The organism is Domibacillus sp. DTU_2020_1001157_1_SI_ALB_TIR_016, from assembly GCF_032341995.1.
Taxonomy (GTDB): Bacteria; Bacillota; Bacilli; order Bacillales; family Domibacillaceae; genus Domibacillus; species Domibacillus indicus_A.
This window is the reverse complement of the sequence record NZ_CP135439.1, coordinates 1,550,498-1,608,168: the sequence shown is the minus strand read 5'-3', so window position 1 is coordinate 1,608,168 and position 57,671 is coordinate 1,550,498. Positions and strand designations below refer to the sequence as shown.

The 57,671-nt window shown below is 41.3% G+C and carries 52 protein-coding genes and 3 pseudogenes (2 of these 55 running past the window's edge); 16 read left to right on the top strand and 39 right to left on the bottom strand.

The window, feature by feature from the left end; genetic code table 11:
- Positions 1 to 421 carry the beginning of an acetate kinase gene (locus RRU94_RS16090; RefSeq protein ID WP_315695706.1) on the bottom strand. Its footprint begins 773 nt before the window's first position, so 421 of the gene's 1,194 nt are visible here — the first part of the coding sequence; its start codon is at positions 419 to 421; the stop codon falls past the left edge of the window.
- A 273-nt stretch (positions 422 to 694) separates the two neighbouring features.
- Between RRU94_RS16090 and RRU94_RS16085 the strand changes: the two genes are divergently transcribed.
- The 4 genes from RRU94_RS16085 to RRU94_RS16070 all read left to right on the top strand — a co-directional run bounded on the left by RRU94_RS16085 (position 695) and on the right by RRU94_RS16070 (position 6,778).
- On the top strand, positions 695 to 1,993 hold the full coding sequence (locus tag RRU94_RS16085; protein WP_315695704.1) for a protoglobin domain-containing protein: 1,299 nt from the start codon (positions 695 to 697) through the stop codon (positions 1,991 to 1,993).
- An 80-nt stretch (positions 1,994 to 2,073) separates the two neighbouring features.
- Entirely contained in the window at positions 2,074 to 3,936 is a 1,863-nt protein-coding gene (locus RRU94_RS16080) for a diguanylate cyclase domain-containing protein (RefSeq protein ID WP_315695702.1), read from the top strand.
- On the top strand, positions 3,933 to 4,514 hold the full coding sequence (locus RRU94_RS16075; protein WP_315695700.1) for an HAD hydrolase-like protein: 582 nt from the start codon (positions 3,933 to 3,935) through the stop codon (positions 4,512 to 4,514). Before RRU94_RS16080 ends, RRU94_RS16075 begins: the two co-directional genes overlap by 4 nt.
- Positions 4,515 to 4,819: 305 nt before the next feature.
- A complete protein-coding gene (locus tag RRU94_RS16070) occupies positions 4,820 to 6,778 on the top strand; it encodes a methyl-accepting chemotaxis protein (RefSeq protein WP_315695697.1) in 1,959 nt (652 codons plus the stop codon).
- Positions 6,779 to 7,071: 293 nt separating this feature from the next.
- Here the strand turns inward: RRU94_RS16070 and RRU94_RS16065 are convergent, their stop codons facing one another.
- From RRU94_RS16065 to RRU94_RS16045, 5 genes are all read right to left on the bottom strand, one after another.
- On the bottom strand, positions 7,072 to 8,007 hold the full coding sequence (locus RRU94_RS16065; RefSeq protein WP_315695695.1) for a hypothetical protein: 936 nt from the start codon (positions 8,005 to 8,007) through the stop codon (positions 7,072 to 7,074).
- Positions 8,008 to 8,157: 150 nt separating this feature from the next.
- Positions 8,158 to 8,523 (bottom strand): hypothetical protein, encoded by a 366-nt coding sequence (locus RRU94_RS16060; protein ID WP_315695693.1) that lies wholly within the window; start codon positions 8,521 to 8,523, stop codon positions 8,158 to 8,160.
- 158 nt (positions 8,524 to 8,681) lie between these two features.
- Positions 8,682 to 8,909, bottom strand: coding sequence for a hypothetical protein (locus RRU94_RS16055; protein ID WP_315695690.1), 228 nt, complete (start codon positions 8,907 to 8,909; stop codon positions 8,682 to 8,684).
- Positions 8,910 to 8,930: 21 nt separating this feature from the next.
- Positions 8,931 to 9,197: a hypothetical protein gene (locus tag RRU94_RS16050; RefSeq protein ID WP_315695688.1), complete on the bottom strand. Its 267-nt coding sequence runs from the start codon at positions 9,195 to 9,197 to the stop codon at positions 8,931 to 8,933.
- Positions 9,198 to 9,960: 763 nt separating this feature from the next.
- A complete protein-coding gene (locus tag RRU94_RS16045) occupies positions 9,961 to 10,230 on the bottom strand; it encodes a CPCC family cysteine-rich protein (RefSeq protein WP_315695686.1) in 270 nt (89 codons plus the stop codon).
- 836 nt (positions 10,231 to 11,066) lie between these two features.
- Here RRU94_RS16045 and RRU94_RS16040 point away from each other — a divergent pair.
- The 3 genes from RRU94_RS16040 (at position 11,067) to nirD (ending at position 14,292) form a co-directional block, all read left to right on the top strand.
- A complete protein-coding gene (locus tag RRU94_RS16040; protein WP_315695684.1) occupies positions 11,067 to 11,426 on the top strand; it encodes a DoxX family protein in 360 nt (119 codons plus the stop codon).
- A 144-nt stretch (positions 11,427 to 11,570) separates the two neighbouring features.
- Positions 11,571 to 13,982: a nitrite reductase large subunit NirB gene (gene nirB / locus RRU94_RS16035; protein WP_315695682.1), complete on the top strand. Its 2,412-nt coding sequence runs from the start codon at positions 11,571 to 11,573 to the stop codon at positions 13,980 to 13,982.
- A gap of 1 nt (position 13,983) precedes the next feature.
- Entirely contained in the window at positions 13,984 to 14,292 is a 309-nt protein-coding gene (gene nirD, locus RRU94_RS16030) for a nitrite reductase small subunit NirD (RefSeq protein WP_315695680.1), read from the top strand.
- Positions 14,293 to 14,402: 110 nt separating this feature from the next.
- Here the strand turns inward: nirD and RRU94_RS16025 are convergent, their stop codons facing one another.
- From RRU94_RS16025 to RRU94_RS15970, 12 genes are all read right to left on the bottom strand, one after another.
- Entirely contained in the window at positions 14,403 to 15,842 is a 1,440-nt protein-coding gene (locus RRU94_RS16025) for a DEAD/DEAH box helicase (RefSeq protein WP_410493033.1), read from the bottom strand.
- Positions 15,843 to 15,916: 74 nt separating this feature from the next.
- Entirely contained in the window at positions 15,917 to 16,111 is a 195-nt protein-coding gene (locus RRU94_RS16020) for a tautomerase family protein (RefSeq protein WP_242233731.1), read from the bottom strand.
- 19 nt (positions 16,112 to 16,130) lie between these two features.
- The gene (locus RRU94_RS16015; protein ID WP_315695676.1) at positions 16,131 to 17,234 is read right to left on the bottom strand and encodes an NADH-dependent flavin oxidoreductase; all 1,104 of its coding nucleotides are present in this window, start codon (positions 17,232 to 17,234) and stop codon (positions 16,131 to 16,133) included.
- Between the two features lie 55 nt (positions 17,235 to 17,289).
- Complete coding sequence (locus tag RRU94_RS16010) at positions 17,290 to 17,607, bottom strand: RNA-binding protein (RefSeq protein ID WP_315695674.1); 318 nt, start codon at positions 17,605 to 17,607, stop codon at positions 17,290 to 17,292.
- A gap of 28 nt (positions 17,608 to 17,635) precedes the next feature.
- Complete coding sequence (locus tag RRU94_RS16005) at positions 17,636 to 18,052, bottom strand: Rrf2 family transcriptional regulator (protein WP_315695672.1); 417 nt, start codon at positions 18,050 to 18,052, stop codon at positions 17,636 to 17,638.
- A 143-nt stretch (positions 18,053 to 18,195) separates the two neighbouring features.
- Positions 18,196 to 19,389 carry an MFS transporter gene (locus tag RRU94_RS16000; RefSeq protein ID WP_315695670.1) on the bottom strand — a complete coding sequence of 398 codons (1,194 nt, stop codon included), beginning with the start codon at positions 19,387 to 19,389 and terminating at the stop codon, positions 18,196 to 18,198.
- Between the two features lie 318 nt (positions 19,390 to 19,707).
- On the bottom strand, positions 19,708 to 19,962 hold the full coding sequence (locus RRU94_RS15995) for a hypothetical protein (protein WP_315695668.1): 255 nt from the start codon (positions 19,960 to 19,962) through the stop codon (positions 19,708 to 19,710).
- Positions 19,963 to 20,254: 292 nt separating this feature from the next.
- Positions 20,255 to 21,130 carry an SDR family oxidoreductase gene (locus tag RRU94_RS15990; protein ID WP_315695666.1) on the bottom strand — a complete coding sequence of 292 codons (876 nt, stop codon included), beginning with the start codon at positions 21,128 to 21,130 and terminating at the stop codon, positions 20,255 to 20,257.
- A 136-nt stretch (positions 21,131 to 21,266) separates the two neighbouring features.
- Positions 21,267 to 21,827 (bottom strand): TVP38/TMEM64 family protein, encoded by a 561-nt coding sequence (locus tag RRU94_RS15985; protein ID WP_315695664.1) that lies wholly within the window; start codon positions 21,825 to 21,827, stop codon positions 21,267 to 21,269.
- Between the two features lie 77 nt (positions 21,828 to 21,904).
- Positions 21,905 to 22,633 (bottom strand): ZIP family metal transporter, encoded by a 729-nt coding sequence (locus RRU94_RS15980; protein WP_315695662.1) that lies wholly within the window; start codon positions 22,631 to 22,633, stop codon positions 21,905 to 21,907.
- Between the two features lie 124 nt (positions 22,634 to 22,757).
- Positions 22,758 to 24,179: an S-layer homology domain-containing protein gene (locus RRU94_RS15975; RefSeq protein ID WP_315695660.1), complete on the bottom strand. Its 1,422-nt coding sequence runs from the start codon at positions 24,177 to 24,179 to the stop codon at positions 22,758 to 22,760.
- 150 nt (positions 24,180 to 24,329) lie between these two features.
- On the bottom strand, positions 24,330 to 24,725 hold the full coding sequence (locus tag RRU94_RS15970) for a hypothetical protein (protein WP_315695658.1): 396 nt from the start codon (positions 24,723 to 24,725) through the stop codon (positions 24,330 to 24,332).
- 227 nt (positions 24,726 to 24,952) lie between these two features.
- Between RRU94_RS15970 and RRU94_RS15965 the strand changes: the two genes are divergently transcribed.
- Complete coding sequence (locus RRU94_RS15965) at positions 24,953 to 27,106, top strand: EAL domain-containing protein (protein WP_315695656.1); 2,154 nt, start codon at positions 24,953 to 24,955, stop codon at positions 27,104 to 27,106.
- A 249-nt stretch (positions 27,107 to 27,355) separates the two neighbouring features.
- Positions 27,356 to 27,835: a hypothetical protein gene (locus RRU94_RS15960; RefSeq protein WP_315695654.1), complete on the top strand. Its 480-nt coding sequence runs from the start codon at positions 27,356 to 27,358 to the stop codon at positions 27,833 to 27,835.
- 147 nt (positions 27,836 to 27,982) lie between these two features.
- Here RRU94_RS15960 and RRU94_RS15955 read toward each other — a convergent pair whose 3' ends face one another.
- From RRU94_RS15955 to RRU94_RS15915, 9 genes are all read right to left on the bottom strand, one after another.
- Positions 27,983 to 29,854 (bottom strand): sensor domain-containing protein, encoded by a 1,872-nt coding sequence (locus RRU94_RS15955; RefSeq protein WP_315695652.1) that lies wholly within the window; start codon positions 29,852 to 29,854, stop codon positions 27,983 to 27,985.
- A gap of 403 nt (positions 29,855 to 30,257) precedes the next feature.
- Positions 30,258 to 30,560, bottom strand: coding sequence for a hypothetical protein (locus RRU94_RS15950; protein ID WP_315695650.1), 303 nt, complete (start codon positions 30,558 to 30,560; stop codon positions 30,258 to 30,260).
- A complete protein-coding gene (locus RRU94_RS15945) occupies positions 30,532 to 31,785 on the bottom strand; it encodes a replicative DNA helicase (protein ID WP_315695648.1) in 1,254 nt (417 codons plus the stop codon). Before RRU94_RS15945 ends, RRU94_RS15950 begins: the two co-directional genes overlap by 29 nt.
- A complete protein-coding gene (locus tag RRU94_RS15940) occupies positions 31,782 to 32,555 on the bottom strand; it encodes a DnaD domain protein (protein ID WP_315695646.1) in 774 nt (257 codons plus the stop codon). Before RRU94_RS15940 ends, RRU94_RS15945 begins: the two co-directional genes overlap by 4 nt.
- The gene (locus RRU94_RS15935; RefSeq protein WP_315695644.1) at positions 32,556 to 32,726 is read right to left on the bottom strand and encodes a helix-turn-helix domain-containing protein; all 171 of its coding nucleotides are present in this window, start codon (positions 32,724 to 32,726) and stop codon (positions 32,556 to 32,558) included. It lies immediately after the preceding gene.
- Positions 32,727 to 32,883: 157 nt separating this feature from the next.
- Entirely contained in the window at positions 32,884 to 33,852 is a 969-nt protein-coding gene (locus tag RRU94_RS15930; RefSeq protein WP_315695996.1) for an NAD(P)-dependent alcohol dehydrogenase, read from the bottom strand.
- 187 nt (positions 33,853 to 34,039) lie between these two features.
- Positions 34,040 to 34,525 (bottom strand): sigma-70 family RNA polymerase sigma factor, encoded by a 486-nt coding sequence (locus RRU94_RS15925; RefSeq protein ID WP_315695642.1) that lies wholly within the window; start codon positions 34,523 to 34,525, stop codon positions 34,040 to 34,042.
- Between the two features lie 461 nt (positions 34,526 to 34,986).
- Positions 34,987 to 35,187 carry a hypothetical protein gene (locus tag RRU94_RS15920; protein WP_315695640.1) on the bottom strand — a complete coding sequence of 67 codons (201 nt, stop codon included), beginning with the start codon at positions 35,185 to 35,187 and terminating at the stop codon, positions 34,987 to 34,989.
- Positions 35,188 to 35,526: 339 nt separating this feature from the next.
- Complete coding sequence (locus tag RRU94_RS15915) at positions 35,527 to 35,694, bottom strand: hypothetical protein (protein WP_315695638.1); 168 nt, start codon at positions 35,692 to 35,694, stop codon at positions 35,527 to 35,529.
- A gap of 748 nt (positions 35,695 to 36,442) precedes the next feature.
- Here RRU94_RS15915 and RRU94_RS15910 point away from each other — a divergent pair.
- A complete protein-coding gene (locus RRU94_RS15910) occupies positions 36,443 to 36,706 on the top strand; it encodes a hypothetical protein (protein WP_315695635.1) in 264 nt (87 codons plus the stop codon).
- A gap of 206 nt (positions 36,707 to 36,912) precedes the next feature.
- Here RRU94_RS15910 and RRU94_RS15905 read toward each other — a convergent pair whose 3' ends face one another.
- The 3 genes from RRU94_RS15905 to RRU94_RS15900 all read right to left on the bottom strand — a co-directional run bounded on the left by RRU94_RS15905 (position 36,913) and on the right by RRU94_RS15900 (position 39,595).
- Positions 36,913 to 37,992, bottom strand: coding sequence for a hypothetical protein (locus tag RRU94_RS15905; RefSeq protein WP_315695633.1), 1,080 nt, complete (start codon positions 37,990 to 37,992; stop codon positions 36,913 to 36,915).
- A gap of 811 nt (positions 37,993 to 38,803) precedes the next feature.
- Positions 38,804 to 39,061, bottom strand: a complete 258-nt coding sequence (locus RRU94_RS25725) for a DUF6884 domain-containing protein (RefSeq protein ID WP_410493032.1) — start codon at positions 39,059 to 39,061, stop codon at positions 38,804 to 38,806.
- Between the two features lie 105 nt (positions 39,062 to 39,166).
- Complete coding sequence (locus RRU94_RS15900) at positions 39,167 to 39,595, bottom strand: hypothetical protein (protein ID WP_315695631.1); 429 nt, start codon at positions 39,593 to 39,595, stop codon at positions 39,167 to 39,169.
- A gap of 270 nt (positions 39,596 to 39,865) precedes the next feature.
- Here RRU94_RS15900 and RRU94_RS15895 point away from each other — a divergent pair, with 270 nt between their 5' ends.
- Positions 39,866 to 41,425 carry a zinc-ribbon domain-containing protein gene (locus tag RRU94_RS15895; protein ID WP_315695629.1) on the top strand — a complete coding sequence of 520 codons (1,560 nt, stop codon included), beginning with the start codon at positions 39,866 to 39,868 and terminating at the stop codon, positions 41,423 to 41,425.
- Positions 41,426 to 42,442: 1,017 nt separating this feature from the next.
- Here the strand turns inward: RRU94_RS15895 and RRU94_RS15890 are convergent.
- The 5 genes and pseudogenes from RRU94_RS15890 to RRU94_RS15875 form a co-directional block, all read right to left on the bottom strand.
- Complete coding sequence (locus tag RRU94_RS15890; RefSeq protein WP_315695994.1) at positions 42,443 to 43,030, bottom strand: HNH endonuclease family protein; 588 nt, start codon at positions 43,028 to 43,030, stop codon at positions 42,443 to 42,445.
- Positions 43,031 to 43,576: 546 nt separating this feature from the next.
- Positions 43,577 to 44,005: pseudogene (locus tag RRU94_RS15885) on the bottom strand (DUF262 domain-containing protein); the annotation flags it as partial.
- Complete coding sequence (locus RRU94_RS25720) at positions 44,005 to 44,220, bottom strand: GmrSD restriction endonuclease domain-containing protein (RefSeq protein WP_410493031.1); 216 nt, start codon at positions 44,218 to 44,220, stop codon at positions 44,005 to 44,007. The pseudogene RRU94_RS15885 and the gene RRU94_RS25720, both read right to left, overlap by 1 nt.
- Before the next feature lie 294 nt (positions 44,221 to 44,514).
- Positions 44,515 to 45,036, bottom strand: coding sequence for a DUF1643 domain-containing protein (locus tag RRU94_RS15880; RefSeq protein ID WP_315695626.1), 522 nt, complete (start codon positions 45,034 to 45,036; stop codon positions 44,515 to 44,517).
- Positions 45,037 to 45,212: 176 nt separating this feature from the next.
- Positions 45,213 to 45,383, bottom strand: a pseudogene (locus tag RRU94_RS15875) (transposase); the annotation flags it as partial.
- Between the two features lie 209 nt (positions 45,384 to 45,592).
- Here RRU94_RS15875 and RRU94_RS15870 point away from each other — a divergent pair.
- Positions 45,593 to 46,522, top strand: coding sequence for a hypothetical protein (locus RRU94_RS15870; protein WP_315695624.1), 930 nt, complete (start codon positions 45,593 to 45,595; stop codon positions 46,520 to 46,522).
- Positions 46,523 to 46,708: 186 nt separating this feature from the next.
- Entirely contained in the window at positions 46,709 to 47,035 is a 327-nt protein-coding gene (locus RRU94_RS25715; RefSeq protein ID WP_410493030.1) for a tyrosine-type recombinase/integrase, read from the top strand.
- 287 nt (positions 47,036 to 47,322) lie between these two features.
- Here the strand turns inward: RRU94_RS25715 and RRU94_RS15865 are convergent, their stop codons facing one another.
- The 3 genes from RRU94_RS15865 to RRU94_RS15855 all read right to left on the bottom strand — a co-directional run bounded on the left by RRU94_RS15865 (position 47,323) and on the right by RRU94_RS15855 (position 51,906).
- The gene (locus RRU94_RS15865; RefSeq protein WP_315695622.1) at positions 47,323 to 48,030 is read right to left on the bottom strand and encodes an MrcB family domain-containing protein; all 708 of its coding nucleotides are present in this window, start codon (positions 48,028 to 48,030) and stop codon (positions 47,323 to 47,325) included.
- 401 nt (positions 48,031 to 48,431) lie between these two features.
- On the bottom strand, positions 48,432 to 48,695 hold the full coding sequence (locus tag RRU94_RS15860) for an SRPBCC family protein (RefSeq protein ID WP_315695992.1): 264 nt from the start codon (positions 48,693 to 48,695) through the stop codon (positions 48,432 to 48,434).
- Between the two features lie 223 nt (positions 48,696 to 48,918).
- Complete coding sequence (locus RRU94_RS15855; RefSeq protein WP_315695621.1) at positions 48,919 to 51,906, bottom strand: AAA domain-containing protein; 2,988 nt, start codon at positions 51,904 to 51,906, stop codon at positions 48,919 to 48,921.
- Positions 51,907 to 52,395: 489 nt separating this feature from the next.
- On the opposite strand from RRU94_RS15855, the gene RRU94_RS15850 reads away from it, so the two are divergent.
- The 3 genes and pseudogenes from RRU94_RS15850 (at position 52,396) to RRU94_RS15840 (ending at position 56,464) form a co-directional block, all read left to right on the top strand.
- Positions 52,396 to 54,282: an AAA family ATPase gene (locus tag RRU94_RS15850; protein WP_315695618.1), complete on the top strand. Its 1,887-nt coding sequence runs from the start codon at positions 52,396 to 52,398 to the stop codon at positions 54,280 to 54,282.
- Entirely contained in the window at positions 54,279 to 55,160 is an 882-nt protein-coding gene (locus RRU94_RS15845; RefSeq protein ID WP_315695616.1) for a hypothetical protein, read from the top strand. The genes RRU94_RS15850 and RRU94_RS15845 overlap by 4 nt, the downstream gene beginning before the upstream one ends.
- 157 nt (positions 55,161 to 55,317) lie before the next feature.
- Positions 55,318 to 56,464 (top strand): annotated as a pseudogene (locus RRU94_RS15840) (IS3 family transposase).
- A 187-nt stretch (positions 56,465 to 56,651) separates the two neighbouring features.
- Here the strand turns inward: RRU94_RS15840 and RRU94_RS15835 are convergent.
- Positions 56,652 to 57,671, bottom strand: partial view of an IS110 family RNA-guided transposase gene (locus RRU94_RS15835; protein WP_315695614.1) — the 3' portion only. 198 nt of this gene lie beyond the right edge of the window; the window shows 1,020 of its 1,218 coding nt (coding positions 199-1,218); its start codon lies off the right edge, out of view; the stop codon is at positions 56,652 to 56,654.

The following is a 57,671-nucleotide window of genomic DNA, read 5'->3' as shown; positions in this document are numbered from 1 at the left end:
GCACGTTTGGCAATACCGATTGGAACGCACGAATACCTGTTACGTTCGCCGGGTTATGAAGCGGTGCAAGTTCAGACAATTCTTCGATTTGCGCTAAAGTTGCGTCATCGATCACAGCAGAGTCGCTGAATTTTTCGCCGCCGTGCACGACGCGATGGCCGATACCGTCGATTTCGTCAAGTGACGACACGATGCCGTGTGATACAAGTTTTGACAAAAGCATTTGTACGGCAACAGAATGATCCGGAATATCCGTTACTTCTGTGTCTGTTGTACCGTCTGGCTTTGTAATAGAGAAAACAGAATCCTGTAAACCAATTCTTTCCACAAGGCCTTTTGTCAGTACCGTTTCATGCGGCATTTCAAAAAGCTGAAATTTTAATGATGAACTTCCTGCGTTAATCGCAATTACTTTAGACATTATATCCTCCTAGGTTTCGAACAATTTATCTCTCTATATAGAGATAACGCGTTCCGAACAAAATAGCAAGCACTCTTCCTTAATAAACCGTTTACATATAAAAATAAGTATTTTCTGACAAATATGCTTCGTGTTTCGAATCCGCTTTTTCTTGTTTATTTTTTTGTCCTTCGTGTAAAAATAAGCAAAATTATTTTTAAAAAATATGGTTTTTCTAATAAAAAGCATATACACTATTTGCATCAAATAAACACTGAAAAAGGAGTAGTACTTTTGTTTGGATTTTCTCGCTCTTCTAAAAAAGAACCCGATGCGCTTTTTACGCATGCATCTGGTGAAATCAAGATAGACATTTCAGCTGGTTCCGATCTGGCTGATCAAATAAGCATGATTGGATTGACTCCACAAGACTTGCGTTATATTAAAGCCATGAAGCCGGTCGTCGATGAACATCTTGACCAGACTATAGATACGTTTTACGCAGGAATGATGAAACAGCCCGGACTCGTAAATATCATCCAGAGCCATAGCACTGTTGACCGGCTGAAAGGAACGCTTCGTTCTCATATTGCTGAATTGTTCCACGGTCAAATTAACAGCGAGTTTTTGCAAAAACGGTACCGAATCGCTCATGTGCATGTTCGGATTGGCCTGCAGACAAAATGGTACATGTCTGCTTTTCAAAATCTGCTTAATTCTTTAACAGCTTTGATTTTGGAGCAGCCCTGGACGCCGTCAGACCAATCAGCGGCCATTCAAGCCGTTACAAAAATGTTAAATTTAGAGCAGCAGATTGTGCTTGAAGCCTACGAGCAGGAACATGACCGAATCCGCCTTCAAGACACGGAGCAAAAAGCGCAGCTGGCAGGGCATATTTCCGCGGTTTCACAGGAGCTGGCTGCTATTTCTGAAGAAACAAGCACCTCCCTGCAGGCACTTGCCAGGCAATCTGATTCAATCACCGATTTAACAAAAAAAGGGCTTGTGCAGGCGGATCAGTCGGAAGCCCATTCCAAAGAAGGCCAAAAACAGCTGCAGGCTCAAAATGATAAACTGATGGCCATTCAGTCCGCCATAAACGATATTCACCTTTATTCAAATGAATTAAATGATATCTCCCAGCGGATTGTAGATGTAATTACGATTGTCGGAAACATTGCCGGCCAGACAAATCTGCTCGCTTTAAATGCTTCAATTGAAGCAGCCCGTGCCGGTGAACATGGAAAAGGGTTTGCGGTGGTCGCCGAAGAAATCCGCAAGCTGTCTGACCAAACAAAAGAGTCCACGGTAAATGTCTCTGCTCATATTACGAAAACACATGATTTAATCCGGCAGATGAGCGAATCCGTCGGCGCCGTCAACCAGGTTGTAAAAGAAGGTATTTCCGGCATGGCCAAAACGGATGAGGATTTTTCCACTCTTCTTTCCCTTATCAGCGATACGAAAGAACAAAATGTAGACATCGACCGCAAAATGCAGCAGTTTTTCGACGTGATTCAGGAAATCGAGCGGGCCTCCAAGCAAGTAGCAGGCTCGGCTGCCACTTTAAACAGTGTCACGGAATCATTTTAAATTTTATAGAACCGCCCATCAGAGCGGTTCTTTTTTGTGATAAAATATGAAATACACTGCTTGAAATGGGGGACAGCTAGTTGATTAAGCGATACCTTGTTTTTATTTTGTTTATCACAGCCATTTATTATGTATGGCTTTTTTCGTTTGAAAACGACGAATGGGCGAAAACGCTTGGCGGCAATATTTTGTCGATTGTGGGTCCTGGAATTGCCCTTTACTGGCTTTTTCAAACTCTTTCTACAGCAGCTGTAAAGCAGCCACTGTTTTGGAAACTGATTTTCACCGGTTTGTCGCTTTATTTTATTTCAGAATGCTTATGGTTTTATTTTGAAACACTATTAGGACAGGAAGTGCCGATTGCCGGTTTTTTAGACTTTTTTTATTTAGGCCATGCTTTTTGCTATATTCTTGCTCTTGTTGTCCGCTTTAAGCAGGAGCGCAAAACAGCCCAGACCGTTCGGATGCTGTTCGATATGCTGATTACCATGACGGTCGCTGTCAGCTTTATCTGGCATTTTATCATTCGAAACATTTTGAATAATGGAGAATTACCGCTTTTCGACCTGCTGATTAACTTGAGCTATCCCATTTCAGACATTGGCATGCTTCTTGCCGCTGCTACTTTCTTTTTTGGCTTGAATGAATCACACGCTAAAAAAGAAATAGGGCTTATTTTGCTTGCTCTCTTTGTGCAAATTACCGCGGATACCGTTTACTTAACGATGATTTTAAACAACGGCTATGAATCCGGCAATATCACCGATCCGATGTATGTATTTTCCGTCTTGCTCATGGCACTAGCCGGTCATTTATACGGCAGCACACCGGCTGAAGCGCATCCTATGAGTAAACAGGTCGGCATGCTCCGCTTTTCACTTCCCTATATCGGTGTGATGGTCCTATTTGCTTTTATGCTGTTTTATTCCGGCTTTAATGCGCTTACCATCGGCGCATCGATTTCGATCATGCTGCTGATGATCCGCCAGGCTGTTACACTGGTGGAAAACCAGGCGCTGTATGACCAGCTGCTGCACCGCTCACAGGAGCTGTCAGCCAACGAGCAGCGTTACCGTTCCCTGTTTGATTATTATCCGGAGGCCGCTTTTTCAGCGGGACTGGATGGCCGCTTTCAATCTGTTAACCAGGCGGCTGCAAACCTTCTTGGTTTTTCAAACGAAGAAGATGTGATTGGCCTGCGCTGTTCCTCCTTTATTGCAGAACGGGACAAAAAGCAAGTATTTGCTCATTTCTCCTCCCTGTTAAAAGGCAGTGCACAGGAGTATGAAGTGACGCTTTGCAGCCGGACAGGCGAAATATTCATTATGAATATGACCAATATTCCGATTATCGTGGATGGACAGGTGACTGGTATTTACGGCATCGGCAAAGACGTGACCGACCAAAAAAAGCAGCATCGCAAAATCGCTCATATGGCTTATCATGATGCCCTGACCGGCCTACCAAACCGGTTATCCTTTGACCAAAAACTAATGAAGCTGATCGAAGAAGATAAACACCCGTTTGCTGTTTTGTACATGGATTTAGATGGCTTTAAAGCAATTAATGACACGCTCGGTCATCATGCTGGAGATGAGCTGCTTGTATCTGTCAGCCGGCGGCTGTCTGCTTCCCTTCGCTCCGGCGACATGGCTGCGCGGCAGGGCGGCGATGAATTTACGGCGGTTGTATGCGGCATTTCGACGCGGAAAGAAGTAGAACAAATTGCTAAACGCCTGCTTCGCTCCCTTAGTGAGCCTTATTATGCCGATGATCAAAAAATGCTGGTTACACCAAGCATCGGCATTGCCCTTTATCCGCAAGACGGCGAAAAACCGGAGCAGCTGATTCAAAAAGCAGACACGGCTATGTATGCGGTAAAGCAAAACGGCAAGGGCGCTTACCAGTTTTATACGAAAGAAAAAAGGAGAATGACAACATGAGACTACTTTGGGATTTAGATGGAACAATTTTTGATACATACCCGGCTATTTTGGCCAGCTTTGCAGCGGTTCACGAAGCGGCACACGGCACACCTGTTGACCGGGATGAGGCGCTTCGCTGGCTGAAAAAAAATTCAAAGCTGGCTTTTGCACACTATGGCATTTCAGAGGATTTCCGTGCCATGTTTGCAGAGCTGGATCATAAACAGTCAGAATCGGCCTGCCTTCCTTTCGAAGGAATTGACCGTGTGCTTGCTGCTGCAGAATTAAATGTGATTGTAACTCACCGAACGAAAGAATCAACGAAAAACCTGTTAACAAAGTTTGGCCTGCTCGAGTACTTCACCGAAATTATCAGCCCGGAGGAAGACGGATTCCCGCGCAAGCCAGATGCCGCCGCTTATAAATATCTGCATGAAAAATACGGGCTCGACTGGGCGATCGGCGACCGTTCACTCGACTTGATTCCTGCGCGGGAAGCCGGCATGAAAACGGCCGCTTTTCAAAACGAAGATATCGAAGCCAATGTTCATTTGAATGTCTACGACGATTCTTTCTTCCAAAAAATCACAAAATAAAAAAAACGGACCTAAGACACAGGTCCGTTGAGAGTGTAGGCAAAGTAAGAAAGCAGGCTGATTGAAAACGTCTGTCTTTCCAGGAACGCCGCCGGCTTGGAAGCGGAGTGACCTTTTTGGGGTCATGAGCATTCACAGCTGGCAAGTGACGCCGAAAGCGGGCGTTTGTCAACAGCCTGAACGGACCTAAGACACAGGTCCGTTTTTTTATTTGTCAAAAAAGACTTGTTTTTTTCACAAAAAAAGGATTGATTCCCTGTATTTAAACGCTAAAATAATAGCATCATCTAAAAAGGAGCAACACCATGAAATGGACTATTCGCAAAAAACTTATTCTTTCATTTTTAGCCGTCCTGCTGATTCCTTCCCTTTTGATCGGCTTTTCCGCATACAACAGCGCGAAAAATGAAATCAAGCAGCAGATGATGGCCTCTGCCAATGAAAATATCTCCTCGCTTGACCGGCTCATTACCGATCAAATCGGAAAGAAAACACATGACGCAGAAATTTACAGCAGTCTCGTAACTGCCAAATCGATTCAAGGAGAAGAAAGCCCGGCTCTTCGTCTTCGCCTTGATCAATACGCGAAGCTTCATCCGGAAGCAGTCAGCATTTATGTCGGCACAACAAACGGCATCATGATACAAGAGCCGCGCCAGGAGCTGGCAGCAGACTATGATCCGAGAGACCGTCCTTGGTACAAGCAGGCAGTTGAAGCAAACGGTGAAACGGTGATTACACCTCCTTATGTTTCTTCCTCCGGCTCAAACGTCGTGACAATTGCCCGCCAGACAGCCGACAAAAGCGGGGTAATCGGGATCAATTTAACACTAGATTCTATTACAGCCATGACAGATCCGATCAAAGTCGGCAAGGAAGGCTATGCCATCCTGCTTGACGGTGAACGCCACTTTATCGTTCATCCAACCGAAGAATTTGGAGCAGAAGCAACAGACTCCCTTTACGACCGGCTGTATAGTGGCGAGTCGGGCTCTTTTGATTATATCTTCAACAATGACAGCAAGTTTATGACCTTCCTGACAAATGAAGCGACTGGCTGGAAAATCGGCGGTACCATGTATTCAAGTGAAATAACAGAAGCGACCAAGCCGATTTTATGGAAAACGGCCCTTACCATTCTTCTGTCCCTGCTTGCGGGTGCTGCGCTTGTTTGGGCGATTATCCGGTCTATTACGCGGCCGCTTCACTCATTAAAACAAAGCGCTGATACATTGAGCCAGGGCGATCTGACCCAAACGATTGAAGCGGGCAGCCGCAGGGATGAGATTGGTGATTTATCACGTTCCTTCGGTTTGATGGCACAGAATTTGCGCGAGCTCATTGGCCAGGTAGACCGTAATACAGAGCAGGTGGCAGCGGCTTCTGAAGAGTTAACCGCCTCTGCAGATGAAACAACCGCTGCAACCGGCCATGTGGCTGATTCTATTCAAAAAGTAGCTGCCGGAGCCGATCAGCAGACAAGCGCGATCACGACCATTGTAAATGATATGGAAGAACTGCGTTTGGGTGCCGGAAAAATTGTCGACAGTGCCGGCATCATGGCTGCATCTGCAGCTGATACGATGTCCCATGCTGCTGAAGGAGAAGACTCCGTCCGCCGCACAGTCGCACAAATGAACGAAATTCAAGAGCATGTGCAGGCGTCTGATGAAATGATTAAATCGTTGAGCGGGCGGTCAGCCGAAATCAATACTATCATTGATGTGATTTCTTCAATTGCCGATCAAACGAACCTGCTTGCTCTTAATGCGGCGATTGAAGCAGCCCGCGCCGGCGAGCATGGCAAAGGCTTTTCTGTGGTAGCCGGTGAAGTAAGAAAGCTGGCTGAGCAGTCACAGGCGTCTGCCGGACAAATCGCTGGATTAATTGATGTGATTCAAAAAGATACACAGCGTTCGGTTGAGCTGATGAGCCAGGCGTCTAAAAGCGTCAAAACCGGCATTTCCCTGTCGGATGATACCTCCGAAAAGTTTAGCGGCATTTTAACCGGCATGGAGCGGATTACCCCGCACGTGCAGGATGTAACATCGATCGCTGCACAGGTAGCCGCCATTGTGAACCAGCTGACATCCTCCATTCATTCCGTTTCGGATGTGGCGCAAAACAATGCGTCTAGCGCTGAACAAGTGGCAGCAGCAACGCAGGAGCAGCTTGCTTCTTTAGAGGAAGTGAATATGGCCGCGAAATCCCTGTCTGTCATGGCAGAAGAACTGCAGCAGGTTGTCCGTAAATTTACTGTTTAATAGATGCGAAGCACCGCCCCCTCGGCGGTGCTTCAATGTTTAGACAAAGTCTTTCGCTTTTAAAAAGAGCCGATAAGTAGTGTTGAAAATCCATAAGCAAGGATCGAATAGACCTTTGCTCTTTTTTAAACAGAAGGCTCTGTTAAACTTCACTGTTGATTTTTACTCAAAAGAAAAGACCGAGAATTGTCGATCTTTTTATGTTTCTAGTTCAACTAACGCCCCCGATACTTTAAGTGAAAAAATTCACAATACTTATTAGAAGAACGGTGACCTTTATTTTTCCGATGACACTAACGTAACGTGTTTTCAAGGATGTAACCATTCTCCCACGTTCCTATAAGAATAAATCGGTTATCGGTGCTAAATTCTGCGAAACAAGCATATTGGATTTTTTCAACTAAAATGGTTTGTAAGTCAGAGTATCGTAGGATTAAAACTGTTTCGCTATAAGTAATGATAATACAATCCCCATTATTTGACAGGTGAATGTGTTGAAAATAACCAAAGTTAGGATAATCCTTATCTGACAAGTTAACTTTCTTTAAAATTTCCTTAAACTGTCCATCGAGTATAACTATGTCATAACTTTGAACCACAATATATACATTATGAATAGAGTTAAAGATGATGGCATCCCAATACCAAATTTTTGAATTTTCCATTACCTCTGCTGACTCACTTTTTATTGGTTCTTTCATTTTTACAATTTTATGAACTTTATAATCCGCGTTATTTACATAACTTAAAGTAAATAAATAGGCACTTTCAGCCTGGACAAACTGATTAAAATAAATAAGAGTGATTGAATCTTTAAATTGGGTTAATACTCTATACTCACCCTCCTCAATGTTGATTAATGCCAGTTGATGTCCGTCTTTTGTTTTCAGTGTATCAAGGATAATGAATGAAGTATTAGTTAAAGCAAAGTCAGCTTCAACAAGTTGATATTTTTTATTCGATTTAATGGTTTTGATTAACTGAAATCCGACCGTTTCATATACACATACAGTACCGATTGTGTTTTTTATATATAAATAATCATCATTTTCTGAGAAATGAATATAACCAGGATTATTAGGTTTACTAAGCTCCATTATTTTTTCCCAAGAACTTGTATCATAAATGATTGTTTTACTGCCCGTTGTATGGCATAAAAAACGATAATCATTTGAAAATTTAATTTGATAAGAGGTTTTAAATTTTTTGATTACATTCATATGAAGCATACAAACAGCTCCTTAAAAAATATTCCTAAACACATATTCTCATCTTATCCCTTCTTGTACTAACCTACTGCGTTAGAAAAATAAGAAAAGGCTACCGAAATGGCAGCCGAAATATTAAACAAAAGCCCCCGTTAGCTTAATAAGCCAAATCTAATAAATGGTTTCTGATATAGAAATCACTTCAACTTCAGCGCAAAAAAAGCTGAGGGCATTATCTTCATAATCTTCTACTTCATATTTCATGTTTTCCCAGCCTCTTTCTGTAATATCATCAATGTTTAAAGATATTTGATGATAAAAACCACCACTTTCGAAGTGGATATTCTGTGGATTGTGGAAACGAAATTGTACAAGGTACCGATTATCTTTACCTTCGACAATAAAATCAATATCTAATACAGAGCTATGAACATTAAATTCCTTTAGAAAACTCAAATTGAAATTTTTAATGTATGTTATATCTGCAAACGAAAAACTTTGTACCTTATCTGTTATCAATTCCAAGTTTTTCACCATATATAATCACCTTTTAGCTATTGTTTTTGACTATATTTTAGCATTTTCTTATTCAACTAAACTGCACCTATAGTTGAGGAAGAAAAAAGACCGGCTGGAACAGCAGCCGGTTCTTAAACTCTTGCACCCCGTTAGTTTAAGAAAGGGACTAATTTATTTTAGTCTTTAACAGTTATTTCAAATGTCCCACCATCAAGTTCTAGCTCCACATGGTTTCCGTTCAAAAACCCATCGCCTGTTATTAATAATTTATTGTTAGACCAACCATGAAACTTAATCATATCCATTTCGACAGGACTATCCACTTGTATCTTATTAATTAAGGTTGATTTTATAATTTCAATACTACAATAATCAGCTATTATAAAATCACCAGAAGGGCTCACTGTTAAACTCTGATATAGAGACTAGGACTCATATTCAGTTAACTCTCTACTGGAGCAATCAAGCTTAAATAAATAATCCGAAGTAAGAACAAGGACACAATTATATTTTTCTGATACGGCAACTTCTCGTGGAAAGCCTCTGAAATTTCCACACCATTCAGTTAAGTCATCGTTTGTAAATTTTATCCAAGTCCAATTTTGAGAGTTCCATGAACTCGGAATGTCATAAATCTTTTCCAGGTATTCTCCTGAATATGGTTGAGTTATTAACTCTGCTTTGGCTATCATTCGTTTGTCCTCCATAAAACATCTTTCCTAAACAAAACTGTCCCGTCTGTTCAATACGAAAAGGAGGCGCGGCAGCTACCCCCACTCTTTATCCAAGCCCCCGTTAGTGAAAGAACAAAACGGCATTAATCCTTAATTCAGTAAAGAATTCTTTTGCAAAAACATTAATGCTTTAGTCTTTCTTTTTCCAAGCCATTAAATCAGAAAACGCCAATCCAAATGATATACCTAAAGGAATACCAAAATCCCAAACATCCATTTCCGAGTGTCTAAAAAAATAATCAATAAGATAATGTGCAGCACTCAAAAAAATAAACGAAGTAATAAACGTAAAAAGCCTTTTTCTTATTTGAATCCAATTTAACTTCTTTGTATTCACAATAACTAGTAAGATAGAGAACAAACTATATAGGAGAAGATAAATTACATATCCTATAATAAATTTAAAAGAAAGCGAAGTATCAATATCCTTATATATTATAAACATTGTAAGTATGGTTCCTGCCAAAAATACAATAAACAAAATTAAGTTTAACGAAATATATTTCCTCATCTTTTACCCTTTACCTTCAAAGTTTTAATACCTTTTGATTATCACAAAATATTAGTTGCTTATGTATTGGTACCTCACTCCTTATTCAACTAATCTTCCCATTAGCTGAATGAGAAAAGGCTATGGAAATGACAGCCGAGATATTAAACAAAAGTCCCCGTAGTTGAGGAAGAAAGATTAATTAATGATGGTAATCTCCCCTAAAAAACTCTAAAGAGGTTTAAAATTTTCATCTTTCTCGTATCCTCCAAGGCTTGGTTCTACAACGCTGTCTTTAAACCGTTCCTCACTTGCTCCGTAAATCTTGAAATTTCTTTGTGCTTGTCTCAAAGATACTTCATTAGCTCCACCTTCAAAATCTGGGTCCTCATTCTGTACGAAATCATCTTCCCAATAGCAAACTTTACATATTTCATAACTATCCCGTGTTCCTTCTTCAAGTGTCTTATAGCCACAACAAGGACAAGTGTACTTTTCCATTTAATATTCGCTCCAAACCAATAATCTTATTAATGCGATATTACATTAACATAACCTGATTTTATCATTTCTTGTTAAACTAACCTGCACGTTTGTTCAATAAGAAAAGGAGGTGCCGCAGCTACCCCCATTTTTCACCTCAAGCCCCCGTTAGCTTAATAAGAAGGTGAGTAAATTCTATCGGTATCAGTATCAATTACAAAATCAACAGTAATATCGTTAGTATAAGGAACCTGTTCAAAGTTGTGAAGCCTGCAAAACACATTAGGAAGGTCTCTTATCTCATAAGTTAATTCTGTTGCTTGAAGATACATTTGCTTTAATTGGTGTTTAGAACACTTTTTACCCGTAAGTAGAACTTGATGAAAAAAGCCGTCAATTTCAATAATCAAAATAATCACGACTGGTTGCTAACCAATCATATAGCTTAGATTTTTTATAATTTCACCTTCATTTTACTATATTCTCTTATTGAATTAACCTGCACCTTTAGTTAAATAGGAAAATCAACATTGTTCTTTAACAGAGCTAAACAGAAAGAAATGGTCTTATTCACTCTATACAATCTTGTTGCAAACCACTTGGCGGCGGGAGGGCGGCGAAGACTCCTATGGGACGAGCGGGCAGCTGAGACCGGTGGAGCCGCCAGGCGCAGTCGGGCTCAGCGCCTGGCCCCATGGAAAGCGGAGCTGCCTGGACGCCGCCGATCTATCCTATTCATGTGCACGATCATCCATATCATTTGTCTTCAGTCTGAAGCACCGCCCGAGGGCGGTGCTTTTTTATTTGACAGGCCCTCCTGCCTTTCGTACGGTAGAAAAAAGGAGTGTGTCAGGATGAAAACGTTAATTCGCTTATTTTACGGAGCTGGTTTTTTAGCCGCAGGCATCGCGCACTTCAAACGGCCTAACGGCTTTAAAGCGATTGTGCCGGCTTTTCTTCCCTTTAACCAAGCGATTGTCGCTGTCTCTGGCGTCATTGAAGTGATATATGGAGCCGCCCTGCTGTTGAATCGTGGCACGTCTTTTGTCACAAAAACGATGCCGGCTTTTTTAGCCGCTGTTTTTCCAGCTAATGTGTATATGGCCATGAAAAACATTCCGCTCGGCGAGAAAAAGCTTCCCGCATGGGTGCTGTGGGCCCGCCTTCCTCTTCAATGGCTGCTGATCCAGGGCGCCAAAAAAATGGATTCCTAAAACCGGTCATGCCTGCCGGTTTTTTTCTTTTTCACTGTCCACAAAGCTGCCACAGTTTTCCGCTTTTATTGTGATGTTTTTCACATTTATATTCCGCTTTCTCCTTTATCCTTATAAACAACAGGAATAAAAGGAGAGGTATCCATGAAAGAAAAAGTGGTGTTAGTTGGTAATGGCATGGCAGGTATTCGCTGTTTGGAAGAAATCATTGCGCTTGATCCTGAGCGTTTTGATATTACCGTCTTTGGAGATGAACCGCATCCGAATTACAACCGGATTATGCTGTCAAAAGTGCTGCAGGGCAACACAAAAATGGAGGAAATTGTGTTAAATGATTTTGACTGGTATGCCAAAAACCGCATTCACCTTCATACAGGAGATGCGGTTGTACAGGTAGACCCAGCCAAAAAAACGGTCACGAGCGCGTCTGGAAAATTCATTTCCTATGATCATCTGATCCTGGCGACCGGCTCAAACCCATTTATCCTCCCTCTTCCCGGCGCTGATCAAAACGGCGTAATCGGTTTTCGAAACATGGAAGACTGTGAAACAATGATCGATTATGCAAACCGCAAAAAGCGCGCGGTCGTCATTGGAGGCGGCTTGCTGGGGCTTGAAGCTGCCCGCGGACTGCTTAATTTAAACATGGATGTATATGTGGTACACGTGCTTGATTCATTAATGGAAGCTCAGCTCGATGCACAGGCATCCAGGATGCTGAAAGAAGAACTTGAACAGCAGGGCATGACCTTTTTAATGAACAAGCAGACTCTCCGGCTGAACGGTTATGGGCATGTGAGCGGACTCACTTTCAAAGACGGCTCAGAGCTTGCTGCCGACCTTGTGGTGATGGCAGTTGGTATTCGTCCGAATATCGACCTGGCTGCGAAAATCGGCCTGCAGACAAACCGGGCCATCGTCGTTAACGATTTCATGGAAACAAGCCTGCCCGATATTTATGCCGTCGGGGAATGTGCGGAACACCGGGGCACAGCGTACGGTCTTGTCGCCCCACTTTACGAACAAGGAAAAACATTGGCGGCACGTCTTGTAACCGGCAGCCGGGACGGGGTAACGCCGTATACAGGTTCTGTTGTTTTCACACAGCTCAAGGTATCAGGTGTGGATGTTTTTTCAGCCGGTGACTTCCATGAAACAGACCACACAAAATCGATTCGTGTGCATGATGAATTTGACCGCGTTTATAAAAAAGTGGTTATTGAAGAAAACCGGGTTCGCGGAGCCGTCCTGTTTGGTGATACATCCGATGCGCCGCGCCTGTTGGATTTAATGCGCAAAGGAACCGATATTTCGGCGATGAGCAAAGTAGAAATTCTGCCGGCGGAAAACAGTACACCAGGAGAGCATCCAGTCGTATCCATGGCGGCTGATGAAGTTGTCTGCGGATGCAACGGTGTGACAAAAGGCCGGATCGTGCGGGCGATTGCCGAGGAAGGTGCCGATACACTCGATGGTGTAAAGCAAACGACGAATGCCTGCCGGTCATGCGGCGGCTGTAAACCGATGATTGAAGCGCTTCTGGCGCATACACTCGGTGACGGCTTTGAAGCGAAAACAGCTGACAACCTTTGCGGCTGCACTGATTTATCCCATGAGCAGGTATCAGCAGAAATCCGGGAAAAAGGCCTGCAGACCACAAAAGAAGTAATGAATGTGCTCGGCTGGAAAAACGAAGAAGGCTGCTCCAAATGCCGTCCGGCCCTGAACTATTACCTGGGCATGATTCATCCGCTTGACCACGAAGACGAGCCGGCTTCACGGTTTGTGAATGAACGGCTTCATGCAAACATTAATAAAAACGGCACATTTTCAGTGGTTCCGCGTATGTACGGCGGTGTCACAACGGTTGAGCAGCTTCGAAAAATTGCCGATGTAGCCGAAAAATACAACGTGCCGCTCCTGAAGGTAACCGGCGGCCAGCGGATCGACTTGTTTGGTGTCCGCCAGGAAGACTTGCCGAGCGTATGGCAGGAGCTCGATATGCCGTCCGGCTATGCATACGGAAAAACATTGCGCACTGTGAAAACGTGTGTCGGAGAACGATTCTGCCGGTTTGGCACACAGGATTCCGTTGGTTTTGGCGTCCGGCTCGAGAAAAAGTTTGAGGGCATGACCTCTCCTCACAAAGTAAAGCTCGGACTTTCTGCCTGCCCGCGCAATTGTGCCGAATCACTGATTAAAGACGTTGGGCTTGTCGGGCTTGAAGGCGGCTGGGACATTTATGTCGGCGGCAACGGCGGTGTGGATCTTCGCCAGGGTGAACTGCTCGGACGGGTTTCAAGTGATGATGAAGCAGAAGAGCTGATTCTTGCTTTCTTACAGCTGTACCGTGAAAATGCTCGCTACCTAGAACGCACATCGGCCTGGATCGAGCGGGTCGGCCTGGAGTGGGTAAAAGAACGCGTATTTACACAGCAGCGTGAGCTTGCCGGGCGGCTTGAAACGGCACTTTCCACTTTTACAGAACCGTGGAAGGCCATTGTGGAAAATGAACAAATGAAAAAGCAATTATTTGAATCAGAAGGAGCCCATTAATATGAATGAATCTGTTTGTATTGGCCAGGTTAATGATTTTCCGCTGCAGCTCGGCAAAAAAGTCGAAGCCGGCGGCCACATGCTTGCCGTGTTTAAACTGAGTGATGGTACATTCCGGGCGGTCGCCAATTCGTGTCCAGCCAAGCAGGGCCCTCTCTCAGCCGGTATGGTTAGCGGCCATCATTTGTTCTGCCCGCTTCACGATGAAAAAATCAACCTTGATACCGGTTCAGTGGAAGCGCCTGATACCGGCCAGGTGAAAACATTTGAAGTGCTTGTAAACGAAGAACATGTTTTTGTGGTGATTTAAAAAAAGCACGCCCGGCTTATTGCCGGGTGTGCTTTTGGATTTTCCGCCATCATCATGACCTAATAGCCATGAATAAACAGCAGAGACTTTCAGTTATGATCGGCTCAAGGTCAGTTTCTTGCTTTTTGCACTTTCAGCTGCTTTCCTTTAATGGTCGTTGTTTTCATCGCCCGCAGCACATCCGGCCCTTTTCCATTTAAAATCTCCACATACGTAACGTTATCCTGAATGGTAATAATGCCGATATCAGCCGCTTCGATACCCGGGAGATTTGAAATGGTGCCGACAAAGTCAACGGCACGCAGCTTTTTCTTTTTGCCGCCGTTAAAGTACAGCTTCATAATGTCTTTGTTTAAACGCTCTCCCTTATCCCTTTTCCGTTGGGGACGCTGGGCCATTTTGGCTGTGAAGGAAGGCTTTGCTGCCCTTACTGCTTCCTGGGACGGCTGCTCCACTCGCTTCAATGGAAAGCCAATTAATTCTTCAATCGGTTCAATGAATTTTTCTTCAAATGGCGCCATAAGTGCAATCGCTTTTCCCGAATGACCGGCACGGCCGGTACGGCCGGTACGGTGCACATACGCTTCCTTCTCCATCGGCACATCGAAATGGATGACGAGCGGAATATGTTCTACATCAATGCCCCTCGCGGCAACATCTGTCGCACACAAGTAGCGGAAATCCGCCCGTTTAAATTTATTCATCACGATAAAACGGTCTTCCTGCGCCATCCCGCCATGCAGCATGCCTGATGATATTCCCGCGGCATCAAGCGCGTCAAACAGCGCTTCCACCCGCTCCTGTGTCCGGCAAAAAAGAATGGCGCTGTCCGGATTTTCCACAGTCAGCACGTTTTGCAGCACGCGCGTTTTTTCTTCTTCCGCCACCTGAATCAGCTCATGAGTAATTGACGGGGCAGCGATTTCCTGCGCCATTTCGATCCGCTTCGGCGCTTTCATATAGGTGTCTGCCAGGCGGACAATGTCTTCCGGAAATGTAGCGGAAAACAACATGGTGACGCGCTCCGTCGGAAGACGCTCAATAATCGATGAAACTTGCTCGATAAAGCCCATATTAAGCATTTCATCCGCTTCATCAATGACGAGAAAGCGAATGCTGCCGGTATCCAGCGTCCCTTTTTCCATATGGTCGAGCACACGGCCCGGTGTCCCAACCACAATATGCGTTTTCTGCTTGAGCTCCAGCTTCTGACGGGCAAATGGAGATTTCCCGTACACCGCAGCTGCTTTTGTCCGTTTAAACCGGCCGATATTGGTAATGTCTTCTTTTACCTGAACTGCCAGCTCCCGTGTAGGTGTTAAAACAAGTGCCTGCGGCTTGTTTTCCTCCCATTCAGTCAGCTGAACGAGCGGAATCGCAAAAGAAGCCGTTTTGCCGCTTCCGGTCTGTGACTTAACAATTAAGTCCGCTCCTTTAAGAGCTTCGGGAATTACAGCGGCCTGAACCGGGGTTGGATCATGATAGCCAAGTGTATCAAGTGCCCGCATAATATCTTTGTTTAATGAAAATGATTGAAATGTTTCGGTCATAATGACTCCTTTTTTTTGTTTGGTATTCTGCTTATTATACAGAAAAACAGCCCGGATCACTCCGGGCTGCCCGATTATTTTTCCTCTTTAAACGATTGCAATTCGCCTTGCTTGCCGTAATCCTCCGGCTTTAAGTCTTCAAAAAAGATGAATACTTTATCCGCGTCTACATCGAATGATTCTTTGACAGCTGCTGTCATCCGCTGGACAAGATCACGTTTTTGTTCAGGTGTTTTTCCTTCTAACACTTTTACTGTGATAAACGGCATGTAAAGGGCACCCTTTCTCTTAAACGCCCGGGAACCAGCCTGGTGTATGGATAATCGCCTTCCAGAGCGGATCTGGCACCACAAGCTGTTCCTGCGCTTCTTTATCGAGCTTCACGGAAATGGATTCTTCCTGTCCGCTCTCTACTTTTTGTACCCAGTCCGGCTCAATAATAAGCCCGCGGCCGATCGCAATTAAATCCACACCCGTTCCGAGTGCTTTCACGGCATCATCTGCTGTGTAGATCGAACCGACACCAATGACCGGCACGGCATCCCCCGCACGCTCTTTAATGATTTCAAGACGTGTGCGCGTATCATCAACGCCTCGTCTTGGCTCGGACCAAAATTCCATTAAAGATACATGCAGGTAATCGAGTTCTTTTTCTTTTAAAGCATCGATCAGCTCAAGCGTGTCTGCCATTGTAATCCCCGGTGTTTCCGGCTCTTCCGGTGAAAAGCGATAGCCGACCGCAAACGGGTGATCTGCTTTTGCAGCGGCTTGTTTCACCGCATCTACAACGGCAAGCGGAAATGCCAGGCGTTCTCCCCACCGATCTTCCCGGCGGTTTGAATGAGGAGAGAAAAATTGCTGAATCAAGTAGCCGTTCGCGCCGTGAATTTCTACGCCGTCAAAGCCGGCTTCCACTGCCCGGCGGGTTGTTTCCCCAAAAGCAGCAACGATTTCTTCTACTTCCGTAGCAGATAATTCGCGCGGCACAGGGCTTCCTTCTGCTTCAGCCGGTACGCTGCTGGCGCTGACTACGTCTCCATCCACTAAATGAGGCGGCGCCTGGCGGCCTCCATGGAAAATTTGTAAAATGGCTTTAGCGCCTTCGGCTTTGATCGCAGAGGCAAGACGCGCAAGACTTGGAATCATTTCATCCCGGTCAGCAGCAAACTCTCCCTCAAATCCTTTTCCGTTTGGTGTTACATATGTACAAGCTGTAATAACTGCTGACACTCCTTTTGAGCGGCGTGCGTAATAAGCAATTTCCGCATCCGTCACAGTACCGTCTTCGTTCGACGAGAAGTTCGTCATTGGAGCCATCACGATTTTATTTTTTAATTCAAGACCGCTGCGCCATGTGGCTGTTTCAAATAAAGATGCATATTTTGATTTCATTCCAAAATCTCCTTTGATAAAATGAGCTCTCTGCTAAAGCAGAGAGCTGATTCTTTTATGAATATTGCGTTCGCAGTTCCTTCAGCTGTTTCAGCAGCTGCCCAAACCATTCTTCATCTTTTGTTAAAAGTGCTATATCAATCAGCTGTTCAAGTGCTGCTTCCGCCGGTGCCTGCTCTGGCACGAGTTGAAGAGACTTGGACAGAACACGAATCATTCGTCCTTCTAATTCTTTGTTAACAGATTCAACAATATACACTTTTGTAATGTCTTCCGGGTTTTCTATCTTTATGACATATCCGTAGATTCTCTGTTTGTCCCACGTTTCGCCTTGTACCCAGTCACCGACATGAAATTGTACTTTGTTCCCCATTTTTCCACTTCCCTGTTTCGGTCGGTCATTACTCTGCTTTGATTTGAAGCAAAACAGACGCAACCGTAAATTGGTGCAGAAAGGATGCGTATGAATCTTCCGCTTCTTTGAAAATAAGGTCCATTACACTTTGCGTATTAGAGGAAACCGGACATTCACATTTTGGATCGCCTGTTTGCCAGTCTGGCTGCAGAGCGCCGCGCGAGATCGCCTCATAAACGTGCCCCAATGTAATCTTCCCTGGATCTTCTCCGAGCATGTATCCTCCCCGGACACCTTCTTTTGTTTTCACGAGCCCTTCATAGCGCAGCGCACTCATCACTTTACGGATGCGTACAGGATTGGTCGCTACGTTAAGAGCGATTGCCTCGCTTGAAGCCATATGTCCTGGCACATAAGCCAGATACACGAGACTGTGAACCGCGATGGTGAAATTACTATTCAACCGTGCGTTCCCCTTTCTGAAAACATACTGTAATTTTATTTGTTACAGTTCTAAAAGTCAATGGAAGGAATTTTACAACAACTATGATGGATTGTCAATCCATGTTTCATCGCCTTTTTTCGACAAAAAAAGCTGCCTTCTCATTAAGAAGACAGCACATTTTGTTTCACGGACCGCTTTTGCCAGATGATTGTAATGATGAGCGTCAGTCCAAGCAGCACCAAACCGAGCATAAATGGGAAAAAGATATTCACATCATATAAAAGTCCAGCGCAGGTTGGGCCGAGCACATTTCCAATCGACATATACATGTTATTCATGCCCATCGCAAACCCCTGCTCCGAGCCCGCCATTTTGGAAATAAGCGTATTGAGCACCGGGCGCAAAATCGATGTGGCACAAAATATAAGAAGCGAAATGCCGAAAAACAGCCAGTAATTCCCCGCAAACAAGGAAATGAAGAAGCCAATAGCGGCAACGGCCAAAAACAGATTCAACACTTTACCTTCTCCATACTTGGTTACAATACGGTCGACCACAAACAGCTGAACAAGTACGCTGACAATGCCGGTAGACGTTACCATGAGGGCAATATCCTGCGGTGTAGCGTCAAATTCATCGTCGACAAACAAGCCAAGCACCGACTCATATGCCATTAAGCCAAAGCTCATCACAAGGGTAATCACAAGCGGAATAAAATACGGCATGGTCACCGAGCGGGCCAGCTTTTTCATCATCGGCTCCTCAGCCGGATGGTGTGCTGAGGCCGGCTGTTCCGGCCGCTCCGGTTCTTTTAGGAGCACAATAGAGAACAAAACCGCGAACAAAGCAACAATTGCAGAAATCAAAAACGGGGCTTTTAAGCCGAAATCCGCGAGAAAGCCGCCAATACCAGGGCCCACTACGATCCCGAATGACATGGCGGCTGAAATCAAGCTGTTGCCTTTCGCCCGCTGGTCAAACGACGTAATATCCGCCACATAAGCGAAAATAGCCGGCACCAATAAGGCGGCTCCGATTCCGCCGATCACACGCGAGGCGTACAGCATCCAAATCGAATCAAAGAAATAAAACACAAACATGGAAAGCGCAAGTCCGAACAAACCGTATATAATCATTTTCCGTCGGCCGTAATCATCCGCCCATTTACCGGCAATCGGTGAAAAAACAAGCTGCGCACCTGCAAAAATCGCGATCATCAGCCCGGCAGCCATTCCTCCCTCGTTAATGGAATCCAAATACGCAGGCAAAATAGGAATAATGATACCGAAGCTGCCAATGGCAATAAACATATTGATCATCAAAATGACTAACTTTTTCCTTTGATCACCAGTCATGTAAAAACCCTCCTTTTGTTCATCCTTGCTCATTTTAGCAAATTGTTCCTCAAACGGAAATACATTTAAACAAAAGGAATCAAACTTTCATTGCACCACTCTTCCATTTATAAACAAAAAAGCAGCCCTTTTTTTGTGGGCCGCTCTTTTTTAAACAGGTAGTGTATTCAGTTGCTCCGCACTCTAGTTGAATTCATTTTTTCAGAAGTCTGCGTTTTTAATACCAAGTGATCTTGTTTCTGTTATTTTCCAGGATGTATAACATTAGAATGCAACAAGCGCCCGTTTAGCCAAAATAGCGGTCGCTATAACATGAAGCTAAACCGTAAAATTAAAGAAGCCGGCATTTTTTTGCGTAAAAAGCCTCGGCTGTACACCGAGGCTTGAGACTGTCGACAAATTATATGGATGACTATGCACATGACTGGGATGGATCGGCGGCGTCCAGGCAGCTCCGCTTTCCATGGGGCAGGCGCTGAGCCCGACTTCGCCTGCCGGCTCCTCCGGTCTCAGCTGCCCGCTCGTCCCATAGGAGTCTGCGCCGCCTTCCCGCCGCCAAGTGGCTTGCGACAAGATTGTATAGAGCGAATAAGGGTCATATTTTTTTGTTTAAAAAAGATAAAATGTCTATTTGGTCCTTGCTTGTTGATCTTCAATACCACTTAGTGAAGCCTGCTGGACAAAGACTCCTGCGGGAAGTACAGTGAGTCGGGAGACCCCGCAGACCCCGCAGGCGCAGCCGAGGGAGCTCCCGCACTGCTCTAAGGGGCGCGTAGTCCGGCCGGCTTCACTTATCCGCTCTTTTTTAAAAGCGAAAGACTTTGTCTACAGACTGAAGCCTCGGCTGTATGCCGAGGCTTTTTAATTAAGAACTAATATAGTCGCCGCCATTTACATGAATGGTCTGTCCTGTTACGTATGAGGAATCATTTGAAGCGAGGTATACATAAGCCGGCGCATTCTCAGACGGCTGTCCCATACGCTTCATCGGCGTGCTGTCTCCATGCTTTCCTACTTTCTTTGCATCAAATGTAGCCGGGATCAGCGGCGTCCAGATCGGACCTGGCGCTACGGAGTTTACACGGATTCCTTTTTCCACTAAATTCGCTGACAGCGACCGGGTAAATGTCGTAATCGCTCCTTTAGTTGACGAATAGTCGATCAATTCTGGTGAGCCCCGGTATGCCGTTACAGACGATGTATTAATGATGGCATCTCCTTCTGTTAAATGCGGAACGGCTGCCTGTGACAAGTAAAACATCGAGAAAATGTTTGTCTGGAACGTTTCCTGCAGCTGCTCTGGTGAAATCTCTAAAAAGTTCTTTGTCGGAAATTGCTTGGCCGCGTTGTTTACGAGAATGTTTAAGCCGCCAAACTCTGCCACAACATCTTCCACAAGCTGTCTGCAGTTTTCCACCTTGCTGATGTCTGTTGCTTTGTGCATTGCTTTTACGCCATAGGACTCGATGATGTCGACCGTTTTTTTCGCATCGCTTTCTTCATTTAAGTAGGCAATCGCGACATTGGCTCCTTCTTTTGCAAAAGCAACCGCTACCGCACGGCCGATTCCAGAGTCACCGCCTGTGATCAAAGCGACTTTTCCGGCGAGCTTTCCAGATCCTTTATAATTCGGATCATCATACAGCGGCTCAGGCGTCATTTCTGATTCGATACCAGGCTGCTCACTTTGTGTTTGCGGAGGTGTTTGTTCATCCATTTTTTCAAATTTATCTTGCGTCATGGTATCCACTCCATCCGTTTTATTTTACAGAAAAAGTATTCCCCCGCTCACAAAGAATAAACATTGCCTGGATATTGCTTGTTTTTGTTTTTTGTTGAATTTTGCACATAATGAATTTAGAAATAAATCAAATGTGTTAGTATCTCTTATCGCGATCCTGCCTGCGCTTTTTCCTTTTTTCAAGCAGCACATAAAGCAAAAGCAGCACCGTTAAAAACGTAAGCGATTCATACCAGGGCATTCTTTCAATCACATCGCCAAAAGCGGTATATAAAAGAGCCGGTGTAATCACGCCGAGCATAGAATAGTGCATGTATTCGCGGTACGATTTGGTCATATCCATTAAATAAACGGACAGCAGGTGAAAATGAACAAACGGCATCACCCGCAACAGCATGACCTGCCCGATCGTCATTTTCCGCTCCCCGGCTACTTTCCGTTTTACTTTTAACATTCGTTCGCGCACACGCGGAAAGTGGTCAATCAGTTTATAAAAAACGGCACTCATCAGTGACAGGCCAATAATAGAATATAAAGATCCCCAGACAAATCCGAATGCATATCCTCCTGCCATACAAACAATCACGACCGGCAGAAATAAAAATGGGCGGATAAGATGTAAAAAAATAAATAAAATCGGTCCAAGCCATCCCGCCTGCTCGATCATTCTTTCGAGCCACTGTTCTGCCTCTATCATAAAGCGTCCACCTCTTATTAACAGTGTAGCAGCTTTCTACAAATTGAAGACAAGAAAAAAAGAGGGAGACCCCTCTTTTAAAGCTCATTTAGCAGAAGGGATACAAACAGCCCGAGTGCTGCCATAAAGCCGACGACTGGGCCGCCCTCTTCGAATGCTTCAGGCATCATAGTCGACCCGACCATCGCAATAATCCCGCCGCCCGCAAAAGCCGCGATGGCTGCCATCACTGCCGGGCTTGCATCTTCCAGGAAAAAATAGCCGCCCCATGCGCAAAGAGCGGAAATGATCAAAACGGTCAGCCATAAAAGGAATATTTTTTTCTTTGAATAGCCGCCTTTTAAAAGACCCGTTGTACTTGAAAGTCCTTCCGGTACGTTACTAATAAAAATAGCAATAACAAGTAAAAAGCTGACCCCTTTTCCCGCTAAAAGGCTCGCACCGATCATAATGGATTCCGGAATGGCGTCCATAACCGTTCCAATGAAAATCGCAAGCCCCGATCCGCCATCCGAATCCTGCTCGTGTGATCGTTTCCGTTTAGCAGCCCCTTTTCTTGAAATATAAATGTCTAAAAGCGTAAAAACAAGCGCTCCAGCCATAAAGCCGGCTCCGGTCGCTAGAAAGCCGCCTTCTTCAACGGATTCACCGAGCAGCTCATAAGTGGCTGCTCCGATCAGCACTCCTGTTCCAAAAGCCATTATGTAACCGATCAGCCGCTTTTGAATCGGCACAAACAAAGCAGCTAACGCACCAAGCAATACGGCTGAGCCAGATACACCGCCCCACATTAACGCCTGCCACATACGCAATCCCCCCCCTTTTTTCTTTTCCCTTTTCCCTTGCTTGTTCGATTGGAAACACGTTACGTCTTGAACTTTGCACATTAAGCATTAAGAAAAAGACCTGCTGATGGGCAGGTCTTTTGAGTTATCTTTCCAGTGTGCGGTTTAAAAATGCCGCAAGCTCGCCGCGCGTAACAGGCTTGTCCGGATTAAACTTGTTGTTATCCCCGTAAGCAATTCCCGCTGCGACAACACGGCGGATTGAATCGTAGGCTGCCATTCGTGAATGTACATCAGTAAATGAAATCGAGACGGTTTCCTTTAAGTTAAACGCATTCGTCAGGATAATGGCCACCTGTGCTCTTGTAACCGGATCCTTTTCTGCTAAACGGCCGTCCCTATATCCGTTTATAATCCCCTGTTTCTCGGCGACTTCAATAGGCTTCATGCCGTTGGTCGGCAACCCGAGCGCCCGCACGACCATCGTCGTTGCCTCTCCGCGGGTTACTTGGCTGCCAGGCTTAAAGGTTCCGTCCGGGTATCCGCTGATAATGCTCTGACTGCTGAGGGCAGCGATATCATTGTAAAAACGGTAATTGGCTGATACGTCTTTAAACAACGGCGCAGCAGGCTTGTCCGACTTTTCAAGATAAGCAGACGAAACAAAGCCTGTTTTGCCAGCTGCGGTTCTTACCGGGTACCAGACAAACTGCCGGGTGCTGTTCGGATTTTTATCGTATTCAAACGAACCGGTCACAGTTAAAAGAGCTCCTTCAGGAAGTTTCTCAAGAACTTCTTCTGCTCCACCGCCTGGAATGCTCCGCAGAGATGGCGTATTTAACGTTACGGCCTGATCGCCTTTTTGCAGATTATAGACGGTTTGATTCAACTTGCCTGTCGGCGTATAAGTCATTTTCTTGAATACGATGTTGTCCGTTTTTTCTGGATCATATTGAAAGTCCTCCGGCTTAAAGCCAAAGTCCGCAAATGACCGTTCTTCATCTAAAAAGCTGTCATTTTTTATCATCGCAAATACCTGCTCTTGATAAGCATCCGTATTTTTCTCACCGGTTGATTGTTTAACCGGGCTGTTAACGGGCTTGATGCCGTTATAGGCCATCACAGGAAAATACCAGTTTTCGATTATATCACGATCATCGGAAATTTTCGGAACATTGCTGTCAAACATCTGGTCAAGTATGGTTACACCTTTTTCAATATTGTAAACAATATCGGTTTTTAGAAGTTCGGTATTAAATTGAGACTGATTTGTCAGCTGCATCAGACCAATGCCGCCGTCTTCCGAAACGATCGGATCTCCGTTTTCATCAAACTGTTTCCATGCGTTTTCCTTCATTGCGACCGCTTTTACAACCTCTGGCGGAACCTCCTGCTTCAGCGCTTCCTCTGTCAGCAGGCAGTTAATATGCTGGAAGGACGGATTCACGCCCGGCTGTACACTTCCATACTGAGCGCATGTAGAAGTATCGGCAGAGGCTTGTCCACTAAAAGACAGGCCGGCTGCCAGCAGGGACAGCACTCCGGCTGCTTTAACCACTTTTCTCACTTTTCCACTCTCCCTTTTTTCTTTCATTCTATCACAACGAAAGACCAGATAAAGGAAGAATTGTGTCATTTTAGCTTTTTTACAGACAAAAGCGGCCTGTCCCAATCGACAGGCCGCCCTTGTATGATCTATTCAGTCCAAAATAAGCTCTTATAAGAGCCGGGCAAACGCTGATTTCAAATAAGAATCAAACGCTTTTTCTTCTCCCTGCTGCCAGTATAAGCTGTCCGCATATGATGCCTGGTCCGCATAAATATTGTCGAGAATATCCGGCTCTTCTTCCGTTGTTTTACCCGCACTTACTTGAATAAACGGCTCTGTTTCATCAAATACGACGTCAAAGCGGAGAAAACGGTCTTCGATCCGGAGCGCTGCTGCGTTTTCTGCTGCTTCAAATGCTGCGTCCAAACCGACCGCTGCATATTTTTCTAAAGAATCGTCAAAATCTTCTAATTTTCCATATAAATCGAGAAACAAGTCTGCTAAAAATAATTCATCTTTATAACGAGCGTCTAAAAACGTCCGCATTTGATCTTGAAACGCCATGACATCTGCTCCTTTACTATTTAACTATTCATAATTTACAGTATAAACAATTTTTTCCTCGGTGAAAACCATAGTTTGCCTGCTCTTTGGGCAGAAAACAGGGTAAAGAAAAAGAACGAGCTTCCATTTTCTTTTTAAAATACCGTTTTTGCCCGCTTTTACATAGCTCATTCGACAAATTTCTTGTAAGATTAAAAAAAATGCTTGTGGAAAGAGGAGCAGAGGTCATGGAAAATTTGTTTTGGTCTTCATCACTGCTCGATGTGTACCAATCTTTATTTGAACAAGGTGACGAAATTTCGTTTGCGATGGATACGAAAGGAAAGGTTCAGCTGATGAATGAAGCGGCGGTTCGCATACTGGGCTATACGTCAGCTGAATTTAACCGGATCGATTATAAACAAGTAATCCCAACAGAACATGTGGCAGAGGTAGAGGCTCATTTTTCTCATGTTCTTCAAGGGAATAAAGCATCGTTTCGTATGATGTTCCAGCATAAAGACGGATATATCGTTCACTTATCCGTCAATGCCGTTCCTATTTACGAGAACGGTGCTGTTCAAGGCGCTTTTGGCATCGGCCGCGTGCGGACGAATGAACAATATACAAGTGAGCTGTTAAACGGCCAAAACCGCGTTCTGCAGATGATTGCCAAAAGTGCGCCCTTTGATGACGTTCTTCATCAAATTGTTGCGATGGTAGAGCATATTTCACCGGGTCACCCGTGTGCGATTATGATGATTGATGAGAAAAATAATTCTCTTTTTCATGCTGCAGCGCCTGGGCTGCCTGATGAATACATTAAACGTATTGACGGCGTGCCCGTTGCTGAAAAGCAGGGATCATGCGGCACCGCCGCTTTTTTAAAAGCACCTGTTATTGCAGCGGATATCGCACACGACCGGCGCTGGCCGCTTCATCGGGATGTCGCGCTTAAGCACCAGTTAAACGCCTGCTGGTCTACCCCTGTTTTCAATGATGATCGGCAGGTGATTGCCACGTTTGCGATGTATGCCCGCCAGCCGTCCGTACCGACCGAAGCGGATAAACGGCTGATCCGTGAGGCGACCCGGTTAACGAGCCTGGCCATTCAGCATTACCGGGCGAAAGAACAAATTCACCAGTTAGCTTATCACGACCACTTGACCGGCCTGCCGAACCGCCGGCATTTCCGGCAGGCGCTCGAGGATACGATTGCTCGTTATCCGCATGATACACACGCACTTTTTTTCCTGGATTTGGATCGTTTTAAATTTATTAATGATTCGTTCGGCCATAAAACCGGCGACGATCTGCTTAAGATGATTGTGGACCGAATTCAAACGCGTCTCGGTCATTCCATTCTTTTTTCCCGTGAAGGCGGCGATGAATTTACCGTTTGGCTTGAGCGGACGAGCGGCCAGGATGCGGCTGATATGGCGACGTCGATGCTAGAGACGTTTCGCGAGCCTTTTTCCCTTGAAGGAAATGAGCTGTTTATGACAGCAAGCATTGGCATCAGCTTGTATCCGCACGACGGTATGCAGGAACAGGACCTGTTCCGCAAAGCTGACATGGCGATGTATGAAGCCAAAAAGAAAAACCGAAATTCCTTCCAATTTTACACCAGTATGCTGGACCGGCAGTCACTCAAAAAATTAAAGATGGAAAGCGAACTCCGCTCAGCGCTCCAACGGGATGAACTAAGCCTTGTCTATCAGCCGATTCAAAACTTGTGCACCGGTGACATTTACGGAGCAGAAGCTCTGATTCGCTGGAACAGCCGGCATTTCGGCTCGGTTTCACCTGGCGAGTTTATTCCGATTGCGGAAGAAACGGGCTTGATTATTCCGATCGGCGAGTGGGTCATCCGCACCGCCTGCCGTCAGCTGAAGGCGTGGCAGGAAGAAGGCCGTTCTCTTACTTGTATGTCCGTCAATTTGTCTATTTCACAGTTTTACCAGTCCAACCTTGCGGAAACAATCCAGACGATCATCAAAGAAACCGGCATTGAGCCATCTCAGTTAACGTGTGAAATTACCGAAAGCATGACGATGGACACGGATAATGCCGCCGCTATTTTGCAGGAGCTGCAGCACATCGGTGTTTTTATCTCCATTGATGATTTTGGGACGGGCTACAGCTCGCTCAGTTATTTGCAGAAGCTGCCGCTTGACACGTTAAAAATTGATCAGTCTTTTGTCCGCGATATTGCCGTAAACGAAAGCTCCGAAAAAATCGCCACAACCATTATTTTAATGGCGCATCATCTCGGTCTTCACGTTGTGGCCGAAGGAGTCGAAACGGAAGAACAGCTTTCCATTTTAAAAAAATACCGGTGCAACGCCGCCCAGGGCTACCTGCTCGGACGGCCGGCGCCGCCAGATGAATTTTTTGCTTAATAAAACAGCAGCCGGTTCTCGAAGCCGGCTGCTGTTCGGTTTCTTCCCTTTTATAAAAGCTCTTTTCAAAAAAAATCGGATTTTTCCACCGGTTAACTGCCAGCGGCACATTTTATCGGGTGCAAATGTTTAAACTACTGTCAAGAAAGGTTAAAGATGTAGATAAGTTCATTAATTTACATACACGTTCCTGCACAAAACGGCAGATGTCCGATGTATGCAATGGAACGAGTCGAAAGGAGACTTCTTATGCCCGTTAGAAAAACCCCAGGGTATTATGAACGTAAACTTGTTGCCGGTGCCCTGGCCGGTACACTACTTTTCCTGCTGTTGGTCTTTATTCAGCCGCTGCCGATTGATTCACCGGCATCCAGCTGGTCCAATTCCCTTCAGCAATTCGCAAATGCCATTCCGGTTTACATGATGTACATTACACCGGCGGCGATTATTTATTTTGTGCTGACATCATTGATCAGTGACAGAGCGGCACGTTATTTGACCCGCCGGAAAAACGGCCACAATGAATGGCTGTTTGCTCTTATCTTTCACTTGATCTTCGGCCTTATTTTATTTTGGTATACACTGGCTGCTGCGCTGTTTTTCTTTGTGATCGACCGAATGTTAAAAAAATGGCGCGACCGGTATTCCTATAAACATGTGCTTCTGGCGATGGTGGTTCCGTTTTTCACCTGGTTCATTTTTATGATGATCGCATTCTTAAAAGGATAAGAAAAACCCGCCGGATTCCGGCAGGTTTTTTTGTTTTGCGGAGCCGCTCAGCGCTTTTTCCGAATAAACAGCCGCATCGCCAATTTTAAAATGGCTGCTTACGCCTGCTTAACTTCATGATGAAGCCCACACGTCATAAAAACAGTTTTACGCATCAATTTTAATTTTTCGCTGCTTAGGCACAAGCAGCTCTTCTGCTTCTTGATGAAGAAGCGGCTTACTGAACAAATAGCCCTGCCCCGTCTGGCAGCCCAGCTTCTTTAGCATGCACAGCTGGCCCTCTGTTTCAACACCTTCTGCCACCACGTTCAACTCAAGATTGTGCGCCAGGTCGATAATATTTTTGACAATCGCTGCTTCTTTTTTGGATGTCGTTACATCCCTTATAAAAGACTGGTCAATTTTCAAGCAGTCGAGCGGCAGTTCTTTTAACACGCTGAGAGAGGAATAGCCGGTACCGAAATCATCAATCGAGACTTTCACCCCAATTTCTTTTAATTGGTCCAAAATATGCTTTGTTTCCTGCGTATTCTGCATGATGCTTTCAGTAATTTCAATTTGCAGAAGGCTTGGCTCCATATGGGTTTCCCGAATCAACGCTTTAAAGGTATCGACGAAATGCCGGTTTTGAAACTGCTGAACGGAAATATTGACACTCATGCTAAACCGCCCGTATCTCTGCTGCTCCCACCGTTTGCTTTGCAGGCACGCTTCTTTCAGCACCCACTCGCCAATCGATGTAATCAAGCCGGATTCTTCGGCGATCGGAATAAATTCGGACGGAGACACAGAGCCGAATCTTTCATTTTTCCACCTGATGAGTGCTTCAAATCCTGTTATTTGACTTGTGGCCAGATCGAACTGAGGCTGATAGTGCAGAAAAAGTTCCTCTTTCCAAATGGCCCGTCTCAGCTCTTTTTCAAGCGCCGCTTTGCGCTGCAGCTTGTTATATAAGCTCGAATTAAAAAACTGATAATTGTTTCGCCCTTTTTCTTTGGCTATATGCATAGCGGAATCCGCGTATACAAGCAATGTATCCATGCTGTTCGCATCGGCAGGAAACGTGCTGATCCCAATCGATGGTGTAATGACGATCTCATGATCCTGTATCATAAAGGGTAAAGTTAAGGTTTGCAGCAGCTTTTCCGCTAAAAGGGTGAGCTGCACGTTGTTCGTCTCATGGCAGACAAGCCAAAATTCATCGCCGCCAAATCGGTAAATGGAACCGTTTTCTTCCAGCAAAGCACTTTTAAACCGCGTGGCTGCCTCTTTAAGCAGTGTATCTCCTGCCAGGTGGCCAAATGAATCATTTACCGTTTTAAAGCGGTCCAGATCAATAATGAACAGCGCTGTTTCTTTCCCTTCCTGCATCCGCTTATTTAAATCAATAAATAAAGACGTCCGGTTTGGCAGCCCTGTAAGTGAATCGATGTATGCCAGGTGTTTAATCCGTTCTTCCGCTTGTTTTCTTTCAGTAATATCCATGATGACACCATTCGTTTTCACAAGCTCGCCTTTTTCATTCCGAATCGAGGATAATTTTACCTCCACCCACTTCATTTGCCCATTACTCACGATCCGAAATTCAGCCGTTTGAACGGCCTCTTCTTTATTGTCTTTATAAGATCGAAGAAAATGGACCGCTTTTTGATAATCTTCATGATAAAGATATTTTCGCCACAGTGTTCTCTCTGTGTAAGCATCTTGAAGCGAAACATCGAGAATTTTTTCAAATCCTTTCGACAGTGATAGGCGGTTTGTTCCGTAATCAATGGACCAAATAGCCGCATCCACGTTATCTAACAGGCTTTGCAGCTCATTCTTTTTTTCCTTTAATTTTTCGTTTAAATTGCGGTTATAATCATAATGCCTGCCTATCCACCAGGCAATGATAGAAAAAAAGAACAGCGATAAAAGATGGTATGCATTGTAAAGCTCCGCAAAATCCAACTTCATTGTCCAAAAGAAATAAGCAAAATCGGCAAACAACGGCGTGCCTATCCTACCGATGTATTTCATACTTTCTTCCCCTTTATTGTCGAAATATGCGTTTTATAATTCCTTAGACCTATAAAATGATCATAGCAGAAGAAACTAGCAATTACACGTTAATTTTGTCGTTTTCTCGTAAGAAAAGCAGAAAATGTTCGTTTTTGGATCTTTTTTCCATAGTTTTAAGAAGCGGAACCGTTCTGCTCTTTTGCCTATTTGTAACGAAAACAGCCTGTACGCTTTGTACAGACTATTTAACAAATTTTATTTCTTGCAGTTTAATTTAGAGAATGTGGACGATTGCTGCTTGTTCACATCTACTACACCGACAAGCGCAGGAAACGACTCGCATTCTGTAATCATGTCTCCCAACGTCACCGCCCGCCCGTTTCGCTCAACAACATAATCAGAGCGGCAGCATGCGACGGCGCTAGGGAGGCTCGCCAAGGTCACATGCTTTTTGTATGGCCCTTTCTCTGGACTCCGCCGCTATGAGCAGCCAAAGCGTCCGGTTGACTGTTGTGGCATACACACGAACCGGCACAAAGCCGAGCTCATTTTGTTTTTTCATCTCCCGAATCGCTTCATTATCCATCGCTTCAAACGGAATGTTGTTTTCGCTCTCTTCCGCATGGACCACCCCGCGCCGCAATAAATCGAGCAGGCCATAAACAAGCGTATCTTCCTGCCGTTTAAACGCTTCCTTAAACAGAGACCGGATCGTCACGGTCAACCAGAATTCCCGTTTCTTTTATGTAGGTGACGGTCACAAACCCCGTCTGGCCGTTTCGGTTTTTCGCTACAATAATCTCCATCCTTTTATCACCTGCTTGTTTGGAATAATAAGCGTCCCTGTATAAAAACAGCACCACATCCGCATCCTGCTCCACCGACCCGGAGTCCCGCACATCTGAAAGCATCGGCCGTTTGTCCGCGCGTGCTTCCACGGCCCGTGAAAGCTGCGCCAGACAAATCACCGGGCAGTCAAAATCCTTTGCCATCGCTTTTAAACCTTTCGAAACCGCCGCTATTTGCGCGGTCACGTTCCCGTCAAAAAAATGCGGCGGCGTAATCAGCCCTAAATAGTCGATAAACACAACCGGGCGCGCCTCGGCATGGTCGATTAACAGTCTTCTGACCGCCGAGCGCATATCGGACACCGTGACGGCAGGCTGATCGACGACATATATGCCAAGCCCGGCTACTTTTTGAACCATCTCCGGCCACTTTTCTTTTTGTGCTGCGGTGAACAGCTCATACGGATTACGCATTTTCGTCCGATTAAACCGCCCTTCCATCGCTAAAAGCCGCTTTACAAGCGACAAGGCTGACATTTCAATAGAAAACACAACCGGCATGTATCCTCCCTTTGCCGCCATCCGTGCCAGATGAAGCATTACGTCGGTTTTGCCCATTGACGGGCGGGCGCCAATGACTGTCAGCTCGCCTTCCTGAAAGCCGCCCAGCGTCTCATCCAGCCTACGGATTCCTGTCATGGCGCGAGGCTCCTGCTTCTCTTTTTCAAATGGCACTTTTCGAAGGGGCTCTACCAGATGGGACGTCGACTGGGCCCTTTGTATACGGACGCTTTCTATACGCGCCGCCGCTTCCATAATCCGGTCTGCCGGCCACTCTTCCGACGATGCCTGAATGCACATCGAACGGATCGCCCTTTTCTGCCATTCCTCAATCAAAAGCGTTTCATAATAGGAAAACCGGTCAACATTCGCATGGGCAATCAAATCATTTATATACGGCGCGCCGCCAAACGACTCAATCAGCCCGCCGACCGACAGCGTTACAACATCGACTATTCTGCCGGCCTGCACCTCGGTTTGAATGTGGGAAAACAGCTCCCGGTGCAGAGCAGATTCGAAATAAGCCGGGACAATATGTGTATCAAGCGCCACCCGGCTGTCATGCAGGCAGGTGCCTAAAACCGCCATTTCCGCTTTCATCCGATTTCCTCCCCTGCTTCTATATCGGGTACAAGCGGCTCATATAATGGATCAGCTGCCGCTCTTTCCGTTTTATTCCGGATCTCTTGCAGCGATGTCCGCCCTTCCGCCTGCCAGCTCGTTAAAATCTTTTGTGCATACGCATATGGCTTGTCCGCCTCCTGTGACCGCTTCAGCGCTTCAATGACCAGCTCTTCGCTGAGAGCCGAACACCATTCCAATAAACCCTGCTCAATGGCTAATGACGCCCGGCCAAATGATGATTCCCAAAACTGCACGGCCGCCGGACGGCTTTCCGTTCGGTTTCGTTCCGTTTTCTTTTCATTTTGTTCCGTTCCGTTTTGTTTTTGCCGGCGTATCGTCCACGTATCGTACAAGGCCCGAATGCGCCCAGGCGGAATATGCGCTGCGACAAAAGCAGCGAGCGATGTATCTTTCACGAGCGACAATTCTTTTTCCACGCAATCCTCGACCGGCTTGCCGCCCCGGGTGAAATTGTAGCGGCCCCAGTGCCGGATCGCCATTTCCCCCGTTTCTTCATTCATGCGGATCAGCCCCATGTCCCGAAATGCCTGAAAACACTCTTCCACCTTTGCCGATGCCATTCCCATCTCAAACGCCGCCTTGCGCACATTCATAGAATAAATGCCAATCTGCGTCGTCTGGCTGTTTGTCAGCACATACAAAAAACAAAGCTTCTCCGCCGCCGACATGTCCATTACTTTATTGTCACTCCAGAAATTCGCATACACAAACCGGTACTTCGTCATTTACATCCCCTCCTGCCGATTGATCCAGTCTGACAGCGTTTCCTGCGAGAAAAAAATCCGCCGCCCTACCCGGTAATGAGGCACCGATCCTTCCTGCACATACCGGTACAGCGTCCCCGGATACACCCCTAAAAACGCCGCCGCTTCCTTGATCGTCATCTTCGTTTTCATCCGTTTTCCTCCCCTTTCGTTTTTTATGTACAGAGAGGAGGGAAAAATCGATACCTGGAGAGGAAAAAAAGAAAAAGAAGACAGCTTTTGGCTGCCTTCCTCTCGTACTCTATTTTTATCCTTTTTCCGTTGCTTCTTCGATTCTATTAAATATGTGTTAAACGGTGATGACCACTTTCCCTTGCGCATGTCCTTCTGCAAAATACCGGAAAGCTTCGGGCACTTCACTCAATGTGTAGCTTCTATCAATAACCGGCTTTACGCTGCCCGCTTCAAGCAGTTCCTTTATAAAAACTAAATCGCTTTGGTTTTGCCGCTGCAGCATGCTGCTCATTTTCCGATTTCCGGTTAAAGAAATCCAGGGCCCGCGAACGATCGTTTCGGTTAACTGGGCACCCGATCCTCCGACGTGAACGAAAATGCCGCCGGGACGCAGGGCGCGCTTATAAGCAGAAAGCGGCTGGTGCCCGTTCACCGCCAGAATCAAGTCGTACTGCTGCGTTTTTTTCTTAAAATCCTCTTTTGTATAGTCGATGACATCGTCTGCACCCATCGACCGCAGCGTATCAACATTTCTCGTGCTGCACACACCCGTTACCTCTGCCCCGAACGCCTTGGCCATTTGGACGGCGAATGTGCCGACCCCACCAGAAGCACCGTGAATAAGCACCTTTTGCCCCGGCCGGATGTTTCCTTTATTCCGCAGGCCCTGCAGCGCTGTCACGCCCGCCATCGGGACCGCCGCTGCTTCCTCAAACGAAAGCTGGGCTGGCTTGAGCGCCAGGGCCCTTTCAGGTACCGCCGCATATTCAGCGAAGCCGCCCCAGCCGCAGCCGGACAAGTCGCCAAACACCTCATCACCTGGCCCAAACTGCTTCACCTCCCTGCCCACTGCCTCTACCCGGCCTGCAATATCTCCTCCAGGTATCGGGTGCTTCGGCTTCAAAAGGCCAAACGCAAAGCGGGCGAGGAACGGTTCTCCTTTCAACAAAACAAGATTTCCGTAATTGACCGATGCAGCACGAATGTTTACCAGCACTTCATTGTCCTTCGGAACAGGCTTCTCCACCTCGGTGAATTGCAGAACATCCGGCGTCCCGTATTTGGAACAGACAATCGCTTTTATATAGATTCCTCCTTGTATTCTGCCATTTTTAGACTTTGCTCCTGACAAACCGTTAAAAGGCCACCGTATAAAATATATTCCGGTCATACAAGATTTAAGACTCGAACCTGTAAAAAAACAAATGTGTAAAACCTGTCCCGCATTTCACCTATCGTTCCGGGCAGCCCCACTGCATAAACGGATCTGTTTACTCGCTGTCGCTGAACTCGTCCTGCAATTGCTTGATTGCGGCTTGCTGCCATTTCCGGACAGCGGCCGGCGTCACACCGCATTTTCTGGCGATGTCCGGATTCGATAAGCCTTTGATCACAGACAGGCGAAACCATTCCCCCGCCCGGCCATCGAGCCCTTCCCCGCATAACTGAACAAGCGCCGCGGACTCCGGTGTTGGCTCCGGATCCACGCTTTCAAACAAATCATCCGATTGGCCGGTCAGGACCGTTCCATCACTGAATGTCGCATCTTTTGTTAAAGCATTTTTCAGGCGTCCCTGAATGTACGAATACGCATACGGCGCAAAATCGCCTTTTGACGCATCGAATCGTGTATGTGCTTCCCACAGGGCAATCAGCCCCACCTGATGAAAATCCTCTTTGTTTTTGTAAATATGCAGCTTGTTCATGATGCGGTGAATCATCGGGTTGTATTGCTGCGCGAGTTGTTCAAATAACATCGAAACATCCAATCCAAGCTAGCGCCAGCCCCGGGTACTCCTTAAGGGCATGACTATCGTAGCGTGTGGCTGAATGAGTGTAAATACCTACAAAAAGCGCCAATTGTAAAGACAAAAACGACAAATTCCAACTTAAACTTGCCCGTTCCGACGCCCTTTGTTATACTCCTCGCTGACGAAAGGGAAAAGATGGGGTTTCTCTAATTTTATCCATTAAATATCCTGTTTTGTAAAAGAACTGTAAAGGGAATATTATTTTTTGTGGAGGTCAAAAGAACTGATTTACTTTCTGGATATAATATACCATTTTCGTAAATTATATTCCTTATTTTAACAGTTTATAAATCAGCTAGTTTAAACGAATTTAGCTGTATCATGCCTTCAAACAATCCTCATACCATAAAAAAAGAGCCTGCTTAAAAAAGCTGGCTCAGAATTTGTTTTGTAAATCGCTTTGTTTCTCATTTCACAACTGTTTTCATTTCTTTCCGCTCAAAATACCCATGCAGCCTAAACGCACAAATCTCCTTTGTCCACTCATAAACGAGTGAATTGCCTGCCGCTTCGATGTGAATGTGAAAAACATTGTTTTCAAAGGTAATAAGCCCTTTGCTGCTTCCGCTCCATTTAGACATGGGCATGCTGGCAATCAAATCAGCCACTGCTTTTTCGTTATGCTGCTCCAGCTTTTTTCCCTGTCGGTCGGAGAAATCGATTTTCTTCCGGTATTCTTTGGAGGTGAGGTAGCGGTGGAAATAAGGCGCTGCTTCTGCCGGCGTGATCCAAATTCTTTTTGAAGTTCTATCGGAATTAAATGATGGGTTTCAACATAATTTTTTCCGCTGAATTTCGAAATAAATTATCCATGCTCAGGGTCGATTTCACATAAATATCTCGCTGCCACTAACGCCTTTTTTGCTGTCATTGGTTTTCTTATATAAGAAAGTGAAAGGTTTTATATATTTGATTATTTTATTATCAATCCGATTTTCCGCCATTGATTACACGAAGTCTTTTTTTAACACATCTCTACTCTGTGTATGTGCATATAAAGGTAACTGATCTTTAGGCGTTGAAGCAATTTTCATGATTCTATTTAGCTGTTCTCGAAATTCTTTATCCTTCAACTTTTCTTCTTTTGTCTTTTTGAACCTAAACGGTAATTTCAACAATATCCCCTCCATTCCTGGTCTTTAGAATAAATTTTTGAATTTCTATGTACATTTTATCATGTTGAAAGAGAAAGCTTCATAGTTCCCTCCAAACCTGCTGAATAAGTTTGTTCAAATTCCTTTAACAAGTAATGACGATTGTTTAGAATTCTTTAATAACCGACCTGCCGCGTAAACAAAAAATAAGGGCAACCTGCCACAGCCGCAGATCACCCTTGCTATACTTATATTGTTCATCATCTTCTATCGCACTTAACTACAGACCTCGCCTTTATTCCGGTCTTCAACCGGGTTGTCTTTGCTTCGCAAATCCAACGCCTTAACTATAACTATTATTTATTTCTGTTATAGCAGCTATAGATCTTAGTATGTTTAGTTCTTGCTGCGGATGAAGCGTTAGCGAAATCTGTTTCCCTGCAAGGGAAATAGTATCGTTATTATGGTCATCCATCGTTAGGTTAGGGTTTATTTATTTCAATATATAGCACGCTTGGAATGCCTCTAGTACCACAAAATTCAAATTACATCTTTGTTAAATTTTCAGCTGGCTATAAAAAAGACATATTTTAAAGAAATTAAATGAACCTGTAGAACTTAGCCCACTCCAAGCGTCTATATAAGTGAAGGACGCTGTATGATTTACAGTTTCTTCAGCAAAATTGTCGGTAGTCGCGTTTTTCTCCCTCTCCTTCCCGGCCGCCGTCTTTTTTCTCCAATTATCTCATAAAGAAATTGGAGGTTAGACATGGTCAAATACAATAAAAAATCATTAATCAAGCTATTAGATCCAGCTACGATCACAGCTTTAAATAACACATACAAACCAAGTTTAGGTAACCTGGCCGCAAGACTAAACCGCGCGCCTCAAAATGTCTTTTATTATCTCGAAAATGACAGCTTCAAGGGCTATCAAAAGGAAATCATTCTTGATCTGCTTCTTGATCACTGCCTAGAAGGAACCGAACTCATCTTAATTAACTCGATCGTAAACAGAAAGGCAGGTACTTAAGAATAAGGAACGCAGGGTTTTGTTAGAGAGTATTTTAAAAAACAGGGAGTAACAGCTGAAATACCAGCATTTATTTCGGAGACAACTAAAGGAAAAGTAATATTGATGCTAAGGGCACACTACATAATAAAAAGATCCTCCATACACAAGGGAAGTTTTTATATAAATAATTCATTACACCCAATAGAGGAACTCTTTCTAATCTCTTACACTAATAACACTAATAATTTTCCATCATTAGTTATTTGTATATTAGGGGACTTTTTAGTTATGTATGATTCCTTTCTCATAGACTCAAACTTATCACTCGATAAAAAAATAGGACCTTCAAGATGATTGCGATGCTCCTCTTTCAAATTCATTAGAATTTCCGCCATAATAGGAATCCACTCATTTGTATATAGAGATTCTCCCAAAATGGCATACTTATACGTAGCAATAGAAAGAATTGTTTCTTTCAACACTTCTATATCGTGCACGAACCTACCCTCTGAAATAACATCACAGGTTGAATAAATTATTGCGTAAAATATCGCAATCGGAGCATTCTTTCTTTGTAAATCTGGAATGAGCTCTTCTTCTATACTAGAATCGACGTATTTAGAAATTTCAAGTATTAATTCTCTGTAGTCTCCATTGTAAATTCCTGCACCAATAAAATCACCAGTGTTTTGTAACATGTTATAAACATTATCAGGAAAGTATTCTTTTCCCATGAGCAAAGTGTTATTTACTTTGAACCTTTCTATTAACTTATCCCAACCTTCCCAATGAATATTGAAAAAATCTATATGTGGGGGAAATTTATTCCCGTCATACGGAATCATAATTTGTATTTCAGTATCCCCTGAATTAAAGTGATCCCAACCTGCAATCCAAACCACTCTACTATAACTTTGGGTTTTCATATTTGAACCCAGATTTAAGTCTTTGATTTCTTTTAATGCGTTATATGTGTTTTTAATTATCTTTATCACATCTAACGATTGAATAGTTGTAGTAGGGTCGTGTTTAGCTTTATTGTATTCTCTTCTGAGCTCATTGAGAGAGATAATTGATGTAGTAGAAACATTGAAGCGGCTTAAATTATCAATAAGGAGCTTAAAATTATCTCTATTATTTCTATTATGATATATAGATTCCCTTAAAAAAAGTTCCGTTTCCACACCAACATCCTTAATATACTTTAATAAATCTTTTGGTGTGTGGTGTGTCGCTAAAATGTTTAACGCTTCATGATACGCCTGGTTTGTAATATCTAAAATAATATCTACTGAAGATCGCATTAAAAATTCGCCTCTATTCCTAATGGTAATAATCTGTATTTTACACCAAAATATCGTATCCGTATTTTATTTTTAATGAGATACCTACCTATTCTTATTATGAATTCTCTTTTGATGACAAGGATGCCTTATCCAGCGTTTCTCCAACTTGGTGTTCACGTTCTGCTTTAAACAGTTACCAAAAAGGAAAGTGTTTTTATTATGTCAGAAGTATTAATATTGACTATCTTAATCCCATCTTCTCAACCTATCATAAAATCAAAACTTAGATGGCGTATAGAATCTAATACTGAGTTGTACCAATTGTAACTGAGGAGGAAATGGCAAATTCACTAAAATTCCCAGTGTAGAGTATTTAGAAAAGTTCCATGAATCAAATAAATATATTATGACCATCATCTATTAGGAGAAATGTTATTTAATCAGGGATTTAGTAATTTACTAATCATATGGTAGCCAACTGAAGTTTTTTCTATGGAGTAAGTTTTATGTTTAGGACTCAATTTTAAAGATGTTAGGGGAATGGGAGTGCTAAGCTTATTCCTAATAAGCACACAACTTTCGTTGGTGAAAAGCATCCCTGCTTTCTATTCTTGTAGTATTCCAAATGATAAATTATCGATTGGTTTAATCATTTATTTCTTCTCCTAAAAAATAGAATTATGTATCTTTTTTAGCATGCAGCCTATTCCCTTACACCCATTAAAGAGGTACGTATAACTATAACTACTTCCAAAGGTTTGCTCAACGACCTTTTTGTACTTTTTTCTACCTAAAACGACTAATTCCCTATATTTCACCAACTTCTTGTTTATAATTTGTTGCCTTCATTGATGCTAATAATATCCGGACTTATAGAACCAAATGAAACATCGTAATTCGATTCAACAATACCCTCTGGAAACAAGAATCCATGTTTCACTGAAAGTATAACCTTCTTTTTAAAAAAACGATTAGCATATTTCTGACAAGAGTTATGAAATGAGCCGATATAAACATCCCTTGCTTTTGTTGGTTCAGCGGCCAGATTCTTCTTCCATACTTTTTTGCCCCACAAGGAATAACACATAGTCTTTCCATTACTTTCTATTCACTCCTTCTTGATTGAAATCGTTCCGGGAAACAACTCACTAGCTAAGCCAATTAGCAAATGTTCAAGAAATGTAAGTGATGTTTAATCAAATTCTCTCCAAACTCCAATATCTTTTTTGGACCATGCTTTGATCCAGAAGCATACAGGAGCTTTTAAAACAGGCTCTTCAACTGGGTAATTTTCAAATATTAGAGCTACCAATTTAGAATATTTATTTAATATTTTAATTTCAGGGTGTCCCAAACAAACTACTGCACTTAGATCCCCTATATGATAAGCGTAATTGTAACCCCATCTACAAAAGTTCGTTTTATTTTGTCCAATATTTTTTATATTTATGGATAAATCACCTCCGCTTTTTCCATATTTCTCAGACTTCCCTATATATAATGGGGTAATTTTATTATCTTTCTTCCAAAACATCATATAAATCAAACCATCGTATTTCCCTGTCTGCTCTATGTAATCAGTTAGGACCTTTTCCACTTCATTAATTAGGCAGGATTCCATGCTAGAACTTCTTTTAAGCATGATCCGATTATTAGTTCCATACGGAAAGGTTTCTACAATGTTTTCACTACCTTGAAATAAGGGTACTCCCTTTTCAATCACTTGGTGACGGGAACAAAAATCTTCCCAATTCGAATCTTATTCTTCACTTTACATTATCTCCTTTTTATAACTTAATCACTCTTCCTCACCCATAATATCCAATATACACCAAGAAAATAGAATATTTCTTTTTGTTACAATTAAGAAGCTATAAAGGAGTGAAATAAAATGGGAAGTAATAAATTAACAGATGAAAACCGTTTATCTATTAAACACGCGGACGTTGCGAAATGGCTCGCGCCAACGGAATTAAATAAAAACATAACAGCCGACCAATTAGCTGTTAATAGCAATAAAAAAGTTTACTGGGTTTGCGAAAATTGTAGATTTGTCTATCCTATGATTGTGCAATCAAGAGTAAAAGGCAGTAAACCTCGGCTATGTGATTGCAACCGGCTCTCGATAAACAACCCTTACTTGTCATCCGAATGGCATCCACAAAAAAATGGTGTGCTTGTTCCTGAAGAAATTAGTGTGGGAAGTCAAAGAAAAGTCTGGTGGAAATGTCATCGATGTCATTACGAGTGGGAAACAACGGTTTGGCTGCGTCATGTCAGAAATACAGGATGCAAAAGATGTAATAGTAAAGGTACATCCCTACCAGAACAGGCTATTTTCTATTATCTCTCTCAAGTTTACCATAATGTTAAACACCGCTATATCTTCAAAGTTGAAAATCAATCTCTGGAAGCGGACATCTTTCTCCCAGCATTACATACAGTGGTTGAATATGATGGTCACTATTTTCACTCTGGGAAAACCAAAGCGGCGTATGATTTGCGTAAAAACGAACAATTAGGTAAGGCAGGTTTACATACAATTCGAATAAGAGAAGAACTGCCCCCTCTCGAGCAATCTACTTGTTTTATCAGAAAAAACCTCAATAGCCTTTCTTCATTGGATGAAGTAATCAAAACCCTATTGACCTATCTGGCGGAAAAGGACAAAAAAAACGCTGAAAAGCTTAATGCAATAATAGTAAATACATTCCAAGATTTTATTACGATTCAAAACCAGTATTATAAACGAGAAATAAGCAATAGTGTTCTTCATTCTCACAATGAAACAGTAAAGATGTATTGGGACTTTGAGAAAAACGAAATTAAGCCTGAGTATGTTTCTTCAGGAAGTAAGGTACGGCTTCACTTTTATTGCAAAACACACCAGCAAGGCTGGCAAGCCTATGCTTATAATATTTTTAATGGCGGCTATATCGGATGCAAAAAATGTGAAGCGAATAAAAATGCAAATACCCGAAGAAGTAAAGTGGAGTATAAAAAAAGTGTTGCCTATACCCATTCTAAACTAGTCGAGCAATATTGGGACTTTGAAAAGAATATAGTAAAACCCGAGGAAGTGACAGCAGGTTCACACTTCAAGCTTCATTTTTATTGCAAAGAGCACGATAAACATTGGCAAGCCGCAGCATATAGTGTTTTCGGCAACCATTCAAGCGGTTGTAAAGCCTGTGAATCAAAAAAGAAGTCTGCTGCACGTCGAAGAGTGCCATATAAGAGAAGTGTTGCCCATACACATAAAGAATTAGTTGAACAATATTGGGATTTCAACAAAAATATCATCACCCCTGATAAGATTTCTTTTGGTCATAGCGGGCGGATTTTCTTTTACTGCAAAGAGCATCAGACAGCTTGGGATAGCATTGCTTCCAACGTGTTTCGTCTCGGCGCTATTTCATGTCGCAAATGCAGAACTACTACTAGCAAGTAAAGATTATTCAATTATAAAAAGATGGCAAATTCCTATCTACTAAGGTTTTTTGCGATCTTTAAATCCTCTTTTAGTAGAAGCTTGTTGTACTAGCATTTCGACGAGAGAATTTATATACCTATTGCCCACAAAAAAACCTTAACAATTTCGTTATTATGGTTTTCTTCCCGTATTCATAAGTGGACTGCTGGAGTTTGCGCCTCACTTAAAGTTTCATCTGTCGGTAATTCCAAGCAACGCTAAGTGTTTAAAACTCTCGTATGATCTAACAACCGTGAAAGAGGATAAATATCGATCCCATTCATTAATGACGTTAAGGTAAAGTAATGATACATGAAAAAGTTTTTGTTCCTGATACAACAAAAAATAGGTATCCTCTTATCTCTTTTACATACTCTTCGTGAATTCTCTCATACTTCACTAATATTTTTTAACGCAGGACTAATATATAAACAACACAAAAAAGGAGAGAATCTACATACAACGCACCTCGTTAGAAAACACATTTACCCCTGTGAAATAAAGGCATGAATTAGCCTATCCTATGATTAATTACTTCATAGGATTACAGAAATATATAGTGCGCCTCCTAAAAAGGCGGTTGCGTGTAAATTCTCTCCTTTTCGAATTTATTTGTTTTATACTTTATCTAATTTTCATCTTCACTACTGTAATACTATTAACAATATACTACAACTGATTTTCCGGTAGTATTCCAATGCGAACACAACCAATTATACAAAAATTCGCTAAAATCGTTTCAAAATTCACTTTAGAAATACTTGCTGTTGAGGTGTTTTTATTGAATAAACAACACCAAAAATCCGTTTCATATCGGATATTTCTTATAACGTATTGGCGTGGATACAACTGCTACATATTTCTTTCTCAACAAGAAATTGTATAGCCGGAAAATACTCTGGACTATACAACAAAAAAGGTGGGTCTCCTCATCTCCCACAAAGATTAAACCTTTATCTTAGTGTATTATTCATTAGCTATTTCAAATAAAAACCCTTAAAAGCGCCATAATTGAACAGCTTTATTCGCAAGTTCATTTGACCGCTTTTCCACTTGCGGAAATTTAAACTCGGATAAAGCAATAACTTTTTTAGTTAATTGAATATTCGACTTTTGGTACTCCTTGACCTTGTCTTCGAAAGGATTATTGGAGGCTACAATATTTAGTGATTTGGCTAGGAGCGTGAGATTACCGATTCTGTTTACATATTCCTTATGTGCTTCCTTAGCGCCGCTTCCTAAGTACTTTTCCCAATCTCCAAACTCTTCTTTTGACTTTTTAGTTGTTATTTTTTGTGGAATAATATGTTCTAAATGAAGTTCATCTCCAGAACTTAAAATATATTCCCCTTGGTCGTTAATTAAATCGTATTCAAACCTTTCAAGAGCGTATTTCGCCCTGTTTTCGTTCCCTTTAAAGCTATATTTTGAGAACTTATCTCTAAATTCATTATCGGTTGGTAAGTATTTAGAAAGTTTTTCTTTAACGCTTCTTACAATATCTTCGTTTTCCACATTCACTAAATTAGAAAAGATAGCATCAAGTTCAGCTGTCCGATATTCACACACATGTCTTCTAAGCATAAATGTTTCAATTGTTTTTAGAATTTCCACTTTTTTTGTTTCTTCAACATTTCTTTGGAATAAGTCTAATAAAAAGATATAAGAAGGAAATGATTTGATTTTGGTCAAGTTCTTTAGGTGTTTGTTTATGACATGATTCGAAAATGACTGATTTCGTATATGTCCATACATCTTGGAAGCGTCACGAAGATACCGAGCAAAGTCGACAATGGAAATCTTGTTGTTCACCTCTACTTCCCACGCCCGCTCTTCTTCCAATTCAATAGATTGGTCTTCCAAATCATCCTCTGGTTCCACGGTAAATCGTTCATATTGACTAAATTCATTTAGATTTTCAGCCTCTACCACAGACTTAAAGTAATAATTTTTAAATTCCTCAATGATGTTTGACCCCGTTATTTTTCTTCTTAATATGCTCGAAAGATATTGTCTAAAGAAATCATCTGTTTTAATTCCATCAAGGTTAATAATTAATTCCGTCCAATAGCCCTTCACTTTTTCCAAAATTTCATCGCTTATTAGCGAGGAATGTCCAAGGAGAAAGTTTTTAATGATATCCGTCGGGCTAAGACTGAGGCCTCGATTGTTGATAGTTTCAAATAGTTTATAGGCATCTTTGGCATTTGTAACATCCAACCGAATCGTATATGTATTACTTACCAATTTATAATGGAACTCCAATAATTCCGTTAAAGCAAAATTTTTAAACTTATCCATAAAGAAACCATACGCTTCAAGGAATTTCTTATTCTTTATAGAATCTAAATCTTCATTATTCATTAACTTTTCATAGTCTGGATTGTCTAAATCACCTAATATAACTTTGCGCTTTAACGCTCGGTCAATCCCTTTACAGAATAGCAAAGCTTCAATTTCTTTATGTACTTCTTCTTGTTGTAACTCTTTAAATTTATCCGATAGAGCCTTTAACAATATAGTCAATGTTGTTGTCCTTTGCTGTCCATCAACAAGTTCTAACGTATTATTCCAATAGAATAATTAGTAGCAAGACAAAGAATAGTTCCTAATAGGTGAGAGTCCCGCTGGCTTAACAACTTAATATCATGAAACAAATCCGCCCATTGTTTTTCTCCCCAAGAATACCGTCTTTGATAGGCGGGGATAACAAATTGCTCATTACTACTACCCAGTAATTGATTGATACTTAAAGTGGTTGGAGTGATTTTCATTTTCTTTATCCCTTCATTAATTAATCTTGATTTTCATTTATCCTGTTATACCAATTCACTAATTAATAATGTTTTATGGATAATGAAACTCTTCTTGCAATTCCTTCTTTTAGAATTTGATTTATAATAATTTCTGATACTCACACCGCTTTAGTGCGCGTTAAATTATCAGGCTACTTATAATGAGAGGAGTAAAAACAAGACTCTTTCCCTTTGTTCATTGTAAATCTCGTTATTACTTATCGCTAAATTTTCTTCATGGAAAAAATATCTGTTTTAAAATCCTAAATGTTCTCAAATTTCAACAAACATAAATTCGTAATCCACTAGTTTCCACCCTGCACCTAAATCCCTTGGGTGTCTTAGCTTTTTCCCCTTATCGTCCTCAAAACATTTAATCTTGTTTCTATAACCGAGCAACAAATTTTCCACTTCCCTCTTTCGTATTACATACTTATCCTTATCCCTAGTCCAAGCTACTATTATGAGATCTGCGTCATAAAAAGCCTCTCTTAAATAATCATCATTTATTGATTCGTGTAATTCATCTCTTTGGTTAAGAAATTTAGGGTCTGTTACCCTGTATGCAAATAAATTAACAATTGTGATTGCGCCATAACCATTATCGACCAAAAAATTAGTGACGTTCATCACTGTTCTATCTGTTTTTAACATATCAGCCTTGCTAGGATTAAGCATTACTACTGTGGCATTCGGCTTGTCACTATCCCAAATCCTTGTTAATTTATATCTGTATTTATCATCATCAGATAATACCGCTGCGGACTTTATTGTTCTTTCTATTTCTTTAACCATTTATCTTCCTCCCTTTTAAATTGCATCTACATTCTACTATAAAAGAACTATGTTTAACTACCATGTATATCTATATGTGGAATACACAATAGAAGTACGTGTTGTAAGCTCTCATTAGATCATTTGTCAATTTGAGTGCGACACTTCGTCGATAAATGCTTCGTGTGGCGTACTGCTTAGGCACTGCACTTGCGTGGCCGGTTGTGGAGCAGCTGAAGAGCCCGGCCCAGCTTGTCATCCGTCACCTTGTTAAAATCGGTGCCTTTTGGAAAAAACTCACGAAGCAGACCGTTGGTATTTTCGTTGCTTCCACGCCGTCAGGGAGAATATGGATCCGCAAAATAAAAAGTAATGTTTGTATATTTCTCCAACACTGCGTAACAGCTGAATTTTTTCCGCAGTCCGTCGTTGCCGTCTTGAAAACCTTCTTTGGCATACGGCTGTATAAAGTCCGAATTGAAGGCTTTTTCATTTTTTCTTAGTTAGCTATTGAGGAAAAATATTAAGTAATAATATAATGGAGTTTGTTTCTATAATTACGAAATGAGGTTAAAAATTGGATTTTAAAAATACCACCGAATTATTTATGCATGCTTTTATGTACGAATTAGAAAAAAATTTAAAAAGTAATTCAGAATTATTAAAAGCGATCAATTTTCATGCTGATGAAGCAAATGTGGATGCAGAGCTAAAAGGCTTTCTAAAAAAGTTTATAAAGGAGAAGTTTAATAGGTTACCTGATGATAAGAAAGAATACCAATTAAGTATTGTATCAAAAAAAAGTAAGGAAAGTCAAAAACAAACTCATCCTTACAGTGATTTTTTTAATCTGTACGTAAAGAAAGTTTATCTTCCTTCCGAACTTACAGATGAATTAAAAGAAATTGTCAGAAAAGAGAAAAAGTTATTTGTTAATCCTGATTTGTTACTAGAAATTAGAGAGGAAGGAACAGAGAGTGTTGCTTTTATCCCAATTGAGCTAAAATCAACAAAGAAGGATAGCATTCGTGGATCAAGTATTCAACAAGTTACCCCTAGCGAATGGGTATTGTTTGTAAAACATACAGACTCAACAGTTAACATCACTGCAGGACAATATGTAAATTCGATCACTGAGGCCGTGCACTTTCCGGATAGAAGTCCAAGACCTGATGTCTCATTTAAGACTTTAATAGACCATAATGAAAAAAATAGGCTAGAGGAAGAAAAGGAGCTTATTTATTCAAACGATGTCAATTCATTAGAGGAAAGACATAAGCTATTAGGCGACTGGCAAGGCCTCTTAGTTGAGCGATGGTTGGAGGTTATCAATCGGGATAATATTAGAAAAAACGAAGCATGGTTTAACAACTCAATAAGACGATATACAATAGATTTTCTTACAATGTATGAGCAGTTATCTGATACTGAGAAAACAGACTTAAAGAAAAAAATAAAAGATACAATTAGCCTCTATAAAAAAAGCGATATTCAAGACATTGAATGATGAAATTTTTCATCATAGCTAAAAAGCCATCTCATGTAGATGGCCCATTTTGCTATCATTTTATTTCCGGTAGCTCCTCCTAAGCTAATCAGTTTCCGTATCAAATTTCTCAACTTTTCCTTTGGATAAGAAATTATATAGAATTAATTTTTTATCTCCTTACGCACCTTCCGCTTTACACCCTCTTTGTCGATTCACCAACTGCTCGGTGCTGCTTATACAGATCTTAATCTTGTTGTTTGTTCATTAAATAGCAATCCTATTAACCCAAAAAGTCTACTTACATCGTTTTACAACTTACTTGAGAAGTCGATTCTTTCCAGAATCCGTTTCCATAATTTAACTCATGTGTATGCCAGCCTTATGCTACAGCAAGGGGAAAATATTAAGTTAATTTCGGAGCGGTTGGGTCATAGCAGTGTGAAAATCAGATCGGATACTTATTCGCATATCTTGCCTAACATACAGCAAGAGGCATCTAACCGTCTTGCAAATAAATTATTCAACGGTTAATTTCTTGTCCTTGTGACCAAATATATGACCAATGAAGCGGAGCGAATATAAGAGAACAAAATAAAAAACCTTATATATCAAGGATTTACGGCTTTGAACATTGATGATTCCTACCGGGTTCAAACCGGCGACCTCTACTTTGTGAAGGTAACAATCTCCTAGATTAATATAAGAATTAAAAAACAAAAAAATCTTATGTTGCTTACTGTCTTTTTTCAAGGATTTTTATTTCCTGTTTTTAAATAACCTTAAGTGATTATACCACCTTTTCAATAGTCTAAATTATTTTAAACATTGTAATAACGAAATAAATCGTTTAATTGTATGCCGTAAATCTCTTGATAGTTAGTTTTTCTCATTCCATATAAAATTTCAAGCATCTCTTTTCTATCTTCCTTTTCACCATAATGAATTTTCCTATGACATGTAGGACATAAACTATAGATATTTAGGTAATGATCCACGGACTTCTCGAAGTTAAAATACTGCTCCATAGGTATTAAGTGGTGTTTCTCCATAAACTGTTTGCCACCGCTAAGATTAAATGTCCTATGATCACTATCCATTTCGCATAGAAAATCAGCGAGCTTAATAGCCAAGTCTCCTTCTTTCCGATTTCTTGGCGGATGCAATGAACCCGACCTTACTTGCAGTCTATTTAAACGATCCGGAGGAACCGTCTCTTCGTGTTTAATTTCATTGTTTTCGTTACTTGAACCGCTAATACTTTCTTGATATCTATCCTCTAAATCGCTAGTTAAAATAGAGTTTACCCATTCATTATAAACTCTTACCAGACTCGTTAAATCTCCTTCCAAATCGCTATTTTGAATGTATTCCATATCGTATTCTTTACCTAAAATATTAGCGGCTTCATACTTAGCGGGTCTGGAGCTGTTGGTAAATATCTGTATCGAAGTTCTGGGGTCGTTGGGAAAAACCGTTTTATCAAAAGGTAAAGGCCTAAGGGAGAGAGGCGTGGTTTTAAAATCCAATAAAGGCAACCTTATCGTATTGGAGATTGGTCGCACCTTTTTCCTTAATAGAGCCAATACTACTTAGCTTAACAGTTTAATTATGAAAGTATCGATATAGTGAGGTTTTCATTTGGTTCCTTTAAGATTGAGTTTTTATTATTGGGAACAGATTGCTCAAATTTGTCCTCAAATCCCCCTTGCAAAACAATAAGAAAATACGGGGCGGAACAGTTGGACAAGGAATTCAACATAATTACTTAATAGAGACTATAATAAGAACTCTTCTCAGATAAAAAGGATAAATTTATACGTTTAAAAATCCCCCTCATCGGTTCAAAACCAATGAGGGATGACTCTTAGTATGGATAATGAATGGTCCCCGTTTCAACGGACTGTTTTAACGTAGCAAACATCCAATCTCAGCTATATTCTGAACCATCAGGGTATTCCTTCTCGACTTTTTTAATGTCTTCTTCCGACCAACCTTCTTCATGCAGAACACCAATTACTTGTTTAAAGGTCATTTCACAACCGTTTTTGACAGGATGAAATTCAATGGTAAGAGTGTCTAGGTTGTCACTAAACTGAAGCATTTTAAAGGTGAATACTAATTTAGCGGGTCGTACAACTTGTATGTATTCACTAACCGCTCGATAGCCTTTCCTCTCGCAAGAATCTAATATTTCTCATGTTCCACCGACATTTAGCTCACTATTGGCTATCTTGTTCGTCGACTCTATCGTAAACAACCATTTTTTCATCACTTCCGAAGTGGCCCATGCGTCAACTATAGACTCTACATAAAGTCCAAGTGTGCATTTCATGGGAAGTGTTGTTGTTGATGTTTCAACCATTACGATCATTCTTTACAAAATATTCGAATAAGAAAACTTCAAAATACCTATTTTACCTTTGCTCGATCCCATGCTCTTTTCTGCCTGGAATTTCAACTTTATCTGATAACTTAATTTTATTTTTATCAGAAGCAAATAAATAATCACTGAGTAGATGAGAAGGGATAGACTTATTCGCATTTTGAAAGATACGAGTATCGCCAAACACCAGAAAACTATGTTTCGCTCTAGAAACAGCTACATTAAGCATATTCACCCCATTGTCAAAAAAGTAACTTCCCTTGTGATTGACATCGTAAACCGGAGAAAATATACAAATATTTCTTTCGGCTCCTTGTAGTGCATGAACCGTTCCAACCGTAATTTTAGCTAGTTCTTTATTTTTTCTAATTAGATTTTTAAATACACTAGTTTGCTTAGTAAATGGGGTGATAATCCCAACAATTTCATCTATTGTTACCTTTTTGTTTTGCTCATGTGAATAATATTTCTCAAGAATTTCTTTGTTCTTTCTTATCCAAGAGATAATCTGCTCAGCCTCTAATTCATTAGAATTTCCATTTGTATTGCTATGTTTACCTTCAATATGCGCATATCCCATATGTGGTAAGATATAGGTATTATCTTCGAATTCTTTGGCTAGAGGGATTAAAAAACCATTGTAAGCTAGTTCATTACAGTAACTAATAATATCTTTTACACACCGACGATGCTCTCTCAAAAACATTCCCCTAGGTAATGATTCATCTACTCTAAACTTGGATGCCCGTTGAGCAATTTTCATCACCGAACCACCTGATGCTCCAAGACACGTCTTCTCAATGAAAGTAATAGCTTCCTCTTCATTGCTACCTAAACCAAACTTCAATATATTTTGTATATCAATAGTTAATGGTATATTCCAAATCGGAGGGATCTGTACAGTATCCCCAACAACGAGGCCCTTTTTTGCCAGCGCAAACGTAGCAGCAGCAATTTCGGGATTCACCTGGCCTCCCTCATCCACTATCAATAAATCTATAAAGTCATATAAATAATTGGTAGCCGTTATACCATACTTAAAGAATGAAGGTGTCATATGCATAGTGGAAACGAGACAAGGGGTTAATTTGGCAAAACGACGCCACTTTTTGATTTGATTTTCCTTGGAAAGTTCATGCAACGAGTTTGATTCCTTAACCAATTCCTTCTTCATCTCAAGGAGCCACTTACCTTCAAAGTAATGGGTTGCCAATTTAAATGCTAAATATCGTTCTTTTGTATCCATAGTCTCCAGAAACTTTTTGTCCGAAGAATTTTCTAAATACTCCTCTACCTGTTTGTTGATAGAATGAACTGATTTGGTTAACTTATCATGTAAATCATTTATTATCATCTCAATATCGTTGATACTTTCTTCCGTTTTAGAGTGATTGGATTCATGTATTTGAAGGAATATTTTATATTTTTCTATGTAGTACTTTTCTGCCCTATCCAGATATTCGCTATTTTCTACTGTACTCGGAAATCCATTAATGAAATTATCTCTATTTTGTGGATGATAGCATTGGAAATCTTCAATTCCTTCTTTTGATTCTCTAACAAGATATAATCCGTAACTGTCAATTTCAGGTAACCACCTACCCGCCAGTGCAGGATAATTGACTTCTACTACCTTACCGAAGCTGTCAATAACATTTGTAACTGCCTTGTTATTAGTAGAAGCTGCCAATATCACTGGAGGTTCTGTTTGATTATAGGCGGCAGATGTCCATAAAGTCGCTACGATACTTTGTAACATGGTTGTTTTCCCTGTACCGGGAGGACCATTTACGGCAAGAATCTCCCCTTCATTCATGGTTAGGAAATGATGAATAGCCTGTCTTTGTGATGATGATACAGGAAACTCATTACTCATCTGTCCAACGTGTTTAACAGTCATTTTTATGTCTTCAATCTCACTGAGCAAGTCTAATTCCTCGTTTTCTTCTAAACCTAGATAACAATTTAATAAAGGAGGTAAATTCTTTTTGTTCATTAAATCGTTATAAACACCCAATATATTTCGAGTCATTCCCTGGCTGAAATCAACAAGTCTTATATAGCAATTCTGGCCTTCCACTCCTCTAGTGTAAGTTGGATGAGAAAGTTCTGAAACCTTTTCTCCTGTTACCGCAACAGATAATTGATCAATGTAAGTCCATAAATCATCCCAACTTTTTATATTTGTACTAGAGGATGATTGGAATTTATCTATAGCTTCTACAGTTCCTATCACCTGATAATCTAGATTGATAGAATCGGATGAGTCAGCACTTAACCATTCTCTGGCCACCCATGGCTTATAGTGAGGATGAGGCGAAAGTTTGCCATCCTCATATAACAAGGAAGGAACCCAAAATGGAACCAACTCTTTGGGCGCTCCTTTAATATTTACTTCTTGCCCATATAAGACATTCCCATAACCCACAAATGGATTAATGATCAGTTCCACATAGTTAGTAATTTTTTTCCTTCGGGGATCCTCTGAGGATAGTTGTCTAGCTTTTCGAAAGATCTTCATGCAATTCTCAGAGGAAATGACCCCGCTTTTTAAAATTTCGTACTCTTCAAAGAGAGAAATGTGTATTTGAGATTCATTTGGACTGATTCGCTCAGCGTCAGCAATAGAACTTCTAAAATACTCAAGAACTTTTCTTTCATTACTTATAAATGTTTCAGATATCTCCCTATTGTTAATGGCAGCAGGAGCCTGCGGATTGGAAGTTGAATGATCCTTTTTATCATCTAGTTTCATACTTTCAATAACAAGCTGAGGAAGATTGTTAAAATCGTTAACTTTGCCCTTTACCAATATCGCATGGTCTTTTAAGGGTATCTGCTTATCCAGGTTCGTATAGTTCCATTTAACCGCATCTATTGTATGTTTCCCATATTGAAGAGTCATTTTAAGAAATTCTTTATTGTTTTTACCTTTCTTTACCTCCGTGCTTTCAATTGAAAAAAATTGGTTCACCATATCCCCTATTTGCAATTCCTTAATAGAGTTTATATCTTTCATTTTTTTCCTCCTAAGTAAAAATCAGATTGTTTTTTAAATCATCCGTAGACTTATGTAGAATGAGTGAAATATTAATTTATTAACTTGTATTTTTACATTCTTTGAATTTCTCCAGTTTTCCCCTTAAATATCCAAGTACACTAAAAGATTTATTAAGTTTTGTTTTTCTAAGAATTAAAATTTTGAAAAATGATTATCGTTTTGCTTCATTGTTTAATATATTATAATTCGATAGTAAACTACTTATACTATCTTGTTCAAAAAGTATTAACAATTCTTAAGAACTGGCTTATTTTAAATTCCAACCACAACTTAAATAATTTCCCCCTTGGCTAAATAATCTTATGATAATATTACTATAAAAGAATCAATGATTGTAAAAATATGTTTAAAATATGACTGATTCATGTAAAAAGTAACTAAGAACAAAGAATATATAGCTAGGATTTTGGTGAACAAAGTTGTTTTCCAATAGAAAGGAATACTATAATGCAATTATTATACTTATGGGTTGATTCCTATAAAAATATTAAGAAAAATGGTTTTTCTTTTTCAGAAAGTCATGATGTTTCAATTAACTTTGATGAAGAGTCTTCAATTTCGAAATTATTTATTACAGAAAAAAGAAATGCGCCACAACTCTTTGATCCCGTGATTAAGAGTATAACCGGAATTATAGGCAAAAATGGAAGTGGGAAAACAAATATTCTTGATATAATAGGTATGCATTTAAATCAAAGGCAAATAGATAAAAGTTCCAATTATTTTTTGCTATATAAGCAAACAACAACCAAGTATGTGATAGAAGGTAACAATATTGAACTTATTAGGCCATTTACAAATGGCTTAATTGATAGTTTATTTATTCATAATCCATACAGTATCATAGTGCGTTATGATAAGGAAAAGTGCACTTTTAATTACATAGACTTCTTGCAAGAAGAACGGAAGTCAATCAATAGTTTTACTGTTTTATCAGCTAAACAAGAGGAGTATAATCTTAGATCAATGTTTCCTACCGATACCTCTTATCTGTTTCAAAGAATATCTCTTCAACCTTCAAGGATAGGATATTATGCAAAGTATAAAATGTTAGTCGATTTCAATTCTGATGATCCTGACATGAAGCATTTATTTCAAGCTAAGAATAGAATATATTTAAAGATAACTCAGAATTTTAAGTATTTTGAAGACAGAGAATACGATTTAACTTTAAAAATTTCTCAGGATCCATTGGTAAGACGACTTCAAAAATTTTTTAATAACCAAAACCAGAATGCGGAGTTACTGACCAATCAACAAAGAAAAATACGTTGGCTGCTGGCTTTAACAGAAAAATATATAAAATTCACCTGGCACTCCCTAGTTCGCCATATGAAAGATAACGGTGAGGAAAAAGAGATTTTACCTCTTTTAAGAGAAATAGAAAGTAAAGTTCAATCCACGGACAATCCATGGGGCTATTATAACGAGATTTTAAGGTGCTTGATGGAAAAACTTTGGGATAGTACTAATGAATATGCGGCTGGTCAGAATTTATTTTACTTTGCATATGATGAGTTAATTCTATTGCTTCTTGCATTACCTGAAGAGATTTTCATAAACGAAATCATCGAAATTCCAATAGGAAGTGAAGAACAAGAAGAAATTAAAAATCTATTACAGAAACTCGACAGTGAATATCTAAAAAACAACTCCCCGGACTTGTTGAACCGAATTTTGGACATAGAATTTTATCCTTTCAGTTCCGGGGAAGAAGCTTTTTTAAATCTATTTGCAACACTATACTATGGTATCACCCTGGATACTGGTTACGGAGGGAAGACTCTGCTGATTTTATTAGACGAACCAGATCAATTTATGCACCCTGAATGGTGCAGACAATTCATATGGGAATTTATAAAATTTCTTAAAAGAATTCCAAGCAGTTATGCTAAGTTTCAAGTTGTTTTTACTACCCATTCACCTTTTTTAATTTCTGATCTTCCAAGTTCAAACGTCATTACTCTTGAAAAAAACCAAGAAACAGGAGAATGCATTGTTTTACCAAAGCTTACAACTCAAACTTTCGCCAATAATATCCATACCTTATTAGCAGACAAGTTTTTTCTAGATTCTACGACTGGTGAATTCGCTCTACAAACGATAAATTACATAATACAGCAACTAAATAAATCTCGGCCCTTAGGAAGAAAACAAAAAAGAAAAATATACTCTTTAATAGAACTTATAGGTGAACCTATTATTAAACAACGGTTATTGGAGATGTACCGCACAAAGGTTCCTGATGATAAGGAATTACGTCTCAGAGAACTACTAGAGCAAAAGGCAAAAATACAGCTTGAAATTGATACATTAGAGGACGAAGATAGATGATTCCAATTATTAATCCAGATCTTGAAAGACTTTCTCAGGAACACTACAAAGCAGTACGTGAACAATTAGTTCTAGACGGGAATTTTTATAGAATAAATGGATGGTTTAGAAGACACGGCTCAAAAATAAGCTTAAAAACAGCCATAACAGCTCCCGTACCTTTACTCGAACAAATAGTAATCGATTACCGTAATGCCCCACCTAACGTTATTTTAAAAGACATGTACAATAATTCATTTTCAAAATCTAATAAATGGATAGGTTTAGAACGCTATACTTCTGCAGCGCTAGTGGAAAATTTAAAAATTAAAGTTTGTCCGTACTGCAACAGAAATTATATCAACAACGTTCCTACAGGTAAAAAAATAAAGCGCTCTTCCCAGTTAGACCACTTCTTTAATAAGGGTGATTATCCTTACTTAGCTATGTCGTTTTTTAATTTAATACCAGTTTGCCCCGCCTGTAACTTACTTAAGCTCCAACAAGACATTTCAGCATCTCCACATGATAACAGAATTAATTGGGATAAAGCAGTCAAGTTTAATTTTGGTATACATGCAGCAGATTTTTTAAAAGATGAAAATAATGTTTATGTTAAAGTGCAGGTGTCAAAAGAGCTGGAAGAAAACTTTAATGTTCTCAAACTTGATAAGCAGTATGAGATGCACAATGACCTTGTTCATGAATTACTGAGAAAGGGGATTATATACAGTCCCTCACAATTAGAAGATATTATGAAAAATTACGCTGGCTTATTCCACAATAGGGAAGAAATGTTACGTGCAATTTATGGAAACTATTTAGACAAGGAGAGTCTCGGAAAAAGGCCACTAAGTAAGTTAACTAAAGACATTGTAAGTAGGTTATATTTCAACTAGTAACTTTTCAAAGAAGAAATTTGCAAATTTTGTTGAAGAATGAAAAGAAAATTACGCAAAAGAATATCTAGCAGCTACCACACTAGTGGAGTTAATATAGTTTCATGGACACAGTTTAATTAAGTCTTTACAATTATTTTGAGAGGATGTGTCCGAATTGGAACGTAAACCTGCAGGCAAAACATATAACGATGACTTTAAGAAAACGATTGTGGACTTGTATCATTCCGGCAGCCTAGTTAAAGAATTAAGCAGCGAATATGGCGTATCCGACGTAACGATTTATAAATGGGTGAAAGACTTTATCCCTATTAGTGTAGAGAAAGAGACTCCGACACCAAAAGAGTTAGCCGAGATTCAGAAAGAAAACCTCCGGTTAAAACAGGAATTAGAAATCTAAAAAAAGCCATGGCCATATTCACGAAAAAGTAACGGAAGCAGAGTTCAACAATTTTATCGAGGAATACAAAGATCAATACCCTATCCGAAAAATGCGCAAAGTACTGGCCGTGCCAAGAAGCAGCTCCTATGATTCACTTGGAAAACAATGTCATAGCGTGAACTGGATAACCAGGAACTCACGAAGGAAACCCAACGGATTCACCTGGAAAGCAAGCCACGTTATGGCGCTCCAAGATTCACAAAACCTTATTAAACAGCGGGTTATGTTTAAGCCTGAAGGGTGTCCAACGCTTAATGAAAAAGGGAGGCATCCGTTCGATTACCAAGAAAAAATACCGTCCCTTCTCCTCTAAAGAAAAGGTTGTGCGACTAGATAATGTTTCAAAACGAGACTTCTCTACCTGCACGATCAATGATGAGAAATGGGTTGCGAATATTACGCGTATTCCTACGGTAAGAGGCGGCTAGTGCTACCTGACCTCTGTATTGGATCTGCTCTCGAAAAAACATTGGCTATTCTTTTTCCGTTCTATGATATCGGAATTGGTGATCGAAGCGCTCCAAAACGCCTGTTTTTCTCAAAAGCCCCAAAGGAGCTTAATTCTTCATACCGATCTTGGCTCACAATACACCAGCGGTGAGTTTACTCAGTGTGGCCAAAAATGCGGGATCAAGCAGGCTTTCAGCCAAAAAGGCTGCCCGTATGATAATGCCTGCATAGAATCGTTTCACGCTATATTAAAGAAAGAAAAAGTTTATCATACGCAATATACAGACTGCCCAGCTGTAAAGCTGGCCATGTTCCAGTTTATAGAAGGCTGGTATAACCGAAACAGAATCCATAGCAGATCGGCTATCGGACACCTCAAGCCGTTGAGGATCAAATTAGAAGAACAGCTTGAGACTTAACTTTTTCTTACGATTAGTCAATAGCTTTTTTATGTTTTCTTGAGTAGTTAAAAGGTTATCTTGATAAAAAACCGGAAGTGGCATTCTAATCCAATCTTTAGGCACAACAAATAATCCTAGCATATATCTATATTTTTTACTAGGTTCATGTAGATGTGATAAAATATACGCGAAAGTTAGTTATGATGGTGTGGCTAAACCATAATCATAATATTTATTGTGTGAAATAAGGTAGAAGAGGCACTTCAACAGCTTATTCACACAAGCAATGGATGCGACTTTATGACATTTGTTATAGGGTTGCGTTTTTAGTTTATCATAGTATTCAATAAGATGATTTTTCCCAAAACGACGCTGCTTAATCATATTCTGGATAATAATATAAAGTAGTTTTCGTAGGTGTTTATTTCCACGTTTATTGATTTTATCTTTGAAAAAGGTTTTACCCGATTGGAAACGTCGTATATCGATTCCAGCAAAAGCGTTCAGCTGTTTATGGTTATCAAATCGATGAATATCCCCAATTTCAGCCATAAGGCGTACTGCTGTATTCGGGCCAATTCCGGGAAAGCTAGCAATGATCCTATATTCAGTCCGCTTATTGGCTAACAAAACCATACTATCAATACACTGGTCCTTCTTTCGAAGGATTTCTTGATAACGCTCTGCATAGGAGCGCAGTTGTTCGCACAAAACGTCATGGGAGGACACGGCTGGATAAGAGTATTGTGCGGCTTCCAGTAGTTCTACCGCTTTCTTCTCGGCGGCCGAAATTGAAATGTTTTTATTTGTATTAGCACGGATTTTATTTGTGATCACGGTTTTGGAAAGTACCAGAACAAAATCCGGGTGGGGAAACAGCTGAGCAATGTTTAAAAAGAGCTCCGATTTCCTAGTAAAGATCTTCTCCAATTCAGGGAAAGTCAGCTGAATAACCTTATGCATCCGGCTGCGAAGAACAGACAATTCATCATCCAGTTCGCTATAGAATCTGGAGAGTGCCTTCAGTTGATTAAACAAATCATCCGATCTTTCCTTTTCCCGTCGAGAAACAGCGAAATGGGTGAGTGCCAACTGGTGAGCGTCACTTTTATCTGTTTTATGAATCCGCAAGGAATCGCACTGCATTTTCGCTTCTAATGGATTCAAAAGGCAGTATGTATACTGATTCTCTCGCATAAAGCGCTCTAATGGTCTTGA

Coding starts and splice junctions, on each gene's coding strand:
- RRU94_RS16075 (WP_315695700.1), top strand. CDS start 3,933: ATGAGACTACTTTGGGATTTAGATGGAACAATTTTTGATACATACCCG.
- RRU94_RS16070 (WP_315695697.1), top strand. CDS start 4,820: ATGAAATGGACTATTCGCAAAAAACTTATTCTTTCATTTTTAGCCGTC.
- RRU94_RS16065 (WP_315695695.1), bottom strand. CDS start 8,007: ATGCTTCATATGAATGTAATCAAAAAATTTAAAACCTCTTATCAAATT.
- RRU94_RS16060 (WP_315695693.1), bottom strand. CDS start 8,523: ATGGTGAAAAACTTGGAATTGATAACAGATAAGGTACAAAGTTTTTCG.
- RRU94_RS16050 (WP_315695688.1), bottom strand. CDS start 9,197: ATGATAGCCAAAGCAGAGTTAATAACTCAACCATATTCAGGAGAATAC.
- RRU94_RS16045 (WP_315695686.1), bottom strand. CDS start 10,230: ATGGAAAAGTACACTTGTCCTTGTTGTGGCTATAAGACACTTGAAGAA.
- RRU94_RS16040 (WP_315695684.1), top strand. CDS start 11,067: ATGAAAACGTTAATTCGCTTATTTTACGGAGCTGGTTTTTTAGCCGCA.
- nirB (WP_315695682.1), top strand. CDS start 11,571: ATGAAAGAAAAAGTGGTGTTAGTTGGTAATGGCATGGCAGGTATTCGC.
- nirD (WP_315695680.1), top strand. CDS start 13,984: ATGAATGAATCTGTTTGTATTGGCCAGGTTAATGATTTTCCGCTGCAG.
- RRU94_RS16025 (WP_410493033.1), bottom strand. CDS start 15,842: ATGACCGAAACATTTCAATCATTTTCATTAAACAAAGATATTATGCGG.
- RRU94_RS16020 (WP_242233731.1), bottom strand. CDS start 16,111: ATGCCGTTTATCACAGTAAAAGTGTTAGAAGGAAAAACACCTGAACAA.
- RRU94_RS16015 (WP_315695676.1), bottom strand. CDS start 17,234: ATGAAATCAAAATATGCATCTTTATTTGAAACAGCCACATGGCGCAGC.
- RRU94_RS16010 (WP_315695674.1), bottom strand. CDS start 17,607: ATGGGGAACAAAGTACAATTTCATGTCGGTGACTGGGTACAAGGCGAA.
- RRU94_RS16000 (WP_315695670.1), bottom strand. CDS start 19,389: ATGACTGGTGATCAAAGGAAAAAGTTAGTCATTTTGATGATCAATATG.
- RRU94_RS15990 (WP_315695666.1), bottom strand. CDS start 21,130: ATGACGCAAGATAAATTTGAAAAAATGGATGAACAAACACCTCCGCAA.
- RRU94_RS15985 (WP_315695664.1), bottom strand. CDS start 21,827: ATGATAGAGGCAGAACAGTGGCTCGAAAGAATGATCGAGCAGGCGGGA.
- RRU94_RS15980 (WP_315695662.1), bottom strand. CDS start 22,633: ATGTGGCAGGCGTTAATGTGGGGCGGTGTATCTGGCTCAGCCGTATTG.
- RRU94_RS15970 (WP_315695658.1), bottom strand. CDS start 24,725: ATGGCGTTTCAAGATCAAATGCGGACGTTTTTAGACGCTCGTTATAAA.
- RRU94_RS15965 (WP_315695656.1), top strand. CDS start 24,953: ATGGAAAATTTGTTTTGGTCTTCATCACTGCTCGATGTGTACCAATCT.
- RRU94_RS15960 (WP_315695654.1), top strand. CDS start 27,356: ATGCCCGTTAGAAAAACCCCAGGGTATTATGAACGTAAACTTGTTGCC.
- RRU94_RS15955 (WP_315695652.1), bottom strand. CDS start 29,854: ATGAAATACATCGGTAGGATAGGCACGCCGTTGTTTGCCGATTTTGCT.
- RRU94_RS15945 (WP_315695648.1), bottom strand. CDS start 31,785: ATGAAAGCGGAAATGGCGGTTTTAGGCACCTGCCTGCATGACAGCCGG.
- RRU94_RS15940 (WP_315695646.1), bottom strand. CDS start 32,555: ATGACGAAGTACCGGTTTGTGTATGCGAATTTCTGGAGTGACAATAAA.
- RRU94_RS15935 (WP_315695644.1), bottom strand. CDS start 32,726: ATGAAAACGAAGATGACGATCAAGGAAGCGGCGGCGTTTTTAGGGGTG.
- RRU94_RS15925 (WP_315695642.1), bottom strand. CDS start 34,525: ATGTTATTTGAACAACTCGCGCAGCAATACAACCCGATGATTCACCGC.
- RRU94_RS15910 (WP_315695635.1), top strand. CDS start 36,443: ATGGTCAAATACAATAAAAAATCATTAATCAAGCTATTAGATCCAGCT.
- RRU94_RS15905 (WP_315695633.1), bottom strand. CDS start 37,992: ATGCGATCTTCAGTAGATATTATTTTAGATATTACAAACCAGGCGTAT.
- RRU94_RS25725 (WP_410493032.1), bottom strand. CDS start 39,061: ATGTGTTATTCCTTGTGGGGCAAAAAAGTATGGAAGAAGAATCTGGCC.
- RRU94_RS15900 (WP_315695631.1), bottom strand. CDS start 39,595: ATGGAATCCTGCCTAATTAATGAAGTGGAAAAGGTCCTAACTGATTAC.
- RRU94_RS15895 (WP_315695629.1), top strand. CDS start 39,866: ATGGGAAGTAATAAATTAACAGATGAAAACCGTTTATCTATTAAACAC.
- RRU94_RS15890 (WP_315695994.1), bottom strand. CDS start 43,030: ATGCTTAGAAGACATGTGTGTGAATATCGGACAGCTGAACTTGATGCT.
- RRU94_RS25720 (WP_410493031.1), bottom strand. CDS start 44,220: ATGAAAATCACTCCAACCACTTTAAGTATCAATCAATTACTGGGTAGT.
- RRU94_RS15880 (WP_315695626.1), bottom strand. CDS start 45,036: ATGGTTAAAGAAATAGAAAGAACAATAAAGTCCGCAGCGGTATTATCT.
- RRU94_RS15855 (WP_315695621.1), bottom strand. CDS start 51,906: ATGAAAGATATAAACTCTATTAAGGAATTGCAAATAGGGGATATGGTG.
- RRU94_RS15850 (WP_315695618.1), top strand. CDS start 52,396: ATGCAATTATTATACTTATGGGTTGATTCCTATAAAAATATTAAGAAA.
- RRU94_RS15845 (WP_315695616.1), top strand. CDS start 54,279: ATGATTCCAATTATTAATCCAGATCTTGAAAGACTTTCTCAGGAACAC.